Source organism: Actinomadura barringtoniae (genome assembly GCF_017573505.1).
Taxonomy (GTDB): domain Bacteria; phylum Actinomycetota; class Actinomycetes; order Streptosporangiales; family Streptosporangiaceae; genus Spirillospora; species Spirillospora barringtoniae.
This window is the reverse complement of sequence record NZ_JAGEOJ010000004.1, coordinates 114,011-169,972: the sequence shown is the minus strand read 5'-3', so window position 1 is coordinate 169,972 and position 55,962 is coordinate 114,011. Positions and strand designations below refer to the sequence as shown.

Below are 55,962 nucleotides of genomic sequence, written 5' to 3'. Positions count from 1 at the left end.
CCAGCCCGTACTGGTCCTCCGCGTCGGGCAGCACGTCCGGCGCCAGCTTCAAGGCGGCCTCGACCAGCTCCGCGGGCGGCCGGTCGCCCTCCGAGGTGATCCCGTACACCTTCAGCCGCCATCCCGCCGTCTCATGAAGCCCGAGAGGCGCGATGGGCCGCGGTCGATGAGGCCCGCGAAGGGCGATCTGCTCCTGTGCCACGTCCACCGTCAACCTCCCGAATCAACCAGATCATCCCAGTCTGCGTGATCGATTCATGAGTGTCACTATGAGACGGGCATTACGCAGCGCGGTGCCGCGATCCTGTCACCGGGCGGGTCTAGGGTTGCTGAGGCGGTTTCAAGGCACGAGGCAGGGGAGGTCCCGGTGGACGAGGTCGACATCGAGTTTCGCAGTGACGTGGTGGTGGAGCTGATCAAATCGGCCGCCTCCGACGCCGACGTCCTGTGGGCCGCCCGGGTCTCCACCAAGGGCGAGAGCTCCCTCGCCGAGATCGAGGCCGACCCCGAGCGCTCCAAGGGCCTGATCAACTACCTGATGCGCGACCGCCACGGCACCCCGTTCGAGCACTCCTCGATGACCTTCTACGTCCGGGCCCCCATCTTCGTCTTCCGCGAATATCAACGGCACCGCACCTTCTCGTTCAACGAGGAATCCGGCCGTTACCGGAAACTCGAGCCGGTCTTCTACGTCCCCGGCCCCGAGCGCAAGCTCGTCCAGGAGGGCAAGCCCGGCAAGTACGTCTTCGTCGACGGCAGCCCCGAGCAGCACAAGCTCGTCACCGAGGCCACCCAGGAGAGCTACCGGCAGTCCTACCGGGCCTACCTGGAGATGCTCGAAGCGGGCATCGCCCGCGAGGTCGCCCGCACCGTCCTGCCGGTCGGCCTCTATTCCTCGATGTACGCCACCTGCAACGCGCGGGCCCTCATGAACTTCCTCTCCCTGCGCACCAAGCGCGAGGACTCGACCTTCCCCTCGTTCCCGCAGCGCGAGATCGAGATGGTGGCCGAGCAGATGGAGGAGCAGTGGGCCGCCCTCATGCCCCTCACCCACGCCGCCTTCGAAGCCAACGGCCGCGTCTGCCCTTGACCTTGTAGGGCTAGAGGGTCAGAGGTAGTTGCTGACTTCGATGAGGTTTCGGTCGGGGTCGCGGAAGTAGACGCTGAGGATGGGGCCGGTCGCGCCGGTGCGCTCGACCGGGCCCTCTTCGATGGGGACGCCGTGGGCGGTGAGCTCCTTGACGACGTCGTCGATCGGGGTGGCGGCGATGAGGCAGAGGTCGGCGGTGCCGGGGAGCGCGTGCTCGGCCTTGGGCTCGAACTCGTGGCCGGCCTCGTGCAGGTTGATCTTGCTGGTGCCGAACGTGAGGGCGCGGCGGCCGTCGCCGAAGGTGACGGGGTCCATGCCGAGGACGCGGGCGTAGAAGTCGACGGTGGCGTCGAGGTTCGCGACGGTGAGGACGAGGTGGTCGAGCCGGTCGATGCGCATGGGGTCACGGTAGGCGATGCATGGGGCTTGCTATTGCGAATGAGTTGCAACAACGTGGGTGGGACTGCTCACTAGGTTGAACGGACCCCCCCATGCCTCGTTTGGTGCCGGATGGCCGACCGCAGCGCGTTATTGCTGCGGCGAACTTCGTCAACACGGTTGGTAGTGGGATCTACCTGACGGCCGGCGTTCTGTATTTCACGCAGGCGGCTCATCTGCCGGCGTCGCAGGTGGGGTTGGGGCTGGGCATCGCGGGCGTTGTGTCGCTGGTGGCCGGGATCGGGGTCGGGCATCTGGCTGATCGGCGGGGCGCTCGGGGCGTTTACGCGGCCACGCTTGTGGTGCGGGGGCTGGCTACGGGGGCCTTCCTGCTGGCTGACGGTTTCTGGCCGTTCGTGGCCGCTGTGTGCGCGGCGGCGGGGGCTCATACGGCGGGGCAGGCCGCGCGGAGCCCGATCATCCGGGCGCACGGGGGAGAGCGGCCTCAGGAGTTCAGGGCCTACCTGCGGTCGGTGACCAACATCGGGGTCTCGTTCGGGGCCCTGCTGGCGGGGTGGGCCGTGCAGGTCGGGACGCAGGACGCCTATCAGCTGCTGATCGTTGGGAACGCGGTCTCGTGTGCGGCGTCGGCTGTCTTTCTCGTGATGCTGCCGCCGGTCATGCCTGTGGAGGTCGAGGAGGGGCCGCGCTGGGGTGCACTGAGGGACTGGCCCTATCTGGCGCTGACGGTGCTGGACGGGGTGATGTCGGTGCAGTTCAAGGTGCTGACCGTGGCGATTCCGCTGTGGCTGATCCAGGCCACGAGCACGCCGCGCTGGATGATCTCGGGAACGATGCTGCTGAACACGGCGATCGTCATCGTTTTTCAGGTGCGGGCCAGCCGGAGTATCGACACTCCGGCGGCCGGGGGAGCGGCCTACCGGCGTGCGGGGGTCGCGTTCCTGGTCTCGTGCGCGTTGCTGTCGTTCTCGGCGGGCGTGCCGGGCTGGGCGGCGGCCGGGTTGTTGATGGGCGCCGTGGTGATCCACACGGTGGGGGAGCTGTGGCACTCGGCGGGCGGCTTCGAAGTGTCGTTCGCGTTGGCGCCGGAGCATGCGACCGGGCAGTACCTGGGGGTCTTCGGTCTGGGGCTCGGGCTGGCCGAGGCGCTGGGGCCGGGTTTGCTCATCGCGTTGTGCATCAGCTGGGGGCGGCCCGGGTGGTACGTGGTGGGGGCGTTGTTCGCCGTCACCGGGCTGATGGCGCCGATCGTCGTGCGGTGGGCGCAGCGGCAGCAGGGCGTTCGGGCGGTTCCCGCGCTCGCCAACCTGTAGTGATCCACGTCACAGTGGCGGAGCCTGTGCGGAGGGGATGCGCGGGTCCAGGGTGATGGGGCATGGCCGACATCACGATTCCCGTTGGATCACTGGACCTTCCCGGCTATCTCGCCGTTCCCGAGGGCGAGGGGCCGTGGCCCGCGGTCGTCATCGTCTTCGAGGCGACCGGGGCCAACCAGGACATGCGCGATCAGGCCGACCGGCTGGCCGCGCAGGGCTACCTGGCCGTACTGCCCGACCTTTACAGCGGCAAGCCGTGGCTGCGGTGCGTTCGCAAGGCCATGCGCGACATGATGGCGCGGCGGGGCCCGGCGTTCGACGCCATCGAGGCCGCGCGGGTCTGGTCGGCCGAACGTGAGGACTGCACCGGGCGGGTCGGCGTCATCGGGTTCTGCATGGGCGGCGGGTTCGCCCTCGTCGCGGCCGCCAAGTACGACTTCGACGCGGCGTCGGTCAACTACGGCATCCTGCCGCGCGGAGATATGGCGAAGATCCTGGACGGGGCGTGCCCGGTCGTCGCCAGCTACGGCGGCAGGGACCGTACGCTGCGGGGCGCGGCGGGCAAGCTCGACCTCGCGCTGACCGAGGCCGGCGTGGTGCACGACGTGAAGGAGTACCCCGGGTCCGGGCACAGCTTCCTGACCGAGTCGACGGCCCCGCCGCCACTGAACGCGGTCGCCAAGGTGATGCTCGGGCTCGGCGCGGGACGCGAGAACGCCCCCGACGCCTGGGACCGGATCTTCGCCTTCTTCGGCGACCATCTCCGGAAAAACGGATCTACAACGTAAAGGCGTCAGGCCTGAAGGACCGCCTGGGTCTGCGTCACCTGAGCCACCCGCCGGTCCTTGGCGTCGAAGAGATCGGTCTGCACCACGATCGACGTACGCCCGACATGGAGCGGACGGGCGACCCCGCGCACATGCCCGTCGCGCACGCCCCGGAAGAAGTTGGTCTTGGACTCCAGCGTCGTGGTGAAGGTCCCGGGCTTGAGGTTGAGGAACGCGCAGACGCCACCGAGAGAGTCGGCCAGGGCCATCACCGCGCCGCCGTGCATCACGCCGCCCGAGGTGCAGCGTTCCTCGTCCCAGGCCAGCCGCCCGGTCACCTCCTCCGGCCCGGCGCTGTCGATCCGTACGCCCAGGGCCCGGGCGAACGGCATGGCATCGACCAACTGGTCGGGCGTCATCTCGGTCGTCATGCCGCCCACCCTGCCGCCCGCCCCTGCACCGCGTCCATTACGCCGGAGGTAATCGCGACGGGGCATGAGGGGCTGGGGTGCTGGTCAGGGGCGCTGGTCAGGGGCGTGGGATTATTGGGAGCGGAGGAAGGGGGAGCCGATGGGAATCGTTTCGCCGGGCTTCCGAGGACGAGGCAGAGCGCCGGGTGGGCGGCTGCCTCCGGGGCAGTATCTGACCACGGACTTTCCTGTGCTCTCGGCGGGGCCCACGCCCCGGGTGCGTGAAGAGGACTGGACGTTCACGGTCACCAATGAGGCGGGGAAGGACTACAACTGGTCCTGGCGGGAGCTGCTCGCGCTGCCGAGCGAGACGCCGACCGTGGACATCCACTGCGTGACCAAGTGGTCCAAGCTCGACACCTCCTGGCAGGGGGTGTCGCTGGACGTGCTGCTGGCCGATGTGGAGACCGCGGCCGACTATGCGCTGATCTACAGCTACGGCGGCTACACGACCAACCTGCCGCTGGAGGACCTGCTGGACGGGCAGGCATGGATCGTTCACCGGTTTGAAGGGGAAGAGCTGAGCGCCGAGCATGGCGGCCCGGCTCGGCTGCTGGTGCCGCACCTGTACTTCTGGAAGTCGGCGAAGTGGGTGCGGGGGATTCGCCTGCAGGACGAGGACATTCCCGGCTTCTGGGAGACGGCCGGCTATCACGACTATGGGGATCCGTGGCGGGAACAGCGGTACCAGGGCGACTGACCTGGCGGGTCGCGACCGTGGCCGAGCGGCGGATGGAGACGCCGACGGCCCTCACGCTGGTGCTGAAGGTGCCCGGATGGCCGGGACATCTGGCGGGCCAGCACGTGGACGTGCGGCTGACCGCCGAGGACGGCTACAGCACTCAGCGCAGCTACTCACTGGCCGCTCCGGCCGATGGTGAACTCGTCGAGCTCACCGTTCAGCGCGTGGACGACGGGGAGGTCTCGCCGTACCTCACAGAGATCCTGAGGGTGGGCGACCCGATCGAGCTGCGCGGTCCGGTCGGCGGGTGGTTCGTCTGGCGGGCCACCAGTGAACGGCCCGTGCTGCTGCTCGCCGGGGGCTCGGGGGTCGTGCCGCTGATGGCGATGATCAGGGCTCGGCGGCAGGCGGGGTCGTCGGCTCCGTTCCGCCTGCTGTACTCCGTGCGCTCGCCGGACCAGGTCCTGTACGCGAAGGAGCTGGAGGGCGAGGAGGCGACGCTGCTCTACACCCGGGCCGTTCCGGCGGGGGAGGCCCGGCCGGCGGGGCGGCTGAGCGTGGGCGACCTGCCCGGGGATGGCTGGGGGCCTGAGGCGGCGCCCGACTGCTTCGTCTGCGGGCCGACCGGGTTCGTGGAGTTCGCCGCCGACCTGCTCGTCGACGTGGGGCACGACCCCGCACGCATCAAGACCGAACGCTTCGGCCCTACGGGAGGCTGACATGACCGACTTCCTCGACGGCAACGCCCTGGCCGGACCGCTCGGCGAGGTGTTCGCGGCCGACATCACCACGGCGGTCGGGCAGTGCGCGCACTGCGGCCTGACCGGCGCCATCGCGACCCTGCGGGTGTACGGTCCCGAGCCCGGGATGGTCGCCCGCTGTCCCGGATGCGAAGGGGTCGTGCTGCGGCTCGTCCGTACGCCGGACGCCGCGATGCTCGATTTCACCGGCGCGCGCAGCATCCGCTTCCCGCTGCCGCCGTCCTGATCCGCGGGGCCGTCCTGATCCACGCCGCAGTCCTGATCCGCACAGCCGTCCTGATCCACCTGCCGTCCTGATCCGGCCTGATCGCGCATCCCTCCTGACGGGGGATGCGGGGGCGCCGGAATACGGGGTTCGATCTCTGCGGTTGCCGGATACGGGCCGGTGGTAGGAACCCTGTGCCCGCCACTGGCCGGGCCGGTGGCTTCGGAAGGAGAGGGCCATGAGCGACTCGATCGCCTATCCGTCGGGCAGAGCGATGTCCCGCGACGGGCAGCACGTGCTGTTCGCGCACACCATGGGGTACGTCGCGGGCACCAGCGCCGTTTTCGCGCTCGGCGCCTACCTGGGGCGCAACATCACCGGGATCGCGGGGCTGCTGGCGTTCATCGGCGCCTTCGTCTGCCTCATCGCGATGCGGTTCGCGGCACGCTCCTCCATGGGGCTGACGGTCGCGCTGCTCGCCGCGTTCGGGCTGCTGATCGGGGTCGCCGTCGCGCCGACGCTGGCCGTGTACGCGAGCACGGACCCGCGGGCCCTGTGGCAGGCGGGCGGGGCCACCGCACTGTTCATCGCCGGGTTCGGGGCGGCGGGCTACGCCACGCGGCGGGACCTGTCGGCGCTGGCGCGGGTGTGCTTCTGGGCGCTGATCGCCCTGATCGTGTTCGGGATCGTGATGATCTTCGTGAACATCCCGGGCGGCGCGCTGATCTACTCGATCCTGGGGCTGGTGATCTTCGCCGGGTTCACCATGTTCGACTTCCAGCGGCTGCGGCGCTCGCAGGACATCCAGTCCGCGCCGTTCCTGGCCGCCTCGATCTTCCTGGACATCCTGAACGTCTTCCTGTTCTTCCTCAGCATCTTCTCCGGAGGAGGCCGTAACAACTGATGACCTCGCTCGACGTCGCAGCGGTCAGGTCGCGATTCCCCGCCCTGAAGTCCGGGGTCGCCTTCTTCGACGGGCCGGGCGGGACGCAGACGCCCCGTTCGGTGATCGACGCCATCGGGGACGCGCTGGCCGCGCCCCTGTCCAACCGGGGCACGGTGACCGAGGGCGAGCGCAACGCCGAGGTGATCGTGGTCGAGGCGCGGTCCGCGGTCTCGGATCTGGTGAACGCGGACCTGGCCGGCATCGTTTTCGGCCGCAGCGCGACGCAACTGGCCTACGACGTGTCCCGCGCCATGGCCAAGACGTGGGGGCCGGGGGACGAGGTCGTGGTGACCAGGCTCGACCACGACGCGAACGTGCGTCCCTGGGTGCAGGCCGCGGAAGGCGCCGGAGCCACGGTGCGGTGGGCCGACTTCGACCCCGCCACCGGGGAGCTCGACCCGGGCGCGATCGAGGCGGTGCTGTCGCCGCGGACCCGGCTGGTCGCGGTCACCGCCGCGTCCAACCTGATCGGTACCCTCCCGGACCTGCCCGCGATCGCGCGGCTCGTGCACGGCGTCGGCGCGCTGCTGTACGTGGACGGCGTGCACTACACGGCCCACGCGGCGGTCGACGTCCAGGCGCTGGGCGCGGACTTCTTCGCCTGCTCGCCGTACAAGTTCTTCGGGCCGCATCTGGGCGTCCTCGCGGCCGATCCCGCGCTGCTCGGCACGCTGATGCCCGACAAGCTGCTTCCGTCCACCGATCAGGTCCCCGAACGGTTCGAGTTCGGGACGCTGCCGTACGAGCTGCTGGCGGGCACACGCGCGGCGATCGACTTCATCGCCGACCTCGGCGGCCCCGGCCGTCTTGGCGGTCCCGGCGGGCAGCGTGAACGCCTCGTCGCGGCGGCCGGCGCGATCCAGCAGCACGAGGACGCGCTGCGCGAGCGGATCGAGGAGGGACTGGCCGAGCTGGACGGGATCACGGCGCACTCGCGAGCGGCCCGCCGTACGCCCACGTCGCTGGTGACCTTCGACGGCCGCGACGCCGCCGACGCCTACCGCTTCCTGGCCGTACGCGGCATCCAGGCGCCCGCGGGCTCCTTCTACGCGATCGAGACGTCCCGGCACCTGGGACTGGGCGATACCGGTGGCCTCCGCATCGGGCTCGCCCCCTACAACGACCTGGAGGACGTCGACCGTCTCCTGCGCGCCCTCACCGAGTTCACGACCGAATCCTGAGGCCCTTGACGCGCGAGGTGGCGCGACTTTGCCGTCCCACTACCGGGCGCGGGTAAATGACCGGACATGGAGGACGTTGTCACGATCGTCGCGCCGGGCGGGCGCGGGGACGTTCAACCGTTCGTCGCGCTGGGCGTCGAGCTGGACCGCGCCGGGCACCGCGTGCGCATCGCCGCCCGCGACGACATGGCGGACCTGGTCACGGGCGCGGGCCTGGAACGCCTCAGGGCAGCCGACGGTCTCCGGCCGCCTCCCGGTGATCTGGTCATCGGCCGGTCGGGCCGCGCGGACGTCCAGGTCCACCTGCGACCCGGCATCGATCCGGCGAGCCAGAACGGCCCGGCGCTCCTGGCGTTCAGCCCGTCCCTGGCACCGCCCATCGGCGGCCTTCCCGACCACGCGGCAGTGACGGGCTTCTGGTTCTACGACTCGGGGGAGGGCTGGCACCCTTCGGCCGAGCTGGAGGCCTTCCTGGAGTCGGGCCCGCCGCCCGTCTACATGGGAGTCGGTGCCCCGCACCTCGTGAGAGAGATCGGCCTGCGAGCCGTGGGCGTCGGCTGCGAGACCGGCGCCGACGCGCCGCTCGACTGGCTCCTCCCGAGAGTCGCGGCCGCCGTTCACCAGGGCGACGCGCAGACTGCGTCCGCAGCGGCACGAGCCGGGATCCCGTCCGTCGTCCTCGGCGACGACACCATCTGGGCAGCACGCCTGCACGAGCTGGGCGCAGCACCGCCCCCACTGGCCGAACCGACGGCGGACAGCCTGGCGTCGGCGCTCGAGGCGACCGGCACCCAGCGGATGCGGGCGGTGGCGGAACGGCTCGGACGGCGGATCCGGTCGGAGGGCGGGACGGTCGCGGCTTTGGCGGCCCTTCGCGCCTGGGACCTGCTGCCGGCGCCCGAGCTGGCGTCCGCTTCGCGTTACCTGTGACGTAATCGCCCTCATGACCTGCGGGCAAGTAGCGTCGAGATCGTGACGACGATGACGACTTCGCTGAGCGACGTACGGCCGATCGGGGAGCAGTTGCGGGCCTGGCGGCAGCGGCGGCGGCTGAGCCAGCTGGAGCTGGCCTCGGCGGCGGACGTGTCGACCCGCCACCTGAGCTTCGTGGAGACCGGGCGGTCGGTGCCGAGCCGGGAGATGGTGCTGCGGCTGGCCGAGCATCTGGACGTGCCGCTGCGCGACCGGAACCTGTTGCTGGTGTCGGCGGGCTACGCGCCGATGTACGCCGAGACGCCGATGGAGGAGCCCCGGATGGACTCGGTGCGGGCGGCGCTCCGGCTGGTCCTGGAGGGGCACGAGCCCTTCCCGGCCGTGGTGGTGGACCGGTTCTGGAACCTGATCGACGCCAACGCGGCCGCGTCGCTGTTCATGGAGGGGGCGCCGCCGGAGCTGCTGGAGCCGCCGGTGAACGTGCTGAAGCTCAGCATGCACCCCGACGGCATGGCCAGGAACATCCTGAACCTGGGGGAGTGGCGAGCCCACATGGTCGAGCGGGTGCGGCGGCACGTGGCGCTGACCGCGGACGAGTCGCTCGCCCAGCTGTACCGGGAGCTGCGCGACTATCCCGGCAGCGATCCGGTGGCCGAGGCGGTCATCACGCCCGGCGGGAACGAGGTCGTGGTGCCGCTGCGGATGCGGCTCGGTGACGAGGAGCTGTCGTTCATCGGCACCATCGCCACGTTCGGCTCACCGGTCGACATCACGGTCGCCGAGCTGGCGATCGAGTCGTTCTATCCGGCCGACGCGCGCACGACGGCGTTCCTGCGCCACCGCGCCGGGTGGTGAGCGGAGCACGCCGGGTGGTGAGCGGAACGCGGGGTGGTGAGCGGAACGCGGGGTGGTGAGCGGGGCGCGGGGTGGTGAGCGGGGCGCGGGGTGGTGAACCGAGCGCGACGGCGTCGTGATAGACAGCTATGCCGAACGTAGTTCGGAGGGCAGATGAAGATCACGGGGACGTTGCAGCATCAGGCGTGGCAGGAGAAGGTGCTGCCGCCGGTCGAGCAGATCAGGCCTGGCCTGTGGTCGATCCCGGTGCCGATCCCGGACAACCCGCTGCGGTACGTCCTGGTGTACGGGCTGGAGCTGCCGGACGGGATCGCCATCATCGACGCCGGCTGGGACACCCCCGAGGCGTGGGACGCGCTGCGCGGCGGGCTCGGCATCGCCGGTTATGAGATCACCGACGTCAAGGCCGTGCTGGTCACCCACCTGCATCCCGACCACTACGGGCTGGCCGGGCGGGTGCGCGAGGAGTCGGGCGCGTGGGTGGCGCTGCACCCGGCGGACGCGGGGCTGCTGCGGGAGCGTTACCGCGACTTCGACGGGCTGATCGCCGCGATCCGCAAGCAGATGGCCGTCCACGGCGTACCGGACGAGGAGGCCGGGCCGCTCGCGGACGCCTCGCGCCGCATCCTGCCGCTGGTGCGGCACACCGACCCCGAGATCCTGCTGGAGGACGGCGAGCAGGTCCCGATCCCCGGCTGGAACCTGCGCACGGTCTGGACGCCTGGCCACTCGCCCGGCCACGTCTGCTTCCTCGATCCCGACCGGCGCCTGCTGATGTCGGGCGACCACGTGCTGCCGCGCATCACGCCCGCGATCGGCGTGCACCCGCAGCAGCGCCACAACCCGCTCGCCGACTTCTTCGACTCGCTCGACAAGGTCCGCGCGCTGGACGTCGAGGAGGTGCTGCCCGCCCACGAGTACCGGTTCGCCGGTCTCGCCGACCGGGTCACCGCGCTCGCCGAGCATCACACCGCGCGCCTGGACGAGATCGCGATCGAGGTCATCAAGGCGGGCGCGGACGGCGCCACCGCCTGGGACATCGCCCGGCGCCTCACCTGGTCGCGCCCCTGGGACCAGATCCAGCCGTTCATGCGCCGGACCGCCATGCTCGAGACGCTCGCGCACCTGGTGATGCTGGCAGCGCAGGACCGCGTCACGGCCCTGGAGGACCCGCGCCCCTGCCGGTGGCGCGCTGTTTCTTAGGGCTTTCGCGGCCTCGGCCCGCTCGCCTGGCGGCTCACGAACCGAACCGCAAAGGCTGCGAGCGCGACATCGCTTCGCTACCTGACCTGCGGGCCCTCGCCGTCGGCTTCGGGCCCGCAGGTCAGGTGGCGCGCTTCGCGGCTTCGTGGCCGAGGCCTGGCGGCGGTCAGGCTCCGACGGCGGTGGCGGCTCGGACGGCCTGCTCGGCGCTCAGCAGGTCGTGGTGGATGCGGGCCAGCGGCACGCCGAGCCGCTGGAGCTCGTTGACGGTGCCCCGGACCATGTCGGTGGGGCCGCAGATGTAGACGTCGTGGTCCTCCCAGTCGCGGAAGCGTTCGAGGACGTCGGGGATCCTGCCGCGCATGCCGTCGAAGTCGGGTTGCTCCGACAGCACCGGGATCACGCGCAGCCACGGATAGGTGGACTCCAGCAGCCGCAGGTCGGCCAGGTCGTAGAGGTCGCGTTCGGTGCGCGCCCCCAGGAGCAGGTGGACATGGCGGTGCCGGCCGGACATGACGACCTGCTCGGCCAGGGCCTTGAGCGGCGCGAGGCCGGTGCCGCCCGCGACCAGGAGCAGATCGCGGTCGGAGGCGGTGTCGAGCGTCATGGTGCCCATGGCGGGGCCGAGCAGGACGCTGTCGCCGATCCCGGTGTGGCGGACCAGCGCGCCGCTCACCCAGCCGGCGGGCTGGGCGCGCACGTGCAGGCGGAGCACGCCGTCCGAACGCGGCGCGTTGGCGATGGAGTACGGCCGCCAGACGCGCGGCCAGCGAGCCGTCTGGACGGTGACGTACTGCCCGGCGGTGAACGGCAGGGGATGGTTCGGCCGCAGGCTGAGCACCGCCAGGTCGGGTGTGCGGCGCTCGTGGCCGATGACCTCGGCGACCCACCACGGCGGCGCCGAGGCCGAATCCTCCTCCGCGGCGTCGATCATGAGGTCGGCGGCGGCCTGGAAGCCGGCGGTCCACGCCGCCTCGATCTCGGGCGTCCAGTCGTCGCCGCTGAACTTGCGCAGCGTGGCGATGAGCGCGGCGCCGACGGCCGGGTAGTGCTCGGCGAGGACGCCGAACTTGCGGTGGTCGCGGCCGAGCTGGCCGAGGTAGGACGCGAGGGACTCCGGGCTGTCCAGACTCCAGACGATCTTCGTGAGGGCATGAAAGAGGCGGTCGCGCTGATGGTCCATCGCCGGTGGAAACATTGCGCGCAGTCGCGGATTCTCGGCGAATAGGCGGCCATAAAAATAGGCGGCCGCACTATCTCCTTCAGGCTCGATGCGCGTGAAACTTTCCTTGACGACACGGGGTTCCAATGACATCTGCCAAGCTCCCCCCCTGGCTTTTGTCTTCAGGTCTCGATGTTCCCCGGCGCTCCAGCGCGCCCTCGAGGTGCCTGTCCGGTTGAGATTCTCGCACCCAAAGCCGCTGGTACTCAACCGATTCATCGCAAGGCACACGCATGCGCACCAAGAGTAATCGAAAGATGATTTTCCGTAATCAGTAATAGGGTGATCAGGGAGAAGCATACTGATCGGTATATGGAGATCATCGTGGCGACGGAAGATCGTCGCAACTAATTCCCCTTACCCCATGGCCGTTCTAGGGGTTTTCTCGCTACTCTGACTCCTCAGAAAGGGATTTCTGTCAGGCGTGGTGTAGAAACCTCATCCCGAGTATGAAGTTCGCGATTTCGTTCCCCGGGCGGCGCTCCGCGGCCCCGGGCCGGCCCTGTACCCGACCCTCGGCGGCGGCGCGGGCGCGCACGATCGCCGCACTCCCGGCGTTGGATCGATCTATGTGCTTTGGCCTGCGGAAATCAAAGGCTTACGGCAAGCTGGGCCGAAGACCGGGCCAGGGGTGGGACGGTCGAAATTGCTCGGCCATGCGTCATGACGACCTGGCGAACGCGGCTGACCGCGAGACATCGGGGAAGCGCGGAGCCGTCGCCAGTGCAACCGAGGAGGGGAATCCAGGCATGCCAGAGGCGACCCGGGGGGCCTCGCGCCCGCACGACGCCACAAGGAGCACCGCACCACTGATCGGCATCACCTCGTACCTCGAGCCGGCCCGTTGGGGGGTGTGGGTCCGCGAGGCGGCACTGCTGCCCGCGGCCTACATCCGGGCCGTCGAACGGGCCGGCGGGGTGCCGGTCGCACTGCCACCGGTCGGGACCCTGCGCGGCATGGACGCGCTGATCTCCCGGCTGGACGGCATCGTCTTCGCGGGCGGCGGCGACGTCGACCCGGACCTGTACGGGGCCGCCCGCCACGCTGAGACCGGCCCGCCGCAGCCGCGGCGCGACCGGTTCGAGCTCGCCCTGATCCGCGCCGTCGTCGAGGCCGACCTGCCGTTCCTGGCGGTCGACCGGGGCATGCAGGTGCTGAACGTGGCGCGCGACGGCACGCTCATCCAGCATCTGCCGGAGGCCGTCGGCCACGACACCCATGCGCCGACCGTCGGGATGGTCGGCTCGCACCGCGTCCAGATCAGCGCGACCAGCGTGGTGGGCAAGGTCCTCGGCGACTCGGCCGACGTGCCCACCTACCATCACCAGGCCGTGAGCCGCCTGGGCAAGGCGCTCGTGGCGGTGGCCTGGGCCGACGACCAGGTCGTCGAGGCGGTGGAGTTGCAGGGCCACCGGTTCGGCCTCGGCGTCCAGTGGCATCCGGAGGAAGGAGACGACCTGAGGCTCTTCGAGGCCCTGGTCAGCGAGGCCTCCGGCCGCTGACGCTCGGCTGGAGCGCTCGGCTGGAGCGTTCAGCCGGAGGAGCGAGCCGGAGGGGCGAGTCGCCGCGGTCGGGCCAGCGCGGTCGGATCAGCGCGGGGCGAACCGGCGCGGTCGAACGCCGTGCGGGCGGACGCGACGGGGGTTACGTCCGGATCCGGCATGACGGCCCAGGGCTGGGGGATCTTCGTTCGGGTAGATTCCCAGAACGTCACCCCCGCGCCCGGAGGTCGTCGCATGCCCTTGCATCCGCAGGCCGCGGAGTTCCTCGACATGCTGCACTCGTGGGACGCCTTCAACCTGCCCGAGCCCACGATCGACGAGATGCGCCGCCTCACCGACCTGGCGGGCTTCGCCGAGCGCCGCGAGCTGCCCCAGGTCACCGACCTGGCCGTGGCGGGCGCGGGCGGGCCGATCCGGGTGCGCCTCTACCGGCCGCCGGCCGCGCCGGGCGTCGCGCCTCCGGCGCTGATCTACCTGCACGGCGGCGGGTGGGTGCTCGGTGGCCTGGACCACGTCGACGTCGGCTGCCGCGAGCTGGCCGCGCGGGTGGGCTGCGTGGTCCTCAGCGTCGACTACCGTCTGGCGCCCGAACACCGGTTCCCCGCCGCCGTCGAGGACGCCTGGGCGGTCACGGCCGCCGCCGTACGGGACGCGGCGCGCTTCGGCGTCGACCCGGGCGCGGTCGCCGTCGCGGGGGACAGCGCGGGCGGCAACCTCGCCGCCGTGGTGGCGCTCCTCGCCCGCGACCGGGGCCTGCACCTGGCCCACCAGCTGCTGATCTATCCGGTGACCGACACCGCCATGAACACCCCCAGCCACCGCGCGTTCGCCACGGGATACGGCCTGGACGGCGAGGGCCTGGGACGCTTCATGAAGCTCTACCGGGGGAGCGCCGATCCCGCCGACCCGAGGATCGCCCCGCTGCGCGCGCCCGTCCTGTCGGGCCTGGCCCCCGCGACCGTCATCACCGCCGAGTACGACATCCTGCGCGACGAGGGCGAGGCCTACGCGCGCCGCCTGGCCGAGGCGGGCGTCGAGGTCGAGCTGCGCCGCTTCGAGGGCATGGTGCACTCCTTCTTCCTCATGCCCGAGATCTTCGACTCCGGTGCCGAGGCCCAGGAACTGGCTGTGCGACGATTGCGCGCGGCATTCGATCACGCGATCTCGGGAGAGGCGGGCGCCGCATGAGCGAGCCGCAGGGGCGCGGGCGCCGCCTGGACTGAGGAGCGAGGAACGAGCGACGAGGGAAGGCGGCGCCCGAAAGGCGCCCCGGAGGCGAACGGGAACACGGCATGAGCGACGACGGTGACGACCTGAAGCGGTACGCGGCGTACGAGCAGCTGAAGATCGACTGGGCCGCGCCGCGGGTGCTGCGCGTCACCATCAGCGCCCCCGAGCGCCGCAACGCCGTCGACACCACCGGCCACCGCGAGCTGGCCGAGATCTGGCGCGACGCCGACGCCGACGACCGGGTCCGCGCGGTGCTGGTGCGCGGCGAGGGCACCGCGTTCTCGGCGGGCGGCGACCTTGCGATGATCGAGGAGATGATGGTCGACGCCGGGGCCCGCGCCCGCATCATGCGCGAGGCCCGCGACATCGTCATGAACATCATCAACTGCGCCAAGCCGGTGGTGAGCGCGATTCAGGGCCCGGCGGTCGGCGCGGGCGCCGCGGTGGCGCTGCTCGCCGACATCTCGATCGCCGGACGCCACGCCAAGATCCTGGACGGGCACACCCGCCTCGGCGTCGCGGCGGGCGACCACGCGGCGATCGTGTGGCCGCTGCTGTGCGGGATGGCCAAGGCCAAGTACTACCTGCTGCTGAACGACGTGCTGACCGGCGAGGAGGCCGAACGGATCGGGCTGGTCAGCGTGTGCGTCGATGACGAGGAGGTGCACGATCGGGCGCTGGAGGTCGCCGTGCGGCTCGCGGAGGGCTCGGCGCAGGCCCTGCAGTTCACCAAGCACGCCCTCAACAACTGGCTGCGGTCGGCGCAGCCGACGTTCGACGCCTCGCTCGCGCTGGAGTTCCTTGGCTTCACCGGCCCCGACGTTCACGAGGGCGTCGCGGCCATCCGGGAGAAGCGCGCCGCCAAGTTCGGCTGACGCCCCGGCTGACGGCCCGACCGGCGGCCTGACGGACGGCCCGACCGGCTGACGGTCTGACGGACGGCCCGGCTGACGGACCGGCCGGTCGGCGTCAGCCGAAGCGCTTCTTCAGCGTCTCCAGGCCGGGCCGGTAGATCCCGCGCGTGAAGGTCTTGCTCATCGCCTCCTCGTCGGCGGCGTCGGCGCTGAAGTCACCCCACCACTCGACGAACGCCTGCCCGGTGTCGGTGACCGGCAGCACCCGCACGTGCCCGTGCGCGCGCCGCACCGGCAGCGGCGACTCGAGGATCTCGTACCAGTACGTGCGGTCGTCGTCGTCCATGCCGCCGAGCCGTTCCCGCCAGACCGAGTCGCCCGACCCGGTCGCCCGGGCCGCCGTCCTCGATCACCCCGGTCTCGATGGCCGGCATCCAGTCCGCCAGGTTGCCGAAGTCGCGCAGGAACGCCCACACCTCGTCGGCGGTCGCGTTCAGCACCGTGCTGGCGTACGAAACGGGCATGAGGACTCCTCGGCGTCAGGACTCGGGGTTGGAGGCCACGGGCCAGGACTCGGGAGCGCTGACCGTCGGCTCGTGGTGGACCTTGAAGTTGACCGAGTTGGCGATGAAGCACATCTCGTGGGCCCGCGCGTGCAGCGCCACCGCGCGTTCGGCGTCGGCGGCGTCGGTGATGGTCACGTGCGGGCGCAGCACGACCTCCTGGAACTGGCCGCTGCCGTCCGGCGTCTCGAGCATCGTGCCGTACGGGCGGTCCTTGTAGGCGGTCACCACGATCCTGGCGCCCACGCACAGATGCAAGAACCACAGCATGTGGCACTGCGAGAGCGCCGCGACCAGCAGTTCCTCGGGGTTCCAGCGTTCGGGCGCGCCACGGAACGCGGGGTCGGCGGAGCCGGGAATCGGCGGCTTGCCCGCGGCCGTCACCTCGTTGGCCCGCTCGAAGGCCCGGTATCCGCTGGTACCGGTGCCGGTGTTGCCGGTCCAGTCGACTTCCAGCTCGTAGTGATGGGTCTTGGGCATGGCGCCGCCTCTCCGTTCGCTGCCCGCAATCAGAGCACTACCCCGAGTCAGGGGCGGCGCTTCCCAGGCGAACCGTCCTCATGAGGCCAAGTTCCCGCCGCGATGCCGTTGATACGTGCGTGCCGATTGCGTGGCCCTTCTGTGACACGGATGCCGGCACGAGACACGGCCGTCACAGCACGAGACACGGCCGTCGGTACGAGACGCGGCCGTCGGTACGAGACGCGGCCGTCGGTACGAGACGCGGCCGTCGGTACGAGACACGCATGCCAGCACGAGACGCGGCGGTTAGTGCGAGACGCGGCTGTCAGTACGACTTCGGCAGCCCGAGCTCGTGCTGGGCGATGTGCGCCAGGACCAGCTCCTCGGCCACCGGGATGTTCTTGGCGATGCGCGCGTCGCGGAACATGCGGGCCACCGGGTACTCCAGCGAGTACGCCATGCCGCCGTGCGTCTGGAACGCGCGGTCGGCCGCCTGCCACGCGGCGTCGGCGGCCGTGAGCTTGGCGATGTTGGCCTCCGAGCCGCAGGGCTGCCCCTGGTCCCACAGCCACGCCGCCTTGTAGGTCATCAGCCGGGCCAGCTCCACCTGCGCCTTGATCTTGGCGAGCGGGAACGCGACGGCCTGGTTGGCGCCGATGGGCTTGCCGAACGGGGCGCGTTCACGGGCGTAGTCGCAGGCGACCTGGAGCACGAGCTCGCCGAAGCCGACGCCGCTGGCCGCCGCGAGGATCCGCTCGGGGTTGAGGATGTCCCACATCACCGCGAAGCCCTTGTCGACCTCGCCGAGAACGCGCTCGGCCGGGACGCGGACGCCGTCGAGGAACACCATGCTGGAGGCGACCGTGTTGGTGCCGAGCTTGGGGATCGGCTGGTAGGTCAGCGTGCCCTGCGCGACCGCGTCCTTGACGTCGATCAGGAAGACCGTGAACCCGGCGGTGCGCGGCTTGGCCTCGGCGGCCGGGATCGTCCGCGTGACCAGCACCAGGAAGTCGGCGCGCTCGACGCCCGAGATCCAGATCTTCTGGCCGCTGACCACGAAGTGGTCACCGTCCCGGCGGGCCTGGGTGGTGATGTTGATGGCGTTGCTGCCCGCGTCCGGCTCGGTGATGGCGAAGCACGTCTCGATCTCACCGGACACGATCTTCGGCAGGAACTCGCGCCGCTGCTCCTCGGTGCCGTGCCGCATGATGGTGAGGCCGCCGAACGCCGGGGTCAGCAGGTACATGAACGACGCGGCGCCGCCCGCGCCGCCCGCCGCCAGGCTCTCCAGCGCCACCGACAGCTCCAGCAGACCCTGCCCGGCGCCGCCGTACTCCTCGGGCACGGCCAGGCTGTGCCAGCCGCCCTGCACGAGCTCGCCCCAGACCTCCTCCGGCCAGCGCTTCTCCGCGTCGCACCGGTCCCAGTAGGCCTGGTCGTACTTGGCGGCGATCGCCCGTACGCCCTCCTGCACCGCGACCGCGCTCTCAGGCAGGTTGAAGTCCACTCGCGCCTCCTCCGAATGCCGTTGGGCCCACGGTAGCCCAACCCGTAAGTGGTCACTGACATCGCACCCCCTGCGGGCCACCATTCCATACGGTTTGGTATGTTCGAGTTCTGGCATACCAAACCGTATGGAATGGTCGGAGTATGGCGAGCACAAACGACTGGCTGGACGCGGGCCTGGAGATCCTGGCCACCGAGGGCGCCCCGGCGATCACGATCGAGCGGCTGACCGAGCGGCTCGGGCTGACCAAGGGGTCGTTCTACCACCACTTCAAGGGCATGGGCGGCTACAAGACCGGCCTGCTGGCCCACCTCGAAGAGGTCACCACCACCCGCTACATCGAGCTCACCGAGCAGGACCCCGAGGCCCCGCCGATGGTGAAGCTGCAGCGGCTGCGCGACCTGGTGGTCGGGATGGAACGCGAGGGCCCGGACCTGGAGGTGGCGCTGCGCGCCTGGGCCCAGCAGGACGCGGAGGTCCGCGCCCTGCAGGAACGGATCGACGCCAGGCGCCTGGACTACCTGCGCGCCCTCTGGACCGGGCTCACCGGGGACCCGGAGGAGGCCGACCAGGTCGCCAAGCTGCTCTACCTGGTCGTCATCGGCGCGGGTCACCTGATCCCGCCGATCCCCAAGACCGAACTCGGCGTGCTCTTCGAGCTCACCACTCGCCTCGCCGCCCGCGACCGCGCCTTCCCCTGAGGAGGAACCCACGATGCCCACAGAACTGGACGACGTCCCCGAACTCCGGCCCTTCCTCGACGGGGCCGACCACGTGGACGTCAAGACCGTCGAGTCCACGGCCACCCTGCGCGAGTTCGTCGCGGCCGCCATCAGCTGGCAGCCGTTCTGGCTGAAGGGCCTGTTCGCGGCCCGCGCCGTCTTCGCCCGGCTGCTGCGCCTGAACGACCCGGATGTGCCGGCCGGCGCCAAGCTCCGTCCGCAGGACATCCCGTTCACTCCGGGCGGCAAGGTGCACTTCTTCACCGTCACCGAAGGCGCCGAGGACCGCTACCTGGTCATGGAGGCCGCCGATAGCCACCTCACCGGTTACCTCGCCGTCGTCGCCGACCCCGGAGCCTTCCGCGTCGCGACGATCGTCAGGTACCACCGCTGGACGGGCCCGCTGTACTTCAACGTGATCCGCCCGTTCCACCATCTGGTCGTCGGCCGCATGGCCTCGGCGGGCGCTCGCGCTCCCCACTCTCCGCGCCCTCCGCGGCAGGAGGTGAACGCATGAACGGCCTCACCCGATGGCTCCCCTGGGGGATCATCGCCATCTCGATCGTTCACACGCTCTACGCGTTCACGATGATGCCGGGGGCGTGGGGCGGCATCGCGCGTGCCGGGGTGCTGAACGGCATCGAGGGCGACGCCGACCGCGAGGCCGCGCTCTGGTTCTTCTACGCGGGCATGGGATTCCTGGCGATCGGGACGCTGGCGCTCAAGCACGTGCGGGCGACCGGCGGCCTCCCGCGCCAGGTCGCCTTCTATCTGCTGGGGATCGGCGGATCGATGGTCGTGATCGAGCCGGCCTCCGGCGGCTGGGCCGTGGTCGTCCTCGGCCTGCTCGCGCTGGAGGCCCGCCGCCGAGAGACGGCGACGGGCTGATCCAGACGGGCTGATCCAGACGGGCTGATCCAGACGGGCTGATCGAGACGGGGCTGATCGAGACGGGGCTGATCGAGACGGGCAGATCCGGTGGTTCGGGTCAGCTCGTGGGCGTTGCGCTCGGGGTCGCGGCGGGCGTGGCGCCGGGCGGCGGGGTGTCGGGCGCGTTCGGATCCACGTTCGGCGGCGCGGCGTCTCCCGGACGCTCGGTGGGGTGCGGCCCGACGAAGAGCATGACCTGCCCGGCCGCCCAGGGGCTGGCGTCATGGACGTACCAGTCGCCGGGAATCTGCCCCGGGTAGGCGGCCTTGCTCTCGTTGCCGTGCTCGTACCTGTACTCGGGCACCGTGACGTGACGCTTGGCGAGTGCGGCGAGGACCTCCGACACCCGCCGCTTGCGGTAGACCATCCCGTGCATGACCTCGCCGGGCGCGTCGGCGTTGGCCGTGCTGTTGTACTGCTCGCCGGGGCGTGCCGCCCGCGCGAAGGCGACCGCCGCGTGCCCCTTGTACCCGGCGGGGATGCGTACTCCCACCGGGCAGTCGTCGCCGCCGCTGGCGACCGCGCAGGCGCCCTTCTCGTTGATGGGGGTGATGTCGCCCTCGATCATCACCACGCTCCCGACGATCGAGGGAGAGGACGGGATCAGCGTCAGGTCCACGTCGAGCCCGCGCTTGGCGAACTCCTCCTTGTAGCGCTTGGGGTCGGCGTACGGGTCGCGGATCCGCACGTCGATGTGGCCGCCCTTGCGCGTGAAGGTGAGCGCCGCGGCGAGCTGGACCTTCGGCGCGTGCGAGGTCGAGGTCGTGGAAGGACCGGGTGCCGGGGATCCGCCACCGGACGAGAAGACCAGAGCGGTCACGGCCGTGGCGCCCGCGAGGCCGGTGGCCAGGAGCGGCAGCCCGATGGTGAGGCGCCGCCGGGGACGGCCGGGCGAGGAGACCTCCTCGGGCGTCTCGGCCGAGGAGCTCACGATCCGGTCGGCGAGCTCGGCGGCGGCCTCGTCGGAGAGCAGTTCGGCGGCGCGGGCGTCGGTGACGGGCGCGATCCGGCCGACCAGGGTGTCGATGTCGTTCATGCGCTTTCTCCATGGGCGGTGGCCAGGGTGCGGGATTGGGGCGCCGAGGCGCCCCGCCGCTCCAGCTCGCGGGCGAACCGGCGGCGGGCGCGGTGCAGCCGTATCCGCACCGCGTTGCGGGAGCAGCCGAGGACGGTGGCGATCTCGCCGTGGTCCAGGCCCTCCCACCCGACCAGCGCCAGCAGCTCCCGGTCGCCTTCGGGCAGTTCGCGGAACGCCTCGGCGACCGAGGCGAGCTCGCCCGGATCCTCCGGAACGTGATGGACCGCCAGGTCACTGCGCAGGCGATCCGCCAGGTCCAGGTTCAGCGCCGACCTGCGACGTGCGCCCCGGTGGTGGTTGGCGAGGACGCGGCGCGCGACGCCGTACAGCCACAACCGGGCCTCGGTCCCGTGCGGGACGGCCTCCAGCCGCCGCCAGGCGACCAGGAACGTCTCGGCGAGGATGTCGGCCGCGTCCTGCGGATCGGCCGTGCGCCGCAGTGCGTAGCCGAGGATCTGCGCGCGGTGCGCGGCGTAGAGCTCCTCGAAGCGGCGCCGCCCGTCGTCGGGTGGCCGCGAAGCCTTCGGGGTGGCTGGCAAGGGGCATCCTCTCGTCGTGCGGAACCGGACGACCACCACATGTCCGCCGAGCGGAGAGCATTTCACCCTTTTACCGTCAGCAACGGACGCAGCTCGGCGACCGGCAGCGCGACGCCGCCCGCGTCCAGGCTCGACACGACCGGGCCGATGTCCTTGTAAGCCCACGGCGCCTCCTGCTTGAGGTCGCGCCGCCAGGCCGCCATGACGTCCGAACGCCGCGCCACCATCGGGTCGCGGTGGTTCAGCGGCGTGACCACGCGGAACTCCCGCAGGAAGGCGTCCAGCTCGGCGTCGCCGGCGCGGGCCGTCGCGCCGCGCGGGATGCGGCGGCCCGCGCCGTGGCAGGCGCTGGCGAGCGTGCGCCGGTCGCCGGTGCCGCGCAGCACGAAGCTGGACGCCCCCATCGAGCCGGGCACGATCACCGGCTCGCCCCACGTACCGTCACCGCCCGCGGGAGTCGCGCCCTTGCGGTGCACGACCCGGTCGCCGTCCTGCCAGAGCAGGTTGTGCGGAGCGTCGTACAGCAGCCGGGCGGACGCCTCGCCGCACTCGGCCGCCAGCCCCGCCCGCATCGTGAGCGACAGGAAGAACCGGTTGCCGAGCGCGAAGTTGGCGGCGTTGCCGAACGAGTCGAGGTAGCGGCGGCGGGCGGGCTCGGAACGTTCGTCGAACAGGAACGGCAGGATCCCGTTCCGTGGCCTGGGCAGACTGCGCGGCCACCCGGCGCGGAGCCGGTCCAGGCCGGTCGCGCCCGCCTGGTGCCCGAGCGAGAGCGAACCGCTGTGCACCATCGTCACGACCGTGCCGACCGACAGGCCCCAGGCGTGCGCGGCGGCCGGATCGTGCACGGCGGAGACGTACTGCAGCTCGGCGAAGTGGTTCCCTCCGCCGATGCCGCCGATCACGCTGTCGTGGCCGGTCCCGCCCGAGCCCGCGACCCAGTCGGCGAACGCCTCGGCCGTCGCGACCGGGAAGCCGGAGGCGTGCACCCGGTCCACGCAGTCCTCGGCGTCGCCGGGCTGAAGGCCCGGCCAGGACGGCTCGGCGTCCCCGGCGAGCATCAGGCCGGGCAGGCCGTCGCGGAGCAGGCCCTCGCGCTGGGCCGGGGTGAGCGCGATCCGGCGGCCGCCCTCGAAGAACAGGTACCGCAGCCGCCGCTCCAGCGCGTCCAGCCGGGGCCGCACGCGGTCGACGTTCAGTCCGGTGACCTCCAGCCGCATGCCGCAGTTGACGTCGTTGCCGACGGCCTGCGGGAGCAGCGCGTGCTCGGTCTCCAGAACGGTGCCGATCGGGATCCCGGCTCCCTTGTGGAAGTCGGGGGTGAGGGCGACGCGGGTGATGCGGGGCTCGGGGCCGTCGTAGCCGGGCGTCGCCTCGGCGAGGCGGCGCAGCGTGTCGGCGGTCTCCAGGACGCCGAGGGCCTCGTCGACGGCGGCCGGTTCGAGCGGCACGCGGGCGTCGGCGCAGACGTGGACGGGGATGTCCCAGCGGTTGGGGAGCTGGAGCCAGTGGTCGTCGATGCGGACAAGACGGTGGTCTTGGCGAACACGCATGGTGGGGAATGTCCTTCGGGCTGCTGAACGAATGGAGGGCATGGCGCAGTGCGCCGCAAGAGATGCGCCACAAGATGCGCCACACCAAGGGGCGTTGGCCTCGGGTTCAGCAGCCGCGAGGTGATCTGACGACGGTAGCGGCCGACACCGCGCCGCCGCGACGGATTATTCGGGGGCGCGTTCGCCCGATCCGAGGCCTTGCGCGTCGGGGAGCAGGGCCAGGCCGTGGTCGGGCGGATCGGGGAAGGCCGCCCGGGCGGCGGCGTCCACGGCGGCGCGGCGGATCCGCAGGACAGGCCTGCGGTCGGGGGGAACGGCCGCCGAGACGTCCTCCAGCATGGCGCGAAGGCGGCGCAGGACCTGCAGGGAGTCGCCGCCGAAGTGACGGATCTCGTCGGTGGCCAGCGAGACGAAGTCCTCCCAGGTGGGGGTGCGCATGCGCAGCCGGACCGCGCCCCGCTCGTCGGTGGTGACGCCGATGCCGAGGTCGCGGTTGCCGAGCCGGATGAGCAGCTCCTCCAGGTAGTCGATCGCCTGGACGGCCGTGGTGGGGTCGTTGATGGCGGGCGACAGGGCCTTGTTGGCGACGTCGACGATGGCGCGCAGCGCGAACCCCGGGTCGTTGTCCAGGGCCCGTTCCTCGCCGACGATGAGGCAGCGGTGGATCGGCCCCGGGTGCAGGTCGGTCACGTCGCCTTCGATGCGCAGCAGCTCGTTGCCGGGGGCCAGGAAGTCGCCGGGCGCGGGCACCAGGGTCACCACCAGGTCATGGCGTTCGGCGATCTTGGCGAGGCCGGCGGCGTTCACCGCCAGCAGCGCCCCGGACCGGCCGCCGTAGCGCAGGACACGGGACGTGCCGGGGGAGGGGACCTCCTGGATCTCGGGGTCCAGGTGCGGGTCGGGGTAGGTCTTGTCGATCGCGTACCGGCCGTACGAGGCGACCCGGCGCAGCAGCCGCACCACCCGCAGCAGGTCGACGATCCGGTTGATGAGCAGGAAGAAGACCAGCACGCTCGCGACGGCCAGGCCGACCCCGAACAGCACCGCCACGACCGGCTTGTAGTCGGTCTCGCGCACGCCGAGCCGCGCGGCGATCAGCACCGAGTAGACGAACGTGGAGGTGAACACCCCGAGCGCGAGCCGCACCACCAGGTCGCGCTGGAAGACCGGGATCAGCCGGGCGGAGAACGTGCTGGTGCCGAACTGCAGCGCCAGCGTCACCGCCGTGAACACGAAGCCGCTGAAGGCGATCACGCCGCTGGCCACCGAGGCCAGCAGGCTGGCGGTCGCGCCCAGGTCGAACTGGATCAGCCCGTCGCCCAGGTCAGGATCATCGGCGCGCCAGCGGTCCAGCCACGGCAGCAGCCACGACAGCAGGATCGATCCCACGATCATGAGGGTGGGCAGCACCCAGATCCGGCGGCGCCGGTGCCGCCAGCGCGTGACGAGCCACGGCCTGCGCACGACCGGTCCCCCGAACGGCCCGGACCGGCCCCGCGCCGGTCACCTCAGCTGATCATTCCCCGCGGGTGATCACGTTACGCGTCGGCCCGGTCGCCCTCGGGCACCGGCGTGCCCAGGTAGCGGACGACCATCCGGGCGATGAGCGCGGCCACCCGCTCCGGTGGGTCGCCGGGAAGGATCATGTTGCTGATGGTGAGCCGCAGGGCGACCTCGGCGATCTCGGCCAGCTCGGTGCGGTCCAGCTCGGGCCACTGGGCCAGGGCGTGCTCGATGATGCGGGTGCGGGCGGTGAACATCAGCGGCTCGGCCTGCGTGGTCAGCAGGGGGAGCAGCTCGTCCCCGCCGGCGCCGGTGAGCACCACCTTCTTGATCGGGTCGTCCTGGGAGGTCTCGAGGGTGTAGCGGACCGCCTCGGCCACCGCCGAGTACAGGTCGGCGTGCTCGCTGAGGATCCGGTCGATGTCGTCCAGATAGAGCTCGTTGTCGCGCATGACGATCGCCTGGGCCAGGCCCCACTTGTCGCCGAACTCGTTGTAGACGGTCTGCCTGCTCACTCCGACGGACGCCGCGACGTCCTGCATCCGGACGCCGCGGTAGCCGCGCTGCACGAGCAGCTCGGACGCCGCGTCCAGCAGGGCGTCGCGCAGGGAGCGCCGCTCGCCGGTCATCCGGTTCTCCTTCCGGTTCGATGCGACCATTATCGTCAAGACATGGCCGACGACTACCTGACACTCAACCGGGCCCTGTGGGACGAGCGCGTCCCGATCCACGTCACCAGCGATTTCTACGACGTGGAGGGCTTCCGGAAGGGCGTTTCGGCGCTGCGCGGCTTCGAGCCCGCCGAGTTGGGCGATGTGTCGGGTCGGCGGCTGGTCCACCTGCAGTGCCATTTCGGCCTGGACACATTGTCGTGGGCGCGCCGGGGCGCGGTGGTGACCGGGCTGGACTTCTCCGGCCCCGCGATCGCCGCCGCCCAGGGCCTGGCGGCCGAGGAGGGCCTGCCCGCCCGTTTCGTCGTCTCGGACGTCTACTCGGCCCCGGAGGCGCTGGGGGAGACCTACGACATCGTCTACACCGGGCTCGGCGCCCTGGTCTGGCTTCCCGACCTCGAACGATGGGCGCGGACCGTCGTCGACCTCCTCGAACCCGGTGGCCACCTCTACCTGGTCGAATTCCACCCGTTCGCGGACGTTCTGGACGACGAGGAGGGCCGCACGGTCGCCTACGACTACTTCGACGACCAGCCGCAGGTGTGGGACGAACCCGGCACCTACACCGACACCGAGGCCGCCACCACCAACAACCGCTCCGTGCAGTTCCAGCACGGCATCGGCTCGGTGGTGAGCGCGCTGACCGGCGCCGGGCTGCGGCTGGAGTTCCTGCACGAGCACGACTTCACGCTCTTCGAGCGCTACAAGTCGCTGGAACGGGACGGCACCGTCTACCGGCTCCCCGAGGGGCGTCCGCGCGTGCCGATGATGTACTCGCTGAGGGCGGAGAAGGCATGAACAAGGTCCTGGTGGCCAACCGCGGCGAGGTCACCCTGCGGGTGATGCGGGCGGCGGCCGAGCTGGGCATCAGGACCGTCGCGGTCCACACCCCCGACGACGCCGGCTCGCTGCACGTACGCCGGGCCGACGAGTCCCGCGAGCTGCCGGGTGAGGGCGTCGCGGGCTATCTCGACGCCGACGCCGTCCTCGCCGCCGCCAAGGACACCGGCGCCGACGCCGTCCACCCCGGCTACGGCCTGCTGAGCGAGAACGCCTCGTTCGCCCAGCGCTGCGCCGAGGCCGGGCTGACCTTCGTCGGGCCACGTCCGGAACTGCTGGAGCTGTTCGGCGACAAGACCCGCTCGCGGGCGCTGGCCGCCGAGCTCGGCGTGCCGCTGATCCCGGGCACGAACGGCCCGACCACGCTCGACGAGGCGCTCGCGTTCGCCGGGCGGCACGGCCCGGTGATGCTGAAGGCCGTCGCCGGCGGCGGCGGGCGCGGCATGCGGGTCGTCGAGGACCCCGCCGACCTGCCCGAGGCCTACGAGCGGTGCGCCTCGGAGGCGCTCGGCGCGTTCGGCCGCGCCGAGGTCTACGTCGAACGGCACGTCCCGCATCCCCGGCACATCGAGGTGCAGATCGTCGGTGACGGCACCGGCGCCGTCGTCCACCTGTGGGACCGCGACTGCAGCGTTCAGCGGCGCCACCAGAAGCTCATCGAGATCGCCCCCGCGCCCCGGCTGGACGATGGCGTCCGGGAGGGCATCCTCAACGCGGCCCTGCGCATGGCCGAAAGGGCACGCTACGGCAGCCTCGGCACGTTCGAGTTCCTGGTGGCCGGGGACGAGTTCTGGTTCCTGGAGGCCAACCCGCGGCTCCAGGTCGAGCACACCGTCACCGAGGAGATCACGGGCCTGGACCTGGTGAAGACCCAGTTCCGGATCGCCGACGGGCTGACCCTCGCGGACCTGAAGATGGAACGCCCGCCGCCGGTGAACGGCTCGGCGATCCAGGTCCGCGTCAACACCGAGACGCTCGGGCCCGATGGATCGCCCGTCCCGCACGCCGGGACGCTGACCTCGTTCATGCCGCCGGGAGGCCCGGGCGTCCGCGTGGACACCCACGGCTACCCCGGCTACCGCACGAGCCCCCGGTACGACTCGCTGCTGGCCAAGGTGATCGTGCTCGCCGGGGACTTCCCCGACGCGGTCCGCCGTGCCGACCGGGCCCTCGGGGAGTTCGACCTCACCGGCGTCGCCACGACCGTTCCCCTGCTGCGGGCGATCCTGCGCCACCCCGACTTCGCCGGGGGCGGCGTGGACACCGGCTTCATCGCCGACCACCTCGCCGAACTCCCCACCGACGACGGCGCGCGGGCCGACACCGTGCCGGCCCACACCGTGCTTCCGAGCCCCGCCGGATCGGTTCCGGTGACGGCGCCGCTGCAGGGCACCGTGGTCGCCGTCGAGGTCGCCGAGGGCGAGCTCGTACGGCCGGGGACGCCCGTCGTGATCCTCGAGGCGATGAAGATGGAGCACGTCGTCCGCGCCGCCGAGCCCGGGATCGTCACCGGGCTCGCCGTCGCGCCGGGCGTCACCGTCGCCGCCGGGGCACCGCTGCTGTTCACCGAGCCCGCCGAGGTGGACGGCGACCATGCCGACGACGAGGCCGCGATCGACCTCGACGAGATCCGCCCCGACCTGGCCGAGGCGCGGAGCAGGCACGAGATCGGCCTGGACGCCGCCCGGCCCGACGCGGTCGCCAAGCGGCACGCGCGCGGCCACCGCACCGCGCGCGAGAACATCGACGACCTGTGCGACGACGGGACGTTCGTCGAGTACGGCGCGCTGGTCCTGGCCGCCCAGCGGCGCCGCCGCTCCCTGGACGACCTGATCGCCCGCACGCCCGCCGACGGCCTGATCGGCGGCATCGGCGAGGTCAACGGCGGCCAGTGCATGGTCGTGTCCTACGACTACATGGTCATGGCGGGCACCCAGGGCAACCTGGGCCACCGCAAGACCGACCGCCTGCTGGAGCTGACCGAGCGGCGCCGCCTGCCGCTGATCCTGTTCGCCGAGGGCGGGGGAGGGCGGCCGAACGACTCCGACACCACCATGGTGTCCGGCCTGGACGTCCTGAGCTTCCACGCCATGGGGCGCCTCAGCGGCCTGGTGCCCTCCATCGGGATCGTCGCGGGCCGTTGCTTCGCCGGGAACGCGGCGCTGCTGGGCTGCTGCGACGTCATCATCGCCACCCGCGACGCCAACATCGGCATGGGCGGCCCGGCGATGATCGAGGGCGGTGGCCTGGGCGTCTTCCGACCCGAGGAGATCGGACCGGTCGCCGACCAGGTCCCGAACGGCGTCATCGACATCCTCGTCGAAGACGAGGCGGAAGCGGTCAGCGTCGCCAAGCGCTACCTGTCCTACTTCCAGGGGCCCACCGCCGACTGGACGGCCGCCGACCAGCGGACGCTCCGCCATCTGATCCCCGAGAACCGGCTGCGCGCCTACGACGTCCGCCAGGTCATCGACCACCTCGCCGACCAGGACTCGGTCCTGGAACTGCGGCGCGGCTTCGGCGCCGGCATCATCACCGCGCTGGTCCGCATCGAGGGCAGGCCGATGGGCCTGATCGCCAACAACCCCGTTCACCTGGGCGGCGCGATCGACCGCGACGCCGCCGACAAGGCCGCCCGGTTCCTGCAGCTGTGCGACGCCCACGGCCTCCCGGTCGTCTCGCTCTGCGACACCCCCGGCTTCATGGTCGGCCCGGACGCCGAGCGCACCGCGACCGTGCGGCACTTCAGCAGGCTGTTCGTGATCGGCGCGAACCTGCGCGTCCCGTTCGTCACCGTCGTGCTCCGCAAGGCCTACGGGCTGGGCGCGCAGGCGATGGCGGGCGGTACGTTCCAGGCGCCGCTGGCCACCGTCGCCTGGCCGACCGGCGAGGTCGGCGGCATGGGCCTGGAGGGCGCGGTCCGGCTCGGCTTCCGCAAGGAGCTGGAGGAGGCCGAGGACCCGCAGGCGCTGTTCGAGCAGATGGTCGGCCTGGCGTACGAGCACGGCAAGGCGCTCAACGCGGCGAGCGTGTTCGAGCTCGACGACGTCATCGACCCCGCCGACACGCGCCGCCTCATCACCACGGCGTTCGGTGACGCCCCGGAGGGCCCGGTGGAGCCGCGCCCCTGGATCGACACCTGGTGAGGTAGCGGCCGGGCGCGTCGCTCAGCCGTAGATCTCGTCGCGGGCCAGGTCGAGCGCGGTCAGCACGGCGCCGCGCAGGATCGCGTTCCCCTCGACCGTGGTCGCGCGGATCTCGGCGGGCGCGGGGGACAGGGCGTCCAGGCGTTCGGCGACCATCGCCGCCAGCGCGTCGCCGCCCGTGCGGCCGATGCCGCCGCCGAGCACGACCAGGCCCGGGTCCAGTACCGCGACCAGCGCGAAGACGCCCTTGACGATCCGGTCGGCCAGGACCGTCGCCTCGGTCCCTGCGGTCTCCACCAGATCGCAGAACGTCTCGCCGTCGATGTTCAGCAGGCCGACCTCGCCCGCGCCGCCCGAGGCGCCCCGGCGGAGCCGCCCGCCGAGCACGACGCCCGCGCCGACGCCGTCGTCCAGCCACAGCAGCGCGAAGTCGTCGTGGCCCGCCGCCGCCCCGGCGCGGTGCTCGGCGATGGAGGCGAGGTTGACCTCGTTCTCCAGCACGACCGGCACGCCGACCAGGGACTCGACGGCCTGGCGCAGGTCGCTGCGCCAACCCGGGACCAGGCCGTCGCACTCGGGCCCGGTGAGCGGGTCGCTGCCCAGGCCGGTGCGCGGGTCGACCAGGCCGGGCGCGCCGATCACGATCGTCTGGAGCGCGTGCCCGCCCGCGGCCTCGGTGACCGCCTCCGCCACCACCTCGGCCAGCGGCCCGGAGGGGATGTCGCGGTGCGCCGAGCCGGCCTGCCTGCCGGTGATGTCGGCGACCTCGACGTGCGCCGCGTACCGGCGCAGGTCCACCCCGGCGACGTGCGCCCGCTCGGCGATCAGCCCGTACAGGCGCGCCTTCGGGCCGCGCCGGTCGCCGCCGCTCTCGCCGGTCACCTCGATCAGGCCCTCGGTGGTGAGCCGCTCGACCAGGTCGGAGACGGTCGGCCGGGACAGCCCGGTCATGGTGCGCAGCTGGGGCGCGGTCAGCGGGCCGTGTTCGAGCATCAGGTCGAGCGCCAGGCGGTCGTTGATCGCCCGTGCCAGGGCCGGTGTGGCGGTCTTCACGGGGATCATCCTAGCTTTGGGTCTTTTCATCAGGAACCCTGCCTGATAATTAATTGAGATCATGAGCAACCACCGCGCCATCGCCCTCGTCTTCGCCGTGCACGGCGCCGCCGGCGGCAGCCTGGCCACCCGGATCCCCTGGATCCAGGACCACCTGCAGCTGAGCCCCGGCGTCCTTGGCCTCGCCCTGCTCTGTCCCTCCGTCGGCGCGTTCATCGGCATGCCGACCGCCAGCCGCCTCGCCCACCGCATCGGCGCCCGCACCGCCACCCGCATGCTCATCGCGCTGTGGTGCGCCGCCGTCGCCCTGCCCTCCCTGGCGCCCGCGCCCGTCTGGCTGTTCGCGGCGTTCCTGCTGTACGGCGCGACCGCCGGCATGTCCGACGTGGTGATGAACGGGCACGCGGTCACCCTGGAGCGGCGCCTGGGCCGCTCGATCATGTCCGGGCTGCACGGCATGTGGTGCGTCGGCAGCCTCATCGCGGGCGGCGCGGGCATCCTGGCCGCCCACGCCGGGATCGACGCCCGCCTGCACCTGGGCGTCGCCGCCGTGATCCTGCTGTCCCTGGGCCTGCTGGTGTCCCGCGACCTGATGCCCGACGACGCCGAGCCGGAGGGCCCGGCGCCGCGCCGCTTCGCGCTGCCGTCGCGGGCGATCCTGGCGATCGGCGTCGTCGGCTTCTGCGGAACGTTCGCCGAAGGGTCCAGCGCCGACTGGGCCGCGGTCTACCTGTCCAAGGTCACCCACGCGGGGCCGGGCCTGGCCGCCGCGAGCTTCACCATCTTCATGCTGTTCATGGCCTCCACCCGGCTGGTCGCCGACCACGTGGTGGGCCGCATCGGGCAGGTGTCGATGGTCCGGTACGGCGGCGTCGTCGCGGCCGTGGGCGGCGTGCTGGTCGTCACCGCGCAGTCGGCCGTACAGGGGATCACGGGCTTCGCGTTGATCGGCATGGGCGTCGCGGCGGTGGTCCCGCTGGTGTTCGCGGCGGCGGGCAACCAGGGCCGTACGCCCGGCGAGGGCGTGGCGGGCGTCGCCACCATCACCTACCTGTCGGGTCTCACCGCGCCCGCCATCACCGGCTGGGTGGCCGGTGCCACCTCCTACCGGGTCTCCTTCGCGGTCATCACCTGCGCGGCCGTCCTGATGTCCGTGCTCGCCGGAACGCTGGGTCGCGGGGGAGCGGCGTCATCGGCCGCCGAGACCGCCAAGGAGCCGGTGCCGGCCGCCTGCTGACGCCGCGGGTCCCGTCCCGCGCTCAGGGGATCGGGGTGATCGCGCCGCGCCGAGGTAGGCCTCCCGCACCCGGGGGTTCGACCGCACCTCCACCGGCGGTCCCGAGGCGATCACCCGCCCCGAGTCCAGCACGTACAGGACGTCGCAGACGCCCATCACCTGGTCCATGTCGTGCTCGACCAGCAGCACCGCCAGTCCGTCGGCGGCCAGGTCGCGCAGCAGGCATTCCAGCGAGCGCGAGGCCGGCACCGGCAGGCCCGCCGACGGCTCGTCCAGCAGGAGCAGCCGGGGCCCGGTCGCCAGCGCACGCGCCAGCTCGACCAGCCGCGCGACCCCGGCCGGCACGGTGCCGGCGCGGCACTGCGCGTACTGGGCGATCCCGAGCCGCTCCAGCAGCGCGTCGGCCGCCTCGCCGGTCTGACGGCGGGCGGCCCGGCGCCGCCGCCACCGGTCCGCCCGGGTGCGTCCGGGAACGTCGCGTGTGGCGGCGTGGATCTCGGCGGCGACCTGCACGTTCTCCCGTACGGTCAGTGCCCCGAAGACCTCCGGGCGCTGGAACGTGCGGGCGATCCCGCGACGGGCGCGCTCATGCGGGGCGCGGCCGGTGAGGTCGGCGCCCTCGAAGTGAACGGTGCCGCCCGCCGGTCGCCGCAGGCCGGTGACGACGTCGAAGAACGTGGTCTTGCCCGCGCCGTTCGGCCCGATGAGCGCGGTCACCGTGCCGGGCGGCGCCTCCAGCCCGGCGCCGTCCACCGCCGTGACCCCGCCGAACCTGACCGTGATGCCGGACGCCTCCAGACCGCGATGCTCGTCGTCCGGCATGGCTCACCGTCCTCGTGTGATGTGGATCACCGGCGGATCGTCACCATACAGCCGATCCCCGGCCGTCGTCCCGGCCCGCATCGACTCCTCCTGATCGGGAACGGTGGGTGACATGAGCGACAAAAGGGGCCGTGCCCTGGTGCTCGCGGCGATGCGCGGACCGGGATGGGAGCAGATAGGCAAACTCACCGAGGACGTGGTGTACGACCCGGCCGCCGAGCAGCGGCCGTTCCGGCTCTATCAGGCCGCCGATCTCGCCCGCCGGATCGAGGAGACCGGGGCGACCCTGCTCATCACCGAGGGCGATGAGGTGTCCGGGCCGGTGCTCGATCTCCCGCTGGAGCTCATCGGCGTCACGCGGAGCGACCCGGTGAACGTGGACGTGGCCGCCGCCACCGAACGCGGCATCCCCGTCCTGCACACGCCCGGCCGCGACGCCGACGCGGTCGCCGAGCTCACCGTGGCGCTGCTGTTCGCCGTGGCGCGCGGCGTCGTCACCGCCGACCGCGAGGTCCGGGCGGGCGCGGTCTACGACGGCGGCGTGATCCCGTACCAGCGGCACCGGGCCTGGCAGCTGGCCGGGCGCACGTTCGGCGTCGTCGGCATGGGCGCGGTCGGCCGGGCGGTCTGGTGGCGCATGGAAGGCCTGGGCATGCGCGTCATCGGCTGCGACCCGAACGTTCCGGGCGCGACCCATCGCCTGCCCGAGCTGATCGGCGCCTCCGACGTCGTCTCCGTGCACGCCGCGCTGAACGACGAGACCCGGGGGATGATCGGCGAGCGCCAGTTCTCCGCGATGAGGGAGGGCGCGATCTACCTCAACACCGCGCGCGCCGAACTGCACGACACCGACGCCCTGGTCGACGTCCTCGCGTCCGGCCATCTCGCGGGCGCCGGGCTGGACCACTTCGCCGGCGAATGGCTCGACCCGGGCCATCCGCTGGCCGCGCTGCCCAACGTCGTTCTCACGCCGCACATCGGCGGCGCGACCTACGACGCCGAGGACAACCACGCCCGCGTTCTCGCCGAGGACATCGAACGGATGCGCGCCGGCGAACTCCCCCTCCACTGCGTCAACCCCGAGGTCTTCGAGGTCGGTGACGCCGCCCCGCGGTGACCGGAACCCGCCATCCTCCGCCCGGCTACGGCCATCAGCCTGGTCGCCCCCGCACCACGGTGCTCGACTGTGGCCATGCGACAGCGAACCACGATCTCAGCGGTGACCGCAGGGGTGCTCGCGCTCGCTCTGACCGGCGCGCCGGCACTCGCAGCCCCACTCCCGAAGGCGGTGGTGGGCCCCGTCAAGGTGACGGGCAAGACGCCGTTCCCGGGCTGCACGGCAGGGACGACGCCGACCAGCGTCAACCATCCGGGCGCCGAGGTGGAGCCCTGGATCTCGGTCAACCCCAGGGACCCGCACAACATCGTCACCGAGTACCAGCAGGACCGCTGGAACGACGGCGGCGCGCACGGCCTGGTCACCAGCGTCACCCACGACGGCGGGAGGCACTGGAGACAGGTCGTCGTCCCGGGGATCTCGCAGTGCAGCGGCGGCACCTACGAGCGCGCCTCCGACCCGGGCGTCAGCTTCGCGCGGAACGGTGACCTGTACGCGATCTCGCTGTCGTTCAACGCCAACGACTTCGGCAACGCGATCCTGGTGTCCAAGTCGGTCGACGGCGGCGACCACTGGGGCGCGCCGACCACGCTGAAGAGCGACACCGACGAGCTGCTGCAGAATGACAAGGAGCTCGTCACCGCCGACCCGACCAGCGCCAAGCGCGCCTACGCGGTGTGGGACCGCACCAACGAGCAGGGCGGCCAGCCGGTCTGGTTCTCCCGGACGACCGACGGCGGCCGCAGTTGGGAGCCCGCCCGGATGATCTACGACCCGACGCCGCGGTTCACCATCTCCAACCAGATCGTGGTCCAGCCCGACGGCACTCTCATCGACCTGTTCTTCGACGGCCCGGCCGGCGGCGGCGAGGAGCCGGACCGGCCGTGGGCCAAGCCCCGACCGAAGGCCGCGCCCGAGCCCGTGGGCGACAACCTCGTCCGTGTGATGCGTTCCACCGACCATGGCCGGACCTGGTCAAAGCCGATCAACGTGGCCGCGATCGACCCGGCCGAGATCGTCGACCCGGATCAGCACCGGGACCTGCGGACCGCCGACATCGTGCCGGACATCGCCGTCGACGCCAAGACCGGCCGGCTGTACGTGGTGTGGCAGGACGCCTCGGTGACCCGCAGCAAGGCGGCGATCATGCTCACATCCTCGGACGACGGCGGCCGCCACTGGTCCAAGCCGCTCAAGGTCAGCAAGACCCCCGACTCCGCTCCGCAGGGCAACGGCCAGGCCTGGACGGCCATGGTGGACGTCGCGGCGGGCGGCACGGTCGGCGTCACCTACTACGACTTCCGGCGCAACACGCCGGGGCCGGGCGCTCTTACCGACTACTGGATCGTCACGTGCCGTAGCGGCGGCTGCGCCCGCGACGCCTCGGCCTGGCGCGAGCAGCACGTCGGTGGCTCGTTCGACGTCGGCCTGGCGCCCGACGCGGGCGGGCTCTTCCTGGGCGACTACATGGGCCTTGACCACGTCGGACCCTCGTTCGCGTCCGTTTTCACCCAGACCCATCCGATCCCGCGGAACCAGCAGGACGAGTACGTGGCGGGGGTGCTGCCCTAGGTCCGGAGCCCGGTCCGCGGCATGGTCGACCGGTAGGGCCGATACCGAGCGTATTCACTCCCATCGAGTAAAGTGTCGGGCTGAGCGGCGCTCGTGACCCCGAGCCGCCGCGGGGATTGACATCAGAATCCCCGGTGGCGCGATCCACGCGCCACCGTGGCGGCAGGGCCGCACCGGTCCCGCGTGGTACGGGACGCGACGAAGGTGCCGGGCCCCCAGAGGCCGCCGTTCGCCTCGACACCGGGGGAGAGTTTGCGTCCACTCATGGCCGCCGCGGAGCGCGCGGTCCTCACCTCCGCGCGTACCGCACCGCCCGCCCGCACGCTTCTGGACGTCCTGGACGAGACGGCGCGGCGGCATCCGTACGCCGCCGCCCTCGACGACGGCACCGTCCGCCTCGACTACACCGCCCTGCTCTCCGAAGCCGGGCGGGTGGCCAAGGAGCTGGAGCAGCAGGGCGTCGGGCCCGGCGACCGGGTCGGCGTACGGGTGCCGTCGGGCACCGCCGACCTTTATGTCGCGATCCTCGGCGTCCTCAGCGCCGGCGCCGCCTACGTGCCGGTCGACGCCGACGACCCCGAGGAACGCGCCGCGCTGGTCTTCGGCGAGGCCGAGGTCTGCGCGGTCATCGGCGCCGGGCGTGAGATCACGATGCGGGGGATCCCGGGCCGCCGGTCGGGCCGTCCCGGCCTGCAGGACGACGCCTGGATCATCTTCACCTCCGGGTCCACCGGCAAGCCCAAGGGCGTGGCGGTCACCCACCGCAGCGCCGCCGCCTTCGTGGACGCCGAGGCGCGGCTGTTCCCCGCCCGCGAGTCCGACCGGGTGCTGGCCGGGCTGTCGGTCGCCTTCGACGCCTCCTGCGAGGAGATGTGGCTGGCCTGGCGGCACGGCGCCTGCCTGGTCCCCGCGCCCCGCTCCCTGGTCCGTACCGGCGTCGACCTGGGCCCCTGGCTCGTCGAGCAGGGGATCACCGTGGTCTCCACGGTGCCGACGCTCGCCGCGCTGTGGCCGGTCGAGACGCTGGACGGCGTCCGGCTGCTGATCTTCGGCGGGGAGGCCTGCCCGCCCGAGCTGGCCGCGCGCCTCGCGACCGGCGGCCGCCAGGTCTGGAACACCTACGGCCCGACCGAGGCCACCGTGGTCGCCTGCGCCGCGCCGCTCGGCGGCGAGGGCCCGGTACGGATCGGGCTCCCGCTGGACGGCTGGGACCTGGCCGTGGTCGACAAGACCGGCGAGCCGGTCGCCGAGGGCGAGACCGGCGAGCTGGTGATCGGCGGCGCCGGGCTGGCCCGCTACCTCGACCCGGCCAAGGACGCCGAGAAGTACGCCCCACTGGACTCGCTCGGCTGGGACCGCGCCTACCGCAGCGGCGACCTGGTCAAGGCCGACCCCGAGGGCCTGGTCTTCGTCGGCCGCGCCGACGAGCAGGTCAAGCTCGGCGGGCGGCGCATCGAGCTCGGCGAGGTGGACGCCGCGCTGCAGGCCCTGCCGGGCGTCACCGGCGCCGCCGCGGCCGTCCGCGGCACCGGCCACCAGATCCTGGTCGGCTACCTCGTGCCCGGCGAGGGCTTCGACGAGGACGCCGCCCGCGAACGCCTCCGCGAGGAACTGCCCGCCGCGCTCGTTCCCCGGCTGGCCCTCGTCGAGACCCTCCCGACCCGTACCTCCGGCAAGGTCGACCGCGACGCGCTGCCCTGGCCCCTGCCCGGCACGCCCGGCGCATCCGGCGCATCCGGCCGGGCTGAGCAGGACACCGCCGCCGAGCCGATGACCGACACCGAGGAGTGGCTCGCCGACCAGTGGGCCGAGGTCCTCGGGGAGCGCCCCTCCGGTCCCGGCGCCGACTTCTTCGCCCTGGGCGGCAGCAGCCTCGGCGCGGCCCGCCTGGTCTCGGCCCTGCGCCCGCGCTTCGCGTCGGTCGCGGTCGGCGACGTCTACGAGAACCCGACGCTGCGCGGCCTGGCCGCCCACCTGGGCACCGCCGAGGAGGAGACCGTCCTGGCGGTCTCCGACCGCGTCGTGAAGCCCATGCCGCGCCGGGCCCAGCTCGCCCAGACCCTGCTCATGATCCCGCTGCTCACGCTCGGCGCGATGCGCTGGGTCGTCGGGCTCGCCGCCGCCGGCAACATCGCCGGCCTGCCCTGGATCCCGCACGTCTCCTGGTGGTGGGTGCTCAGCGGCGCCCTGCTGTTCGTGGCGCCAGCCGGGCGGATGGCGCTGACGGCCGGGGGCGCGCGGCTGCTGCTGCGCGGCGTGACGCCCGGCACCTATCCGCGCGGCGGCTCGGTGCACCTGCGGCTGTGGGCCACCGAGCAGCTCGCCGCCCGCCTCGGCGCCGCCGAGCTGTCGGGCGCGCCCTGGTTCGCCTTCTACGCACGCGCGCTCGGCGCCCGCATCGGCCGCGACGTCGACCTGCACTCGCCTCCGCCGCTCACCGGTCTGCTCCGCCTGGGCGAGCACGCGGCGATCGAGCCCGAGGTCGACCTGAGCGGCCACTGGCTCGACGGCGACCTCCTGCACATCGGCGAGATCCGGGTCGGCGTGGGCGCCGTCGTCGGCGCCCGGGCCATGCTCTTCCCCGGCGCGCGCATCGGCAAGAACGCCCAGGTCGCGCCCGGCGCGGCGGTCACCGGCCGCGTCCCCGCCCGGCAGCGCTGGGCCGGTGCCCCCGCCGTCCGCGCGGGCAAGGCGCCCAAGCCCGCGGCCGAACGGCCGCCCCGCCTGCGCCGCTGGACCGTGGCCTACGGCCTGTCGGCCATCCTGCTGAGCCTCCTGCCGCTCGCCGCCGCCCTGCCCGGCCTCGCCGTGCTGCTGGCGATGCTGAACGGTACGACCACGCTGGGCGAGGCCCTGCCGGTCGCGCTGGCCGCCGTGCCGCTGGTGACGCTCGCCGCCATGGGCACGTTCGCAGCCGTCACCCTGGTCTCGGTCCGGCTGCTCGGCCTTGGCCTGAACGAGGGCGACCACCCGGTTCACAGCCGCCAGGCCTGGCAGGCCTGGGCGACCAGCCGCCTCATGGCGATGGCCCGCGTCTGGCTCTTCCCGCTCTACGCCAGCGTCCTCACCCCGGCCTGGCTGCGCGCCCTCGGCATGAAGGTCGGCCGCGACGTCGAGATGTCGACCGTGCTGGCGCTGCCCACCATGACCTCGGTCGCCGACGGCGCCTTCCTGGCCGACGACACCATGGTCGCCCCGTACGAGCTCGGCGGCGGCCGGATGCGGATCGCCCGCGCCCGGGTCGGCAAGCGCGCGTTCCTCGGCAACTCCGGCATGACCGGGCCGGGCCGCAAGGTCCCCAAGGGCGGCCTCATCGGCGTCCTGTCGGCCGCGCCCAAGAAGGCCAAGGCCGGGGCGTCCTACCTCGGCATGCCGCCGGTCCGCCTGCACCGCAACGCCGACAGCGCCGACCAGTCCCGCACCTACCGGCCGCCCACGCGCCTGAAGGCCGCGCGCGCCGCCGTCGAGGCCTGCCGGGTCATCCCCGCGATGCTCACCGTGGCCGTCGGCGTCCTGGCCGCCGCGGCGTTCGAATGGCTCGCCGGGACCTACGGCGTCCAGACCGCGGTGCTGCTCGGCGGCATCGTGCTCGCCGGGGCCGGGATCGCCGCCGCCGCGATCACGACGATCGCCAAGTGGGCCGTGGTCGGCCGGATCACCGCCGGCGACCGGCCGCTGTGGAGCTCGTTCGTGTGGCGGAACGAACTGGCCGACAACTTCGTCGAGGTGCTCGGCGCGCCCTGGTTCGCCGAGCCCTGGCTCGGCACCGCCCCGCTCAACCTGTGGATGCGCTCGCTCGGCGCCAGCATCGGCCGCGGCGTGTGGTGCGGCACGTACTGGCTGCCCGAGACCGACCTCATCCGGCTGGGCGACGGCGCGACCGTCAACCAGGGCTGCGTCCTGCAGACCCACCTGTTCCACGACCGGATCATGCGCATCGATTCCGTCGTGCTGGAACGGGGTGCGACACTAGGGTCCAACGGGGTGGTCCTGCCCGCGGCCTCGGTCGGGGCGGACACCACGGTCGGACCCGCGTCCCTGGTGATGCGCGGCGAGCAGTTGCCCGCGCGGACCCGGTGGCTCGGCAACCCGATCGCGGCCTGGCAAGAGCCCCGCAGCGAGTGACACCGGAGGAACAGACCGGCCGTGAGCAGCTCATGATCGACAGGACGGCCGGGAACGTCCCTCGGTGCGACTACTTCCCCGGGCACGGCAGCGACGACTACCGCATCGGTCACTACGACCTGAACCTGGACTACCGCGTCGGGCCGAACCGCCTGTCGGCCACCGCCGAGCTGTCGGCTGTGGCGGCGGCGACGCTGACCAGGTTCGAACTCGACCTTGGATCGTTCCGAGTCAGCCGGGTGCTGGTCGACGGGCAGCCCGCGCGGTTCCGCAAGCACCGCGACAAGCTGCAGGTGACCCCCGCGCGGCGGATCGCGGCGGGGGAGTCGTTCACCGTCGAGGTGCGCTACGCGGGCAACCCGCGGCCGGTCTCCAGCCACTGGGGCGGGCTCGGCTGGGAGCAGCTCACCGACGGCTCGCTGGTCGCCAGCCAGCCGATCGGCGCGCCGTCCTGGTTCCCCTGCAACGACCGCGCCGACCACAAGGCGTCCTACAAGATCACGGTGGCCACCGGCTCGACCTACCACGTCGTCGCCAACGGGCGGATGACCGACCAGCGGCGCTCGGGCGCGAGCATCACCTGGGTGTACGAGCAGGACGAGCCCATGGCGCCCTACCTGGCGAGCGTCCAGATCGGCCGCTACCAGAGCGTGGAGCTGCCCGGCGCCGTGCCGCAGCACCTGGTCTACCCGGCCTCGGCGGGCCCGCGCGTCCGGCACGACTTCGGCCGCCAGGAAGAGATGATCGCGGCGTTCACCGAGCTGTTCGGCCCGTACCCGTTCGGCGCCTACACGGTCGTGGTCGCCGACGACGAGCTGGAAATCCCGGTCGAGGCGCAGGGAATGTCGATCTTCGGGACCAACTTCGCCGACGGGCACCGCGGCGAGGAGCGCCTGGTCGCGCACGAGCTGGCCCACCAGTGGTTCGGCAACAGCCTCACGCTCGCGCGCTGGCGCGACATCTGGCTGCACGAGGGCTTCGCCTGCTACGCCGAGTGGCTGTGGTCGGAGAGGTCGGGCGGCGACCCCGCCGACGAGCACGCGCTGCGCTGGCACAGCAGGCTGCGCGGCCAGCGCCAGGACCTGCTGCTCGCCGACCCCGGCGCCCGCCGGATCTTCGACGACCGCGTCTACAAGCGCGGTGCCCTGACCCTGCACGCGCTGCGCCGCTCCATGGGCGACGGCAGGTTCTTCCCGATGCTGCGCGCGTGGACCGCCGAGAACCGGCACGGCACGGTCACCACCGAGCAGTTCGTCGACCTGGTCGGGCGCCACGCGGAGTCCTCGGCCGCGCCCGTCCTCGACGCCTGGCTCTACGAACGCCCGCTGCCGAGACTCCCTTGACCCGCCGCCGCTAGTCCCATTCCCAGCGGATGCCGTGAACGCCCGGCTTCACGTCCAGCTCGGCCAGGTGGACCATGTGCCAGCTGGTCGGGCGCAGCTCCTGGACGTCGGTCGAAGGGGTCGTCACCTTGGCCTGGTGGGTGCGGTAGCAGCGGATCGGCGGTGCCGCCGGGTCGAACTCGACCTGCAGCAGGTACTCGTGCGCCGGGAACCTGAACCAGCGGTGGTAGTAGCTGGTGTACGGGCCGACGTCGCCGTAGCCGAACTCGTACTCCACCACGTAGGTCTCGCCGCGTTCCAGCGGCCGGTCGAACAGCAGCTCCATCGCCGTCACGCCGTCGCCTGAGTCGGTGCGGACCCGGCCGAGGCGGCAGAACGTGGCGTGATGCAGGTTCGGGAGCAGCGCCTCCTCGTTGTGGTGCAGCGCGACGTGCCGGTCCACGCCGTCGGCGCGGGCCCGCATCACCAGGCGGGTGCGCACGCTGAGCTCGTCGCGGTTCGGGCCGACGCGGAACCGCTCGTGGCAGCTGAGCCATTCGAGCTGCTGACCGTCGGCGGGGCTCTTGATCTGTTCGAGCAGCCGGTCGACGCTGCCGTGCACCTCGCAGATGTCGCGGTAGGGGAGCGGGCCCGGCGCGTGCCGGACCCAGCGTCCGCGCGGCCGCGGCGGGCCGAGCCTGGCGACCAGCGAGCCCTGCGGGACGCCGAGGATCTGCTCCAGCGCGCGCACGGCGTGCAGCGAGTTGGAGCGCTCGGGGCGGCACTGGCCGCGCTGCCAGTTGCTCAGGCTGGCGAGGCTGACCCGGATGCCGCGTTCGGCGAGCCGTACGTGCAGCCGCTCCAGGCTCAGCCCGCGGGCGCGGATGGCGGCGCGCAGCGCCTCGTCGAAGGAGCTGGCGCGCAGGACGTCGCCGGGCCCGCCGGGCCGGAGCCGTGCCGCCGCGGGCGGCGGGGTCGAAGTCATGGCGGGGTCCTCCTGATGCCGGACGGCCGGGCACACCCCCGCCCCGCCAGCATGGTCCCTGCCGGCGGGGCTGATCAAGGCGAGATTTTCAGCTTTTAGACTTTTGATCCAACTGTAAGGTTCGCGAGTCAGATCCAGCCGTCGAGCGACCGCATGAAGCCGTCGAGGTCGTCGCGGTGGACGCAGTGGCCGGTGTCCTGCACGAACGTCACCTCGAAGCCGCGCGACCGCAGCTGATCGGCGAGACCGTCGTTCACCAGCGCCTTGTCACCGGCCGCCTGAACGAGCGAGGGGACGACGGGCCGGTCGGGGATGTGGTCGCCGGTCCCGGCGAGCCAGTCGAGGGTCGTGGGGTCCCAGGCGGCGTAGCCCTCCAGCTCGGCCTCGACGTCCTCGGGCGACCACTTGGGGCGCAGCCGCAGGATCGACTCGGCGGTCGCGGATCTCACCGACGCGATGATCTGCTCGCGCTGGCCGCCCATCGGGTTCCCGGCGAGCTTCCAGGCCGGGTCGCTGTAGACGGCCTTGGCGGGACGGAGCCGTTCCACCGCCAGCGAGAGCGACAGCGCCCCGAGGGAGTGGCCGATCGCGACGTCGGCGCCGGTGGGGAGCGAGTCGGCCAGGTCGCCCGCGAACAGCTCCGGCGAGTACTCCGCGGTGTGCGGGCTGTCGCCGTGGCCGCGCAGGTCCGGCATCACGACCCGGTAGCCGCGCCCGACCAGCAGCGGGGCGACGCGGCACCAGGTGCCGTGCGAGGCCATGATGCCGTGGACGAGCAGGGCGACCTTGTCGCCCTCACCGAGCTCGTGGACCTTCAGTTTCATTGATCGCGCTCCTTCGCGGGGTGGTGGGCTAACGGACTAGCGGACGGTCTTGACGGGGAGGATGGCCAGCGCGCCGGCCAGCGACAGGACGGCGGCGACAAGGAAGAGGGCGGAGTAGCCGCCCAGCAGGTTGATGATGAGCGCGGCCACGAACGGCGCGACGATCTGCGGCCCGGCGTTGGCGATGTTGAGCACCCCCATGTCGCGGGCGGCGTCCTCCTGCGCGGGGAGGACGAGCGTGACCATCGCGGTGTCGACCGCCATGTAGACGCCGAAGAACAGGCCGCTCAGCGCCATGAAGACGATCATGGTCGACCAGTGCGGGGACAGCAACGGGATCAGCAGCGCCGCCGCCATCCCGGCGCTCGCCACGAAGACGAACGCCTTGCGCCGGTCCAGCCGGTCCGACAGCGGCCCGCCGATCGCTGTGGAGATCACCGAGGTGACCGTGGTGATGAGGGTGAGGATCGCGACGCCGTCCACGTCCTTCATGCCCTTGGGCAGCCCGATGTGGTCCTTCAGCAGGTAGAGCATGTAGCCCACGATCAGGAAGTAGCTCATCACGATCAGGGCCCGGCCGATGAACACCCACATGAAGTCGCGGAAGCGCAGGGCCGACAGGAACGAGCGGAGGTCGTCCCGCATCGACGAGCTCGTCGCCGTGAGCGCCTCGGTGGACGCCTCGTCGGTGCGCGGGTCGTGGGTGAACCTGGCCAGCAGGCCCGCGCCCACCAGCAGGAGCAGGCCGAACGTGAGGTAGCCCCACGGGATCGCGTCCTCGAAGCGGCCGGCGATCACGATGCCGAGCAGCAGGCCGAGGTTCTGGCCCGCGCCCATCACCGCCGAGGCGGCGCCGCGCCGCTCCGCCGGGATCCGGTCGGGCACGACCGCGGTGATCGCCGCCTGGTAGACGTTGCCCATGCCCTGCGCCAGGCACCAGCCGATCGCCAGCAGGGCGATCGTGCCCGCGTTGCCCATGAAGACCATGAAGACCAGCGCGAGGGCGGCGCCGCCGAGCAGGTAGGGATTGCGGCGGCCGAACCTGGACCGGGTGCGGTCCGACAGCGCCCCGCCGATCGGGTTGAGCAGCGTGGCGAAGACCGCGCCCACGCCGGTGATGATGCCGAGATTGGCGACCTTGTGGGCGCTGTCGATGTTCTCCACTTGGAGCGGCAGCAGGATGCTGACGACGCCTCCGTACAGCGCGAACAGCAGCAGGTTGCCCACCAGCAGGAACGGCAGCAGCCTGCGGCGCCCGCGTCTGTGCGCGGAAGTGGCCGCGGCCGCGTGGGCCGCGCCGAGCTCGAGGTTCGCCATGGGTCACTCCAGGGGGTGTGGCCGGTGATACGTATCACTTATACGTATAAGCTACATATAGCACCGCAGGTCGGGTGCTGTCACGGGCGGACTGCGGAAGACTGGCGGCGATGGACGATCACACCCCCGGACCGCGCAGCGGCCGTCCGCCGACGAGCACGGACGTGGCCAGGGCGGCGGGCGTCTCCCAGGCCACCGTCTCGTACGTGCTGAACGACGCCCCCGGCGTGCGCATCAGCCAGGAGACCCGCGTCAAGGTCCGGGAGGCGGCCGAACGGCTCGGCTACGCGCCGCACGCCTCCGCCCGGGTGCTGCGCACCGGCCGCAGCGACATCGTCCTGATCCCCACGTCCACGATCCCGGTCGGCCGGCTGGTCGCCGAGCTGGACATGGCCATGAGCGAGCGGCTGCGCCGGCTGGGCCACACGGTCGTGCACTTCGGCGACCCGCGCTCACGGGGCGTCGCCGCGGCCAGAGTGTGGGCCGAATGGCGCCCGGCCGCCGTCTTCGTCGAGGCCCACCGCCTGACCGCCGCCGCCGTGAGCCAGCTGTACGCGGCGGGCGTCGCGACCGTGCTGGCGTTCGGACCCGAGCCCTCGCCGTACGCGCCCACCTTCGTCTTCGACGACGGCAACGTCGGCGCCTGCGCCGCCGAGCACCTGATCGCCCGGGGGAGTGCCGCCCTGGCGGCCGTCGTGCCGACCGAGCACGGCCTGGACGGGTTCGGGCTGCGGCGGCTGGAGGGCGTCGCGCGGGTCGCACGCGCGCACGACGTGCCGGTGGCCCGCGTCGACCTCCCGTTCGACGAGGAACGGGCGAACGAGATCGCGACCGGCTGGACGCGGGACCCGGGTGCCCGCCCCGACGGCGTCTTCGCCTACAACGACGAGTACGCGATGCTGCTGATGCGCGCCCTCCAGGACGCGGGCCTGGACATCCCCGGCGACATCGCCGTCGTCGGCGCCGACGACCTCCCGCTCGCGCCGCTGCTTCGCCCCCGGCTGAGCTCGGTCCGGGTGCTCACCGACATCACCCCCGACGACCTGGCCGAACGGCTCGCCAAGATGATCGCCGACGGCGAGCGCGACCCCGCCACGACGATCCGGGCCAGCCGCACCGAGATGATCGTTCGCGAGTCCTCCTGACAGCGGGTAAGCTCGTTCGCTTGCCCTGAGACCCGGAGGTCTGCCCGCATGCCCGAAAAGCCGGCCACCGTTGACGAAGACCAGGCGGCCGTACTGGCCGCCGAACAAGCCCACCTCGCCGAGTCCCGCGACGCGCTGCGCCGCATGCGCGAGCATGCCCAGTCACTGAACGCCGACGTCGCGGCCGACTGGGTGTCCAGGCAGTTCCTGGAATCCCTGCTCGACCAGCGCGTGGCGGCCCTGGCCGATCACCCCGACACGCCCCTGTTCTTCGGCCGCATGGACCACGACGGCACCGGAGAAGAGACGATCGACCTGCCCGCCACCATGTACGTCGGGCGGCGGCACGTGCACGACGGCGACGAGGGGAAGCCGCTGGTCCTGGACTGGCGCGCGCCGGTCTCGCGCGCCTTCTACCAGGCCGGTCCGGCCGACCCGATGGGCTGGCGGCGGCGCCGCCGGTTCGGGTTCCAGGGCGGCGCGCTGACCGCCTTCGAAGACGAGCCGCTGGACGGCCGCGAGCTCGGCCCCTCGACCATCCTCACCGACGAGATCGAACGGCCGCGCACCGGCCCGATGCGCGACATCGTCGCCACCATCCAGCCCGAGCAGGACGAGATCGTGCGCGCCGAGCTGGCCAGGACCGTGTGCGTCCAGGGCGCGCCCGGCACCGGCAAGACCGCCGTCGGCCTGCACCGCGCCGCGTACCTGCTCTTCACCCACCGCGAACGGCTCGCCCGGTCGGGCGTCCTGATCGTCGGGCCCAACCGGGCGTTCCTGTCCTACATCTCGGCCGTCCTGCCCGCACTGGGCGAGGTCCGCGTCGACCAGGCGACCATCGAGGACCTGCTCGGGGCGCCGCTCGCCGAGGAGCGTGCCGAGGTGGCCGCGCTCAAGGGCGACGACCGGATGGCGGGCGTGCTCCACAAGGCCCTGTGGCGGCTGATCCGCAAGCCCGAGGAGGGCCTGGTCGTCACGCGCGGGGCGAGCCGCTTCCGCCTGGCCGACCACGAGGTACGCGAGATCGCCGCCTCGCTGCGCGGCACCAGCCGGTACGGCAACGGCCGCGCCTCGTTCGCCCAGCGGCTCGCCCACCAGATCCTCGTCCGGATGGAGCAGCGCGGCGAGGCACCCGACGACCGCGTGCAGGACCAGGTAGCCCGCTCCAAGCCGGTCAAGGAGATCGTGGAGCAGGTCTGGCCCAAGATGACGCCCGAGCAGGTGCTGTTCATGCTGCTGACGGACGCCGACATGCTGCGCACCGCGGCCAAGGGCGTGCTCACCGACGAGGAGCAGGCGCTGCTGCTGTGGGCCAAGCCCTACCGGTCGCACCGCACGGCCAAGTGGACCGCCGCCGACCGCGCGCTGCTGGACGAGCTGGCCGACCTCATCGAACGGACCTCCTCGCTCGGCCATCTGGTCGTGGACGAGGCGCAGGACCTGTCGTCCATGCAGCTGCGGGCGCTCGGCCGCCGCTGCGGGACCGGGTCGGCGACCGTTCTCGGCGACATCGCCCAGGGGACGACGCCCTGGTCGGCGCGTTCCTGGGAGGACGTGCTCAGGCATCTCGGCCAGGAGGGCGAGGTGACCGAGCTGACCCTGGGCTTCCGCGTTCCCGGGCCGGTGCTGGACTTCGCCGCGCGGCTGCTGCCCGTGGTCGCGCCCGAGCTGGAGGTGCCGCGCTCACTTCGGGCCGGGGTCCAGGCGCTGACGATCCAGCGGGTCACCGACCTGGACGAGGGCGCCGTGCAGGCGGCCCGCGCCGCGCTCGCCCGCGAGGGTTCGGTCGGGCTGATCGTGCCGGACGCGGCGATCAAGGCCTACAGCGCGGCCCTTACCGGCGCGGGCGTCGAGCACGGCGTGCTGAGCCCCGAGTCGGCCGAGACCGACCGGCTGCTGATCGTTCCGGCGACGCTGGCCAAGGGCCTGGAGTACGACCACGTGATCGTCGCCGAGCCCGCCGAGATCGCCGCCGCCGAGGAACGCGGGCTGGCCCGCCTCTACGTCGTGCTCACCCGGGCGGTCAGCACGCTCACCGTCGTGCACCGCGCCGACCTCCCGGCCCAGCTGTTGTCGTAGGCGATCCGTAGTGTGGGCCGCATGGTCTTCCTGAAGGCATGCGCGCCCTTCGACTTCGCGCACACGCTGCGGTTCCTGTCCGGCTTCCGGCCGACGGCGGGGGAGCAGGACATCACCGACGGGGTCCTGACCAAGGCTTTGCGGGCCAACGGGCACACCGTGCTGGTCAGGCTGGCGCAGGAGGAGTCGGGCGTGCGGTGCACGCGGCACGCCACCGAGGAGATCTCGGCCGCGACGGCCGAGGCGGTGGCCGACCGGGTGTCGTTCTACCTCAGCCTGGACGACGATCTCGGCGAGTTCTACGACCTCGGGCGGGCCGACCCGGCGTTCGCGCCGATCATCGACGAGCTGTACGGCTACCACCAGGTCAAGTTCACCACCCCGCTGGAGAACGCGGTCTGGGCCGTGCTCAGCCAGCGCACCCTGCCGTCGGTCGCGGCGTCCGGGAAACGGGCGCTCGCGGCCGAGTTCGGTAACGAGCTGGGCGACGGCGCAGGCGGCGAGGCGGGCAGCGAAGCGGGCAACGAGGTCGAGTGCGACGGCAGGACCTACGTCGCCTTCCCCGACGTCGAGCAGCTGGCCTCGCTCACGCCCGGCCGGATCGCCGAGCTGGTCGGCAACCAGCGCAAGGGCACCCAGCTGCACGGCCTCTTCCAGGGCTGGCTCAAGGAGGACGAGGAGTTCCTGCGCCACGCGCCCTACCAGGAGGTCAAGGACTTCCTGCTCGGCCTGCCGGGCATCGGCGCGTGGTCGTCGTCGTTCGTGCTGATCCGTGGCCTCGGCCGGACCGACGAGGTCCCGTTCGAGAAGGCGCTGATCGCCGCCGCCTCCCGCGTCTACGGCAGGCCCGTGAACGAGGCGGGGCTGCGCAGGCTCGCCGAGCCGTACGGCCGGTGGGCGGGCTACTGGGCCCACTACCTGCGCGTAGCCGGCTGATCGTCCCGAGACCCCAGCGGAGACCCGGTCAGCGGGGGCGCAGGCCGTCGAAGACGATGTCCAGCGCCCGCGCCTGGACCTGCGGGTCGCCGCTCGCGCTCGCCGCCGCGTGCGATGACCCCGACAGCAGCGCCATCACCTCGGCGAGGCCGACGTCGGAGCGCACCGCGCCGGCCTCCTGAGCCCGTTCTACCAGCGTCGCCAGCGCCTTCTTCAGCGGGACCCCGACCTCGGCGGAGGCCTCGCGGGCGTTGATGCCCGCCTCTTCGAGCGCCTCAGAGACGGCGTTCTTGGTCGCGGCCTGGGCGACGATCCCGCGGAAGAACCCGAAGAACGCCTCGCCCGGATCCGCGGCCCTGGTCAGCTCCTCCGCCTCGTGGGCGAAGCGGGCCAGCAGCCCGACCAGGACGGCCTCCAGCAGCGCCTCCTTGGTGGGGAAGTGCCGGAACACGGTGCCGATCCCGACCCCGGCCTCCTTGGCGACCTCCTCGGTCGAGGCGGAGGTCCCCTTGGCGGCGAAGACCAGTTCGGCCGCGACCAAGACCTTGGCCCTGTTCCGTGCGGCGTCAGCGCGCATGCGTGGCGTCATCGCCGTCCTTCCGTCGACCCGTTGATCCATTGATTCGTTGACAACCGGAGTGGCAACTCCATATCGTCGAATGCGGAGTAGCCACTCCGATTGTACCGATCAGGGAGGTCCCATGCCCGACTCGCCCACCGAGGTCTTCCACCGGCTCGTCCAGGGCGTCGCGAACGTCCGCATGAACGAGCTGCCGCGGCTCTACGCCGAGGACGCCCTCGTCTCGCATCCCTTCGGCCCGTCCAAGGAGCCGATCAAGGGCCGTGACGGGCTGCGGGCGCACTTCGCGTCCCTGCCCGACCTGCCGATCGAGATGGAGGTCAAGGACGTCGTCGTCCACAAGACCGCAGACCCGGAGGTGGTCATCGCCGAGTTCGCCTACGAGGGCCGCGTCACCACGACCGGCCGCCCGCTCCGGATCCCGAACGTCTTCGTGCTGCGCGTCCGCGACGGCGAGATCGTCGAGTCCCGCGACTACGCCCACCACGTCGCGTTCGCCGAGGCGCTCGGCCGCCTGCCCGAGCTGATCGCCGAATACCAGGCCCGGGCATGAGCCCCCGCGAGGTCTTCGAACGCCTCAGCGCCGGGATCTCGGCCGGACGCTGGGACGACCTGGCCGACCTCTACGCCGAGGACGCCGTGGTGGATCAGCCCTTCGCCCTCCCGCCCGCGCCGAACCATCTGGAGGGTCGCGAGGTCATCAGAAGCCACTTCACAACGGCGGGCCAGGGCCCTCTGAGCCTGCGGGCGAGGAATGTTCGCGTCCACGAGACGGCCGACCCCGAGGTGATCATCGCCGAGTTCGACTACGACGCCGAGGACTCCTCGACCGGGCGCAGCGCGACGCTGGCCAACCTCCAGGTGCTGCGGATCCGCGATGGCCTGATCAGCTCCACTCGCGACTATCACGACCACGTGGGATTGGCGCTGCTCATGGGAATGACTCCGGTCACGAGCTGACCGGTTCTGTTGACGTGCCTCCGGCGCCCTTCCTAAGGTGGCACATACCGACCGGTTGGTATGCACGGAGGTCCGCCCCTTGAGCAGCACCGCATCACCCGACGCCGACGACCTGCGCGAGCGGGTCGACGCCTTCCTCGCCGAACACGATCCCGCCACGACCGAGCCGCTGGAGTTCCTGCGCGCCCGGTTCGACGCGGGCCTCGCCTGGGTGCACTACCCCGAGGGCTTCGGCGGCCTCGGCGCCCCGCGCCACCTGCAGTCCGGCGTCGACAAGCGCTTCGCCGCGGCCGGTGCGCCGAGCAACCGCCCCGAGCGCATCGGCATCGGCCTCGGCATGGCCGCCCCGACCGTCCTGGCGTTCGGCACCGAGGAGCAGAAGCGCCGCTTCCTGCGCCCGCTGTGGACCGGCGAGGAGGTCTGGTGCCAGCTCTTCAGCGAGCCCGGCGCCGGCTCCGACCTCGCCGCGCTCGGCACCCGCGCGGTCCGCGACGGCGACGGCTGGGTCGTGAACGGCCAGAAGGTCTGGACGTCCATGGCGCACGAGGCCCGCTGGGCGATCCTGGTCACCCGCACCGACCCGGACGTGCCCAAGCACAAGGGCATGACCTACTTCGTGTGCGACATGACCGCGCCCGGCGTCGAGGTCAGGCCGCTGCGGCAGATCACCGGCGAGGCCGAGTTCAACGAGGTCTTCCTGACCGACGTGGCGATCCCCGACGACCAGCGCCTCGGCGAGGTCGGGCAGGGCTGGCAGGTCTCCACCACCACGCTGATGAACGAGCGCGTCGCGATCGGCGGCGCCGCCGTCCCGCGCGAGTACGGCATGATCGGCGTGGTCGCCGGCCTGTGGCGCGACCGCCCCGAGCTGCGCACCGCCGGGCTGCACGACCAGATGATGCGGCTGTGGGTGGAGGCCGAGGCGGCCCGGCTGACCGGGCAGCGGCTCCGCCAGCAGCTCACCGCTGGACAGCCCGGCCCCGAGGGCTCGGCCGCCAAGCTCGCGTTCGCCAAGCTCAACCAGGAGATCTCCGGCCTGGAGCTGGAGCTGCTGGGCCAGGACGGTCTGCGCTACGACGACTGGACGATGCGCCGCCCGACCGAGGTGGACTTCACCCACCGCTCGCCCGGCTACCGGTACCTGCGCGCCAAGGGCAACTCCATCGAGGGCGGCACCTCGGAGATCCTGCGCAACATCATCGCCGAGCGCGTGCTCGGCCTGCCGGGCGAGATCCGGGTCGACAAGGACGTCGCGTGGAAGGACCTGCCCAAGTGAGCGACCTGCTGTACAGCGAGACCGAGAACGACCTGCGCGGCGGTCTGCGCGAACTGCTCGACGACCGGTGCCCGTGGGCCGACGTCCTGGCGGGCACCGAGAAGGACGAGCCGTACGACGCCGTGCTCTGGCGCGCCGTGGCGACCGACTTCGGCTCCGCGGGCCTGCCCGTTCCCGAGGCACAGGGCGGCGCGGGCGCGAGCTGGCGCGAGACCGCCGTCGTCATGGAGGAGATCGGCCGGGCCGTCGCGCCGGTGCCCTTCCTCACCAGCTCGGTGATCGCGACCGCGGCGCTCATGACGGCCGGGGACCGGGAGCTGCTGTCCCAGGTGGCAGGCGGCACGAAGATCGCCGTGCTGGCCGTCCCGTTCGCCACCGCGCCCGGCATCGTGCTCGGCACGACGGTCGAGGTCCAGGGCGACGCCCTCACCGGCCGGGTGACCGGCGTCGCCGACGCGTCGGCCGCCGACGTGCTGCTCGTCCCCGCGCACGGCGGGCTGTACGCGGTGGACGCCGACGCCACGATCCGCACGCCGGTGACCTCGCTCGACATGACCCGGCGCCTGGGCGACATCGAGCTGTCGTCGGTGCCCGCCCGCCGGGTCGCCGAGGGCGCCGCCGCCGAACGGGCCGTACGCGAGGCGCTCCTGGTCGGCGCCGCGATGCTGGCCTCCGAGCAGCTCGGCCTGGCCGAACGCTGCCTGGAGATCACCATCGAGTACCTCAAGACGCGGTACCAGTTCGGCCGTCCGGTCGGGTCCTACCAGGGGCTCAAGCACCGCCTCGCCGACCTGTGGACATCGGTCACGCAGGCCCGCGCGGTCGCCCGCAACGCCGCCGCCTGCGTGGCGGACGGCGACGACGACGCGCCCGTCGCGGTCGCGGTGGCGCAGGCGCACTGCTCGTTCATCGCCGTCAAGGCCGCCGAGGAGTGCATCCAGATGCACGGCGGCATCGGGTTCACCTGGGAGCACCCGGCCCACCTGTACCTGAAGCGCGCCAAGGCCGACTCGATCGCGCTCGGCACCCCCGACCGCCACCGCACGACGCTGGCGGGCCTGGTCAACCTGCCGCCCGCCTGATCCGACGCCCCGTCTGATCTGATCCGATCCAACGCCTGAGGACCGGTCGCCGACCCGGCGACCGGTCCTCAGGCGTTGTCGCGGTCCTACAAAGGGGAGCGCCGGCGGACGGCAAGGTTGGTGTCCTGGGCCACTTGGAGCGGCATCCGCGGCTTGCTGTGATTCTTCCAAGCCCGATCGGGGGTTGTGGCGCCCATCACATTACATGCAATGTGTAGTTAGGCGCGGTTGGGAGGAAGACTGCATGTCCTCTGTCCGAAGCGAGACCCCGAATGTCCCCGATGCCGTCGATTCGGTACCGCGGTTCCGCACGCTGGCGCCGCTGAGCGTCCAGCACGTCCTCATCGCCTACTCCGGAATGGTCACCGTCCCCCTGCTCATCGGAAGCGGGCTCGGCCTGTCCGGTGACAAGATCGCGGCGCTGGTCACCGCGAACCTGTTCGTCAGCGGCGTCGCCACGCTGCTCCAGACGATCGGGATCTGGCGGATCGGCGTCCGCCTGCCGATCGTCATGGGCTCCACGTTCACCGGCATCGGCCCGGCCATCATCGTCGGCAAGGACGGCGGCCTGCCCGCCGTCTTCGGCGCGACCATCGTGGCGGGCGTGCTGACGTTCGTCGCGGCGCCCTACTTCAGCCGGCTGCTGCGGTTCTTCCCGCCGCTGGTCACCGGGTCGATCATCGCGATCATCGGCTTCAGCCTGGTGCCCTCCACCGCCTCTCTCATCGCCGGTCCCGATCCGGCCGCCCCCGACTACGGAACGCTCAAGGAGGTCGGCGTCGCCGGGGGCACGATCCTGTTCATCCTGCTGGTGGAACGGTTCGGCCCGCCTGTGGTCGCGCGGGTGGCGGTGCTGCTCGCCCTGGTCGCCGGCACGCTCGTCGCGATCCCGCTGGGCCTCGCGGACTTCGGCGGCGTCGGCGACGCGAAGCTGGTCGGCGTCGTGAAGCCGTTCGACTTCGGCGCGCCGACGTTCCTGCTGTCGGCGGTGATCCCGATGATCATCGTACAGCTGGTCAACATGGTCGAGTCGGCGGGGGACACCCTGGCGATGGGCCAGATCGTCGGCCGCGAGGTCGGGCCGCCGGAGGTGGCGCGGGCGCTGCGCGCCGACGGCGCCGCCACCGCGTTCGCCGGCGTCTTCAACTCCTTCACGTTCGTGACGTTCGGCGAGAACGTCGGGCTGGTCAGCATGACCAAGGTGCTGAGCCGCTGGGTCGTCGCCGGCGCGGGCGTGATCCTCGTCGTGCTCGGCCTGGTGCCCAAGCTCGGCGCGGTGGTCGCGGCGCTGCCCGGACCGGTGCTCGGCGGCGTCGGCATCGTGATGTTCGGGATGGTCGGCGCGGTCGGGCTGCGCATCCTCGCCCAGGCCGACCTGGCCGAGCCGCGCAACATGTTCGTCGTCGCGATCTCGTTCGGCCTCGGTTTCGTGCCGGTCGGCGCACCCCACCTGTACGACCGCTTCCCCGATCTCGCCCAGACCGTGCTCGGCAGCGGGATCGCGGCGGGCGGCATCGCGGCCTTCCTGCTCAACCTGCTGCTGAACGAGACGCATCGCGCCACCCCCGCCGCCGCGGGGCCCGCACTGGAGAGGACTCCATCATGAGCATCGTCATCCGCAACGTGACCGCCTGGTCGCAGGGGACCTGGCTCCCCGGCCAGGACGTGCACGTCGAGGCGGGCCGGGTGCGCGCCGTCGTGCCGCACGAGAGCCTGCCGGTGACGGGCGAGGTGCTGGACGGGTCGGGCGGCCACCTCATCCCCGGCCTGGTCAACACCCACACCCACCTGCACCAGTCGATCATGCGCGGGATCGCCGAGGGCGAGCCACTGATCCGCTGGCTGCGCTACGTCGCCGAGGGAACGGTCGCGCTCACCCCCGAGCAGGCCTACGTCGCGGCGGCCGTGGCCTCGCTGGAGGCGCTGCGCAGCGGCACGACCGCGCTGGTCGAGCACATGTGGCCGCACCCCTCGCGCGAGGTGCACGACGCCGTGCTGCGAGCGCTCGACGACACCGGCATCCGCGCCGTCGTGTGCAGGGGAGTGGCCGACCGGCCCGACACCACCCGCAAGTGGGGCTTCGACCAGCGGCTGATGGAGCCGCTGGACGCGGTGTTCGCCCACGTCGACGAGTTGGCGGCGCGGACGGCGGGCGGCCGGATCCAGCTCGGGCTCGCGGTGCCGAACCCTCGTTCGCTGACGCCCGAGGGAATGACGCGGGTCCGCGCGTTCGCCGAGGAACGCGGCATGACCACCAGCATCCACCTGCTGGAGACTGCCACCGACGAGGACATGTGCCGCGAGCACACCGGCCTCGGCGCCGTGGACTTCCTGGAGCGTTCGGGATTCCTGTGGGACCGGCTGCTGGCGGTGCACTGCTGCAAGCTCGACGAGGCCGGGCGGCGCAGGCTCGCCGAACGGGGCGTCGCGGTCTCCTACAACCCGCTCAGCAACATGCGTCTGGGCAGCGGTGTCGCACCGGTCCCCGAGATGCTCGAGGCGGGCATCAGGGTCGGCCTCGGCGTCGACGGCGCGGCCAGCAACGACACCCAGGACGCGCTGGAGACCATGCGCATGGGCGCCTACCTGCAGCGGGCCGTGCACGGCCGGTCCGACCTGCTCGGCTTCCCCGACATGGTGCGGCTCGCCACCACCGGTGCCAACGGGGTCGTCGGGCTGGAGGACCGCCCGGAGGGGCTCGTACCGGGGATCCAGGCCGACCTGGTCCTGCTGCGCTTCGACCGGGACCTGGGCTGCGTCCCGGTGCTGGACCCGGGCGCGACGCTGCTCACCACCGGCAGCAACCGCACGGTCGACACGGTCCTGGTGGACGGCGAGGTCCTCATCTCCGACGGGCGCAGCACGCGGCTGGACGAGAAGGAGCTGATCGCGCGGGCCGTCGCCGCCGCACCCGAGATTGCATGTAATCCATTCGAAAACTCTGGATCCTAAGGGAGTATTGCATGTAACATGTAGTTATCTGGGAGGTGGTCATGGCAGCCACGTACGCGGCGGTGAAGAGCATCGCTCCCGGCGGCCTGCTGGCCGACCGGGCCTACGAGGAGCTGCGGGCCGCCATCCTGGAGAGCCGGCTGGCGCCGGGGACCGCGCTCAGCGTCCCCGCGCTCGCCGACCGGATGAACATCAGCCGGAGCCCGGTGCGCGAGGCGGTGCAGCGGCTCATCCACGACGGGCTCGCCCGGCACGTCCCGCACCGGGGCGCCGTCGTCACCAGCGTGGACGTCGAGGACCTGCGGCAGCTCTACGTCGTGCGCGAGCAGCTCGAAGGGCTGGCCGCCCGCCTCGCCGCCGAACGCCTGGACGTGACCGCGCTGACGGCGCTGGAGGAGATCCTCGCCGAGCACGGCCGCGTCGTGGACGAGGGCGGCGGCGAGGGCGCGCACATCGAGCAGGACATGCGCTTCCACCAGGCCATCCGCACCCTGTCCGGCAACGACCACCTCATCGAGATCCTCGATCAGATCCAAGGCAAGGCCCACCTGGGCCTGCACTCGCTGTGGCGGCACCCACGCGCCGCCCGGCTCGCACTGGAAGAGCACCAGAAGATCTACGACGCGATGGCGGCGGGCGACCCCGACGCCGCCGAGCTCGCGGCCCGCAACCACGTGGCCCGGCTCCGCGTCAGGCTCGCCCAGACCGCCAGCGCGCCCCCGGCGCGGAGGAAGGACGACCAGCGTGAGCACGATGACCACCCGCCGGAGGGAACCGACATCGGCGCCTGACGGAGTCGGCGCCAGCGCTCAGCGGCCCGACGGTGAGGCCAAGGTGCGCGGCGCCTTCGAATACTCCTCCGACCTGTGGCGCGAGGGCATGCTCTGGGGCGCCACCCTGCGCAGCCCGCACCCGCACGCGCTCATCCGCAGGCTCGACACGACCGCGGCACTCGCCGTGCAGGGCGTCCACGCCGTCCTCACCCACGAGGACGTGCCCGGCAGCAAGACCTACGGCATGAAGGTCTCCGACCAGCCCGTGCTGGCCGACGGCGTCGTCCGCCACCAGGGCGAGCCCGTCGCGGTCGTCGCCGCCGAGGACCCCGAGACCGCCAGGCGCGCGCTGAGCCTGGTCGAGGTCGAGTACGAGGTCCTCGAGCCGCTGACCGATCCCGAGGAGGCCGTGACCACCGGTTCGGTCGTCCGGCACGTCAAGATCCGGCACGGCGACCTCGCCGCCGCCCGCGAACGCGCCGAGGTCGTGGTGGCGGGGGACTACGAGGTCGGCATGCAGGACCAGGCGTTCCTCGGGCCCGAGTCGGGCATGGCCGTGCCCGACGGTGACGGCGGCGTCGACCTCTACGTCTCCTCGCAGTGGCTGCACGAGGACCAGCGCCAGGTCGCGTCCTCGCTCGGGCTGCCCAAGGGCAAGGTCCGCCTCACCATGTC

General features: G+C 72.1%; 52 protein-coding genes and 1 pseudogene (2 of these 53 only partly in view). 35 read left to right on the top strand and 18 right to left on the bottom strand.

The window, feature by feature from the left end; all coding sequences use genetic code 11:
• Positions 1-208, bottom strand: the 5' portion of a protein-coding gene (locus J4573_RS10650; protein WP_208255190.1) for a hypothetical protein. 269 nt of this gene lie to the left of the window's left edge; 208 of the gene's 477 nt are visible here — the first part of the coding sequence; its start codon is at positions 206-208; the stop codon falls past the left edge of the window.
• A 159-nt stretch (positions 209-367) separates the two neighbouring features.
• On the opposite strand from J4573_RS10650, the gene thyX reads away from it, so the two are divergent.
• Positions 368-1,090, top strand: coding sequence for an FAD-dependent thymidylate synthase (thyX, locus tag J4573_RS10645; protein ID WP_208255189.1), 723 nt, complete (start codon positions 368-370; stop codon positions 1,088-1,090).
• A gap of 18 nt (positions 1,091-1,108) precedes the next feature.
• On the opposite strand, the gene J4573_RS10640 is transcribed toward thyX, so the two are convergent.
• Positions 1,109-1,489: a VOC family protein gene (locus J4573_RS10640; protein ID WP_208255188.1), complete on the bottom strand. Its 381-nt coding sequence runs from the start codon at positions 1,487-1,489 to the stop codon at positions 1,109-1,111.
• 92 nt (positions 1,490-1,581) lie between these two features.
• Between J4573_RS10640 and J4573_RS10635 the strand changes: the two genes are divergently transcribed.
• Both J4573_RS10635 and J4573_RS10630 read left to right on the top strand, forming a co-directional pair.
• Positions 1,582-2,802, top strand: coding sequence for an MFS transporter (locus J4573_RS10635; protein ID WP_208255187.1), 1,221 nt, complete (start codon positions 1,582-1,584; stop codon positions 2,800-2,802).
• 62 nt (positions 2,803-2,864) lie between these two features.
• Complete coding sequence (locus tag J4573_RS10630) at positions 2,865-3,593, top strand: dienelactone hydrolase family protein (protein ID WP_208255186.1); 729 nt, start codon at positions 2,865-2,867, stop codon at positions 3,591-3,593.
• 5 nt (positions 3,594-3,598) lie between these two features.
• On the opposite strand, the gene J4573_RS10625 is transcribed toward J4573_RS10630, so the two are convergent.
• On the bottom strand, positions 3,599-4,003 hold the full coding sequence (locus J4573_RS10625) for a PaaI family thioesterase (protein WP_208255185.1): 405 nt from the start codon (positions 4,001-4,003) through the stop codon (positions 3,599-3,601).
• A gap of 139 nt (positions 4,004-4,142) precedes the next feature.
• Here J4573_RS10625 and J4573_RS10620 point away from each other — a divergent pair, with 139 nt between their 5' ends.
• The 8 genes from J4573_RS10620 (at position 4,143) to J4573_RS10585 (ending at position 10,808) form a co-directional block, all read left to right on the top strand.
• Positions 4,143-4,742 carry a sulfite oxidase-like oxidoreductase gene (locus J4573_RS10620; protein WP_208255184.1) on the top strand — a complete coding sequence of 200 codons (600 nt, stop codon included), beginning with the start codon at positions 4,143-4,145 and terminating at the stop codon, positions 4,740-4,742.
• The gene (locus tag J4573_RS10615) at positions 4,712-5,443 is read left to right on the top strand and encodes a ferredoxin reductase (RefSeq protein ID WP_307796591.1); all 732 of its coding nucleotides are present in this window, start codon (positions 4,712-4,714) and stop codon (positions 5,441-5,443) included. Before J4573_RS10620 ends, J4573_RS10615 begins: the two co-directional genes overlap by 31 nt.
• 1 nt (position 5,444) lies before the next feature.
• Positions 5,445-5,711 (top strand): DUF6510 family protein, encoded by a 267-nt coding sequence (locus J4573_RS10610; protein WP_208255183.1) that lies wholly within the window; start codon positions 5,445-5,447, stop codon positions 5,709-5,711.
• A gap of 217 nt (positions 5,712-5,928) precedes the next feature.
• Positions 5,929-6,594: a Bax inhibitor-1/YccA family protein gene (locus tag J4573_RS10605; protein ID WP_208255182.1), complete on the top strand. Its 666-nt coding sequence runs from the start codon at positions 5,929-5,931 to the stop codon at positions 6,592-6,594.
• Complete coding sequence (locus J4573_RS10600) at positions 6,594-7,817, top strand: cysteine desulfurase-like protein (RefSeq protein ID WP_208255181.1); 1,224 nt, start codon at positions 6,594-6,596, stop codon at positions 7,815-7,817. Before J4573_RS10605 ends, J4573_RS10600 begins: the two co-directional genes overlap by 1 nt.
• 66 nt (positions 7,818-7,883) lie before the next feature.
• Positions 7,884-8,747, top strand: coding sequence for a glycosyltransferase (locus tag J4573_RS10595; RefSeq protein WP_208255180.1), 864 nt, complete (start codon positions 7,884-7,886; stop codon positions 8,745-8,747).
• Positions 8,748-8,798: 51 nt separating this feature from the next.
• Positions 8,799-9,605 (top strand): helix-turn-helix domain-containing protein, encoded by an 807-nt coding sequence (locus J4573_RS10590; protein ID WP_208255179.1) that lies wholly within the window; start codon positions 8,799-8,801, stop codon positions 9,603-9,605.
• A 153-nt stretch (positions 9,606-9,758) separates the two neighbouring features.
• Complete coding sequence (locus J4573_RS10585; protein WP_208255178.1) at positions 9,759-10,808, top strand: MBL fold metallo-hydrolase; 1,050 nt, start codon at positions 9,759-9,761, stop codon at positions 10,806-10,808.
• A 166-nt stretch (positions 10,809-10,974) separates the two neighbouring features.
• Here J4573_RS10585 and J4573_RS10580 read toward each other — a convergent pair whose 3' ends face one another.
• Positions 10,975-12,123 carry a globin domain-containing protein gene (locus tag J4573_RS10580; protein WP_208255177.1) on the bottom strand — a complete coding sequence of 383 codons (1,149 nt, stop codon included), beginning with the start codon at positions 12,121-12,123 and terminating at the stop codon, positions 10,975-10,977.
• A gap of 656 nt (positions 12,124-12,779) precedes the next feature.
• Here J4573_RS10580 and J4573_RS10575 point away from each other — a divergent pair.
• From J4573_RS10575 to J4573_RS10565, 3 genes are all read left to right on the top strand, one after another.
• On the top strand, positions 12,780-13,532 hold the full coding sequence (locus J4573_RS10575) for a gamma-glutamyl-gamma-aminobutyrate hydrolase family protein (RefSeq protein ID WP_208255176.1): 753 nt from the start codon (positions 12,780-12,782) through the stop codon (positions 13,530-13,532).
• 234 nt (positions 13,533-13,766) lie between these two features.
• Positions 13,767-14,720 carry an alpha/beta hydrolase gene (locus tag J4573_RS10570; RefSeq protein WP_208255175.1) on the top strand — a complete coding sequence of 318 codons (954 nt, stop codon included), beginning with the start codon at positions 13,767-13,769 and terminating at the stop codon, positions 14,718-14,720.
• 104 nt (positions 14,721-14,824) lie between these two features.
• A complete protein-coding gene (locus J4573_RS10565) occupies positions 14,825-15,637 on the top strand; it encodes an enoyl-CoA hydratase/isomerase family protein (RefSeq protein WP_208255174.1) in 813 nt (270 codons plus the stop codon).
• A 94-nt stretch (positions 15,638-15,731) separates the two neighbouring features.
• Here the strand turns inward: J4573_RS10565 and J4573_RS10560 are convergent.
• The 3 genes and pseudogenes from J4573_RS10560 to J4573_RS10550 form a co-directional block, all read right to left on the bottom strand.
• Positions 15,732-16,140: pseudogene (locus J4573_RS10560) on the bottom strand (SRPBCC family protein).
• A gap of 15 nt (positions 16,141-16,155) precedes the next feature.
• Positions 16,156-16,659: an OsmC family protein gene (locus J4573_RS10555; protein WP_208255173.1), complete on the bottom strand. Its 504-nt coding sequence runs from the start codon at positions 16,657-16,659 to the stop codon at positions 16,156-16,158.
• Between the two features lie 307 nt (positions 16,660-16,966).
• Positions 16,967-18,148, bottom strand: a complete 1,182-nt coding sequence (locus tag J4573_RS10550) for an acyl-CoA dehydrogenase family protein (RefSeq protein WP_208255172.1) — start codon at positions 18,146-18,148, stop codon at positions 16,967-16,969.
• A gap of 143 nt (positions 18,149-18,291) precedes the next feature.
• On the opposite strand from J4573_RS10550, the gene J4573_RS10545 reads away from it, so the two are divergent.
• The 3 genes from J4573_RS10545 to J4573_RS10535 are packed head-to-tail and all read left to right on the top strand — an operon-like array spanning position 18,292 to position 19,758.
• Positions 18,292-18,849, top strand: coding sequence for a TetR/AcrR family transcriptional regulator (locus tag J4573_RS10545; RefSeq protein ID WP_208255171.1), 558 nt, complete (start codon positions 18,292-18,294; stop codon positions 18,847-18,849).
• Positions 18,850-18,862: 13 nt separating this feature from the next.
• Complete coding sequence (locus J4573_RS10540) at positions 18,863-19,387, top strand: DUF2867 domain-containing protein (RefSeq protein WP_208255170.1); 525 nt, start codon at positions 18,863-18,865, stop codon at positions 19,385-19,387.
• Entirely contained in the window at positions 19,384-19,758 is a 375-nt protein-coding gene (locus J4573_RS10535; protein WP_208255169.1) for a DUF6463 family protein, read from the top strand. Before J4573_RS10540 ends, J4573_RS10535 begins: the two co-directional genes overlap by 4 nt.
• Positions 19,759-19,858: 100 nt before the next feature.
• Here J4573_RS10535 and J4573_RS10530 read toward each other — a convergent pair whose 3' ends face one another.
• The 5 genes from J4573_RS10530 to J4573_RS10510 form a co-directional block, all read right to left on the bottom strand.
• On the bottom strand, positions 19,859-20,836 hold the full coding sequence (locus J4573_RS10530) for a hypothetical protein (protein WP_208255168.1): 978 nt from the start codon (positions 20,834-20,836) through the stop codon (positions 19,859-19,861).
• Positions 20,833-21,417 (bottom strand): RNA polymerase sigma factor, encoded by a 585-nt coding sequence (locus J4573_RS10525; RefSeq protein ID WP_208255167.1) that lies wholly within the window; start codon positions 21,415-21,417, stop codon positions 20,833-20,835. The genes J4573_RS10530 and J4573_RS10525 overlap by 4 nt, the downstream gene beginning before the upstream one ends.
• A 62-nt stretch (positions 21,418-21,479) precedes the next feature.
• On the bottom strand, positions 21,480-22,970 hold the full coding sequence (locus J4573_RS10520; RefSeq protein WP_208255166.1) for an RtcB family protein: 1,491 nt from the start codon (positions 22,968-22,970) through the stop codon (positions 21,480-21,482).
• 165 nt (positions 22,971-23,135) lie between these two features.
• Complete coding sequence (locus J4573_RS10515; protein ID WP_208255165.1) at positions 23,136-24,434, bottom strand: DUF2254 domain-containing protein; 1,299 nt, start codon at positions 24,432-24,434, stop codon at positions 23,136-23,138.
• Positions 24,435-24,508: 74 nt separating this feature from the next.
• A complete protein-coding gene (locus J4573_RS10510) occupies positions 24,509-25,102 on the bottom strand; it encodes a TetR/AcrR family transcriptional regulator (RefSeq protein ID WP_208255164.1) in 594 nt (197 codons plus the stop codon).
• 42 nt (positions 25,103-25,144) lie between these two features.
• On the opposite strand from J4573_RS10510, the gene J4573_RS10505 reads away from it, so the two are divergent.
• Together J4573_RS10505 and J4573_RS10500 are read left to right on the top strand one after the other, a co-directional pair.
• The gene (locus J4573_RS10505; RefSeq protein WP_208255163.1) at positions 25,145-25,942 is read left to right on the top strand and encodes a class I SAM-dependent methyltransferase; all 798 of its coding nucleotides are present in this window, start codon (positions 25,145-25,147) and stop codon (positions 25,940-25,942) included.
• Complete coding sequence (locus tag J4573_RS10500) at positions 25,939-29,130, top strand: carboxyl transferase domain-containing protein (protein WP_208255162.1); 3,192 nt, start codon at positions 25,939-25,941, stop codon at positions 29,128-29,130. Before J4573_RS10505 ends, J4573_RS10500 begins: the two co-directional genes overlap by 4 nt.
• 21 nt (positions 29,131-29,151) lie before the next feature.
• On the opposite strand, the gene J4573_RS10495 is transcribed toward J4573_RS10500, so the two are convergent.
• On the bottom strand, positions 29,152-30,183 hold the full coding sequence (locus J4573_RS10495) for an ROK family transcriptional regulator (protein WP_307796590.1): 1,032 nt from the start codon (positions 30,181-30,183) through the stop codon (positions 29,152-29,154).
• A 61-nt stretch (positions 30,184-30,244) separates the two neighbouring features.
• Here J4573_RS10495 and J4573_RS10490 point away from each other — a divergent pair, with 61 nt between their 5' ends.
• Entirely contained in the window at positions 30,245-31,420 is a 1,176-nt protein-coding gene (locus J4573_RS10490) for an MFS transporter (protein ID WP_208255160.1), read from the top strand.
• On the opposite strand, the gene J4573_RS10485 is transcribed toward J4573_RS10490, so the two are convergent.
• Positions 31,373-32,242 carry an ABC transporter ATP-binding protein gene (locus tag J4573_RS10485; RefSeq protein ID WP_208255159.1) on the bottom strand — a complete coding sequence of 290 codons (870 nt, stop codon included), beginning with the start codon at positions 32,240-32,242 and terminating at the stop codon, positions 31,373-31,375. The two genes, J4573_RS10490 and J4573_RS10485, sit on opposite strands and share 48 nt — an antisense overlap.
• A gap of 112 nt (positions 32,243-32,354) precedes the next feature.
• Between J4573_RS10485 and J4573_RS10480 the strand changes: the two genes are divergently transcribed.
• The 4 genes from J4573_RS10480 (at position 32,355) to J4573_RS10465 (ending at position 40,399) form a co-directional block, all read left to right on the top strand.
• Complete coding sequence (locus tag J4573_RS10480) at positions 32,355-33,359, top strand: NAD(P)-dependent oxidoreductase (protein ID WP_208255158.1); 1,005 nt, start codon at positions 32,355-32,357, stop codon at positions 33,357-33,359.
• A gap of 75 nt (positions 33,360-33,434) precedes the next feature.
• On the top strand, positions 33,435-34,931 hold the full coding sequence (locus tag J4573_RS10475; RefSeq protein WP_208255157.1) for a sialidase family protein: 1,497 nt from the start codon (positions 33,435-33,437) through the stop codon (positions 34,929-34,931).
• Positions 34,932-35,195: 264 nt separating this feature from the next.
• On the top strand, positions 35,196-39,056 hold the full coding sequence (locus J4573_RS10470) for a Pls/PosA family non-ribosomal peptide synthetase (RefSeq protein WP_243772811.1): 3,861 nt from the start codon (positions 35,196-35,198) through the stop codon (positions 39,054-39,056).
• A gap of 32 nt (positions 39,057-39,088) precedes the next feature.
• A complete protein-coding gene (locus J4573_RS10465; RefSeq protein ID WP_208255155.1) occupies positions 39,089-40,399 on the top strand; it encodes a M1 family metallopeptidase in 1,311 nt (436 codons plus the stop codon).
• Between the two features lie 10 nt (positions 40,400-40,409).
• On the opposite strand, the gene J4573_RS10460 is transcribed toward J4573_RS10465, so the two are convergent.
• The 3 genes from J4573_RS10460 to J4573_RS10450 all read right to left on the bottom strand — a co-directional run bounded on the left by J4573_RS10460 (position 40,410) and on the right by J4573_RS10450 (position 43,504).
• Positions 40,410-41,363: a helix-turn-helix domain-containing protein gene (locus J4573_RS10460; RefSeq protein WP_208255154.1), complete on the bottom strand. Its 954-nt coding sequence runs from the start codon at positions 41,361-41,363 to the stop codon at positions 40,410-40,412.
• A 128-nt stretch (positions 41,364-41,491) separates the two neighbouring features.
• Positions 41,492-42,187 carry an alpha/beta fold hydrolase gene (locus J4573_RS10455; RefSeq protein WP_208255153.1) on the bottom strand — a complete coding sequence of 232 codons (696 nt, stop codon included), beginning with the start codon at positions 42,185-42,187 and terminating at the stop codon, positions 41,492-41,494.
• Between the two features lie 36 nt (positions 42,188-42,223).
• The gene (locus tag J4573_RS10450) at positions 42,224-43,504 is read right to left on the bottom strand and encodes an MFS transporter (protein ID WP_208255152.1); all 1,281 of its coding nucleotides are present in this window, start codon (positions 43,502-43,504) and stop codon (positions 42,224-42,226) included.
• A 110-nt stretch (positions 43,505-43,614) separates the two neighbouring features.
• On the opposite strand from J4573_RS10450, the gene J4573_RS10445 reads away from it, so the two are divergent.
• The 3 genes from J4573_RS10445 to J4573_RS10435 are packed head-to-tail and all read left to right on the top strand — an operon-like array spanning position 43,615 to position 47,664.
• Entirely contained in the window at positions 43,615-44,649 is a 1,035-nt protein-coding gene (locus J4573_RS10445; RefSeq protein ID WP_208255151.1) for a LacI family DNA-binding transcriptional regulator, read from the top strand.
• Between the two features lie 48 nt (positions 44,650-44,697).
• A complete protein-coding gene (locus tag J4573_RS10440) occupies positions 44,698-46,728 on the top strand; it encodes a HelD family protein (RefSeq protein ID WP_208255150.1) in 2,031 nt (676 codons plus the stop codon).
• A 21-nt stretch (positions 46,729-46,749) separates the two neighbouring features.
• Positions 46,750-47,664, top strand: coding sequence for a DNA-3-methyladenine glycosylase family protein (locus J4573_RS10435; protein WP_208255149.1), 915 nt, complete (start codon positions 46,750-46,752; stop codon positions 47,662-47,664).
• 28 nt (positions 47,665-47,692) lie between these two features.
• Here J4573_RS10435 and J4573_RS10430 read toward each other — a convergent pair whose 3' ends face one another.
• The gene (locus J4573_RS10430; RefSeq protein ID WP_243772810.1) at positions 47,693-48,241 is read right to left on the bottom strand and encodes a TetR/AcrR family transcriptional regulator; all 549 of its coding nucleotides are present in this window, start codon (positions 48,239-48,241) and stop codon (positions 47,693-47,695) included.
• 124 nt (positions 48,242-48,365) lie between these two features.
• On the opposite strand from J4573_RS10430, the gene J4573_RS10425 reads away from it, so the two are divergent.
• The 8 genes from J4573_RS10425 to J4573_RS10395 all read left to right on the top strand — a co-directional run.
• Entirely contained in the window at positions 48,366-48,797 is a 432-nt protein-coding gene (locus J4573_RS10425) for a nuclear transport factor 2 family protein (RefSeq protein WP_208255147.1), read from the top strand.
• Positions 48,794-49,204, top strand: a complete 411-nt coding sequence (locus J4573_RS10420) for a nuclear transport factor 2 family protein (RefSeq protein ID WP_208255146.1) — start codon at positions 48,794-48,796, stop codon at positions 49,202-49,204. Before J4573_RS10425 ends, J4573_RS10420 begins: the two co-directional genes overlap by 4 nt.
• Positions 49,205-49,283: 79 nt before the next feature.
• Positions 49,284-50,480, top strand: coding sequence for an acyl-CoA dehydrogenase family protein (locus J4573_RS53855; protein WP_243772809.1), 1,197 nt, complete (start codon positions 49,284-49,286; stop codon positions 50,478-50,480).
• The gene (locus J4573_RS53850; RefSeq protein ID WP_307796589.1) at positions 50,477-51,562 is read left to right on the top strand and encodes an acyl-CoA dehydrogenase family protein; all 1,086 of its coding nucleotides are present in this window, start codon (positions 50,477-50,479) and stop codon (positions 51,560-51,562) included. The genes J4573_RS53855 and J4573_RS53850 overlap by 4 nt, the downstream gene beginning before the upstream one ends.
• A gap of 244 nt (positions 51,563-51,806) precedes the next feature.
• Entirely contained in the window at positions 51,807-53,168 is a 1,362-nt protein-coding gene (locus tag J4573_RS10410; RefSeq protein WP_208255145.1) for a nucleobase:cation symporter-2 family protein, read from the top strand.
• A complete protein-coding gene (locus J4573_RS10405; RefSeq protein ID WP_208255144.1) occupies positions 53,165-54,514 on the top strand; it encodes an amidohydrolase family protein in 1,350 nt (449 codons plus the stop codon). The genes J4573_RS10410 and J4573_RS10405 overlap by 4 nt, the downstream gene beginning before the upstream one ends.
• 41 nt (positions 54,515-54,555) lie before the next feature.
• Positions 54,556-55,305 (top strand): GntR family transcriptional regulator, encoded by a 750-nt coding sequence (locus J4573_RS10400; RefSeq protein WP_208255143.1) that lies wholly within the window; start codon positions 54,556-54,558, stop codon positions 55,303-55,305.
• A protein-coding gene (locus J4573_RS10395) for a xanthine dehydrogenase family protein molybdopterin-binding subunit (RefSeq protein ID WP_208255605.1) crosses the window boundary here: on the top strand, positions 55,268-55,962 show its beginning. The gene runs 1,507 nt beyond the window's last position; 695 of the gene's 2,202 nt are visible here — the first part of the coding sequence; its start codon is at positions 55,268-55,270; its stop codon lies beyond the right edge, outside the window. The genes J4573_RS10400 and J4573_RS10395 overlap by 38 nt, the downstream gene beginning before the upstream one ends.

Bases quoted from the DNA above. Each gene is read 5' to 3' on its own strand.
- J4573_RS10440 (WP_208255150.1), top strand. From the start codon at position 44,698: ATGCCCGAAAAGCCGGCCACCGTTGACGAAGACCAGGCGGCCGTACTG.
- J4573_RS10405 (WP_208255144.1), top strand. From the start codon at position 53,165: ATGAGCATCGTCATCCGCAACGTGACCGCCTGGTCGCAGGGGACCTGG.
- J4573_RS10590 (WP_208255179.1), top strand. From the start codon at position 8,799: ATGACGACTTCGCTGAGCGACGTACGGCCGATCGGGGAGCAGTTGCGG.
- J4573_RS10435 (WP_208255149.1), top strand. From the start codon at position 46,750: ATGGTCTTCCTGAAGGCATGCGCGCCCTTCGACTTCGCGCACACGCTG.
- J4573_RS10640 (WP_208255188.1), bottom strand. From the start codon at position 1,489: ATGCGCATCGACCGGCTCGACCACCTCGTCCTCACCGTCGCGAACCTC.
- J4573_RS10620 (WP_208255184.1), top strand. From the start codon at position 4,143: ATGGGAATCGTTTCGCCGGGCTTCCGAGGACGAGGCAGAGCGCCGGGT.
- J4573_RS10570 (WP_208255175.1), top strand. From the start codon at position 13,767: ATGCCCTTGCATCCGCAGGCCGCGGAGTTCCTCGACATGCTGCACTCG.
- J4573_RS10625 (WP_208255185.1), bottom strand. From the start codon at position 4,003: ATGACGACCGAGATGACGCCCGACCAGTTGGTCGATGCCATGCCGTTC.
- J4573_RS10575 (WP_208255176.1), top strand. From the start codon at position 12,780: ATGCCAGAGGCGACCCGGGGGGCCTCGCGCCCGCACGACGCCACAAGG.
- J4573_RS10520 (WP_208255166.1), bottom strand. From the start codon at position 22,970: ATGCGTGTTCGCCAAGACCACCGTCTTGTCCGCATCGACGACCACTGG.
- J4573_RS10420 (WP_208255146.1), top strand. From the start codon at position 48,794: ATGAGCCCCCGCGAGGTCTTCGAACGCCTCAGCGCCGGGATCTCGGCC.
- J4573_RS10595 (WP_208255180.1), top strand. From the start codon at position 7,884: ATGGAGGACGTTGTCACGATCGTCGCGCCGGGCGGGCGCGGGGACGTT.
- J4573_RS10490 (WP_208255160.1), top strand. From the start codon at position 30,245: ATGAGCAACCACCGCGCCATCGCCCTCGTCTTCGCCGTGCACGGCGCC.
- J4573_RS10430 (WP_243772810.1), bottom strand. From the start codon at position 48,241: ATGCGCGCTGACGCCGCACGGAACAGGGCCAAGGTCTTGGTCGCGGCC.
- J4573_RS10530 (WP_208255168.1), bottom strand. From the start codon at position 20,836: ATGAACGACATCGACACCCTGGTCGGCCGGATCGCGCCCGTCACCGAC.
- J4573_RS10450 (WP_208255152.1), bottom strand. From the start codon at position 43,504: ATGGCGAACCTCGAGCTCGGCGCGGCCCACGCGGCCGCGGCCACTTCC.
- J4573_RS10470 (WP_243772811.1), top strand. From the start codon at position 35,196: ATGGCCGCCGCGGAGCGCGCGGTCCTCACCTCCGCGCGTACCGCACCG.
- J4573_RS10510 (WP_208255164.1), bottom strand. From the start codon at position 25,102: ATGACCGGCGAGCGGCGCTCCCTGCGCGACGCCCTGCTGGACGCGGCG.
- J4573_RS10585 (WP_208255178.1), top strand. From the start codon at position 9,759: ATGAAGATCACGGGGACGTTGCAGCATCAGGCGTGGCAGGAGAAGGTG.
- J4573_RS10565 (WP_208255174.1), top strand. From the start codon at position 14,825: ATGAGCGACGACGGTGACGACCTGAAGCGGTACGCGGCGTACGAGCAG.
- J4573_RS10610 (WP_208255183.1), top strand. From the start codon at position 5,445: ATGACCGACTTCCTCGACGGCAACGCCCTGGCCGGACCGCTCGGCGAG.
- J4573_RS10630 (WP_208255186.1), top strand. From the start codon at position 2,865: ATGGCCGACATCACGATTCCCGTTGGATCACTGGACCTTCCCGGCTAT.
- J4573_RS10475 (WP_208255157.1), top strand. From the start codon at position 33,435: ATGCGACAGCGAACCACGATCTCAGCGGTGACCGCAGGGGTGCTCGCG.
- J4573_RS10505 (WP_208255163.1), top strand. From the start codon at position 25,145: ATGGCCGACGACTACCTGACACTCAACCGGGCCCTGTGGGACGAGCGC.
- J4573_RS10445 (WP_208255151.1), top strand. From the start codon at position 43,615: ATGGACGATCACACCCCCGGACCGCGCAGCGGCCGTCCGCCGACGAGC.
- J4573_RS10400 (WP_208255143.1), top strand. From the start codon at position 54,556: ATGGCAGCCACGTACGCGGCGGTGAAGAGCATCGCTCCCGGCGGCCTG.
- J4573_RS10605 (WP_208255182.1), top strand. From the start codon at position 5,929: ATGAGCGACTCGATCGCCTATCCGTCGGGCAGAGCGATGTCCCGCGAC.
- J4573_RS10425 (WP_208255147.1), top strand. From the start codon at position 48,366: ATGCCCGACTCGCCCACCGAGGTCTTCCACCGGCTCGTCCAGGGCGTC.
- J4573_RS10555 (WP_208255173.1), bottom strand. From the start codon at position 16,659: ATGCCCAAGACCCATCACTACGAGCTGGAAGTCGACTGGACCGGCAAC.
- J4573_RS10500 (WP_208255162.1), top strand. From the start codon at position 25,939: ATGAACAAGGTCCTGGTGGCCAACCGCGGCGAGGTCACCCTGCGGGTG.
- J4573_RS10480 (WP_208255158.1), top strand. From the start codon at position 32,355: ATGAGCGACAAAAGGGGCCGTGCCCTGGTGCTCGCGGCGATGCGCGGA.
- J4573_RS10580 (WP_208255177.1), bottom strand. From the start codon at position 12,123: ATGTCATTGGAACCCCGTGTCGTCAAGGAAAGTTTCACGCGCATCGAG.
- J4573_RS10410 (WP_208255145.1), top strand. From the start codon at position 51,807: ATGTCCTCTGTCCGAAGCGAGACCCCGAATGTCCCCGATGCCGTCGAT.
- J4573_RS10540 (WP_208255170.1), top strand. From the start codon at position 18,863: ATGCCCACAGAACTGGACGACGTCCCCGAACTCCGGCCCTTCCTCGAC.
- J4573_RS10600 (WP_208255181.1), top strand. From the start codon at position 6,594: ATGACCTCGCTCGACGTCGCAGCGGTCAGGTCGCGATTCCCCGCCCTG.
- J4573_RS10485 (WP_208255159.1), bottom strand. From the start codon at position 32,242: ATGCCGGACGACGAGCATCGCGGTCTGGAGGCGTCCGGCATCACGGTC.
- J4573_RS10460 (WP_208255154.1), bottom strand. From the start codon at position 41,363: ATGACTTCGACCCCGCCGCCCGCGGCGGCACGGCTCCGGCCCGGCGGG.
- J4573_RS10535 (WP_208255169.1), top strand. From the start codon at position 19,384: ATGAACGGCCTCACCCGATGGCTCCCCTGGGGGATCATCGCCATCTCG.
- J4573_RS10465 (WP_208255155.1), top strand. From the start codon at position 39,089: ATGATCGACAGGACGGCCGGGAACGTCCCTCGGTGCGACTACTTCCCC.
- J4573_RS10635 (WP_208255187.1), top strand. From the start codon at position 1,582: ATGCCTCGTTTGGTGCCGGATGGCCGACCGCAGCGCGTTATTGCTGCG.
- J4573_RS10455 (WP_208255153.1), bottom strand. From the start codon at position 42,187: ATGAAACTGAAGGTCCACGAGCTCGGTGAGGGCGACAAGGTCGCCCTG.
- J4573_RS10545 (WP_208255171.1), top strand. From the start codon at position 18,292: ATGGCGAGCACAAACGACTGGCTGGACGCGGGCCTGGAGATCCTGGCC.